The following is a 57,671-nucleotide window of genomic DNA, read 5'->3' as shown; positions in this document are numbered from 1 at the left end:
ACCTCAGCTGCAGCAAACCGCTCATGGATAACGCGAAAAAAAGCCGCAAGCTCGCTGCCCGGCACCCGTTTCATGACGGACGGACCCGTTCTTCCGCCATCCGGCGTTTCCCTCAACACCTTTTATATCCACCTCATCCCGTCCTGGTATTTGATTTGATTCTAACGCATACCCGGCGGTTGAGGCAAAATAATTGGTGGCCTCTCCGCAAAACATGATACAATACTTCCAACCACCCCTTGTGAAAGGATGAATGAATACCGATGGATTTATCGCAGAGATCCCAGGCCAACGTCGAATATATGATCGAAGCCATCAAGAATAAGCTGCGCATGGCAAGCGGCGCAGCTATGCAATCCTCCGCTTTCTCCGTGGAGCAGTATGAAGATCTTCATGACATTTATGAAATGGTGATGAACAAGCCCAATCTCAGTATTTCAGAGGTTGAAGCGGTTGTTTCCGAGCTTGGACGGCTGCGCAGCTCCTAAATCATCACACCTGAAGCAGCTAAAGTAACCGCAGATTATGGGCCCGGGCCCATAATCTGCGGTTTTTTGTGCAGCCCCCTGCGGTACGACGTATGCCCGGCTGCGAATTGCTTTTATCATTCAAGCCAACTCCCGATCCTTGCATAGCTTACTGTGGTTTGCGGTAGCTCTTTGGCTTTTACTATAATAAAAACGTCTATCGACGTATATTCACAGAAGACAAACCACGTTTAGCAGTAGTTTTTCTTGCAATTCCAGGAGGCTTATACCAAGAAGTTTATGCTTTACTGGAATCTTAATAAAGCCTGCCGTATTACAATTCTCTTACCCGGACTGTATAGTCTTTAAACAAAGAATGGCTGACGGCGGGCTTAACGAACGAAAGACAGGAGGCTGCCAGCAAAAAATGAATTTTCAGTGTACCCATTTTTACCGCTATCTTCGCCGCATTGCCCTTGCAGTGCTCATCATACCTTCTCTCCTTTGGATGCTTGTGCTCCTCGCCAGAATGATCGGAACAGAGCCGCTGCTCCGGCTGGATGTATGGCTGCAGTCCTTGATATTTCCCGTCTCCGGTGACGTCCTTCACCACCTTCTCCCGGCAGCCCTTTTTATTACGACGCTCGGTTCCTTCTGGGTTACCCTGCTGGCAGCGCTTACTTCTGCCTTATGGTTCTGGCTCGGAAGAAAACACAATATCACGGCGTTTTCCGTTCTGGTCAGCTTTACAGCCATGTGGTGCCTGAACACCCTGGTCAAGCTAATGCTTCAGCGCGACCGGCCAGGCCTGCAGCATCTGACCGAAGCGGGAGGCTACAGTTTTCCCAGCGGACATGCTATGGTCGCCATGGGCTTTTACGGGACGCTCTTTGCAATTTGGGCCATGCACAGCCGCGATCACGGCCGCTCCATTTCTTTTCCTCTCGTTGCAGGAGCTTTATTGATATTGCTGATCGGCCTGAGCCGTATCTATCTTGGCGTTCATTATCCGAGCGACGTGGCGGGAGGATATATTGCAGGAGCCCTCTGGCTGTGGTTCACAATGCCTCCCCTGTATGCATGGATTCGGGACAGCCGCGCCCCGGGAAAACGGTAGGTTTGGCCGCATCATGCTACCCCGACTCCTGTTTCAGTCAGCAGCACTGAGTTTAATACGAAGGTAAGCGAAGCATAATCATATGAGCTCTCACAAGAAGGGAGGCGTTTACCATTTGGGGCATCATTATCAGTATCGTGATGGCCGTAATTATCGGATGGATCGGCAATGCCGTGGCAGGCAATGAAATGCCGGGCGGATGGATCGGTGCGATGGTCGCGGGGTTCATCGGAGCCTGGTTGGGTACGCTGTTATTCGGTAATTGGGGTCCGGTGATCGGCGGCTTCGCAGTCGTCCCGGCCATTATTGGAACAGCTGTCTTCGTCTTCCTGCTCGGCATGCTGTCCAGATTGCTCAAACGGGCAAGTTAAACGGATATAGGCTGCTGCCTAAGGACAAATCTTGAAGAGGAGTGATTGGGATGAATAAAACGGAAACTCAGTATCCGGGACAAAGCGGTTCAACTTTTGCCAAAGGAATGTTTATTGGCGGTCTTCTGGGAGCGGCTGCTGCGCTGCTGTTCGCACCGAAGCCCGGACGCGAGCTGCGCAGCGATCTGTCCGACAAGGTGACGTCGGTAACAGACAAAACCAAAGACTACGCTGCAGCAGTAGGCGCCAAGACGAAGGACGTCGCTTCCGTGGTGGGCGCCAAGGCAACGGATTTGGCCAAAACCGTAACCGCAAAAACATCCGATGTAGCCAATACCGTCGCCGAGAGCAAAGACAATATAGCAACAGCCGCAAAACAGGCTTCCGAAGAAGTGAGGGAAGAAGCTGCAAAAGCGGATAAAGACATAATGCAAACTGCGCGGGGATAGCATTCATGAGCAAAGTCAGTGGAGAGCGTATGCCGGCCTATGAGGTGGACGAGCACCCCTTTGAACTGCGCCATGAGGTCAAAAAGCTCAACACCCGGCTGGATCAATTGGCAGATGCCCTGGAAAAGTCCCAGTTTCGCGATATCATCGAGAACTACTCCAACCCGAAAAAGCGCATTATCAGCAATTTGACGGCAGGCATCGCGAGAGGACTGGGCTTGTCCCTTGGTACCATTTTGATTATCGCTTTGTTGGGCTGGCTGCTGTCCTTTCTGGTGCAGCTCAATCTTCCCGGCATTGGCAACTTCCTGGCCGAGCTGCTGAAGTATGTGGAAGCAGCCAGACACAGTTAAATGATATACAGGGAGTCCTCATCAACTTCTTTGATGAGGTTCTCCTTTTCTTTTTACCAGCCTTAAAAGGCTGAGCAGGGGAACTTGCTCTACTTCGGCCTTTTGCAAGAGCAAGAACATAAGAAGCCTTTTGCATGACCTAAAAGCGCATCTTTTGTTGGCTTGTGGGTAGGGGTATGCACGCAGCAGCGGAGAGGACGAAGCAATTCCGGAAAAGCGCAGCGTTCGCCTTTGGCCCGAAGGGTCAACAGCGATTGTAGGAATGCTTCGTTCTCGGAGCGTCTCACAACATCAAACAGAGCACCCAGGTTAACACATCTATATGTTCCTCTCTTTTTTGCCTGCCCGCAGCAGGTCCCCTGTGAAGCCTTTCTTCCTCATCCAGATGTACATGCCAACCATGCTGATCAGCGTCGCTATCATCACCACCGTGAAGCCCCAGGGTGTCTTGATCCAGGGCAGATTTTCAAAATTCATGCCCCATATTGCTCCCACCACTGTTGCAGGGGTAAAGACAGCCGTTACAATGGTCAGTGTCTTCGTGATTTCATTGCCCCGGAAGCCCGAGATGGCGTTATCAATAGATATGAGTGTGTCAATCTCCCGCTCATAGTGCTCGAATAAACGCTGCATGCGTTCAACCCGGTAAAGCATCCGCTGAAAGAACGGATTATCGTCCAGAGCATTGAGATACGCTTCACGCGACGCCGAAATCAGCTCCTGAAATGGTACAAACATATTGCTCCAATATAGCAGTTCAAAGCGGGAATCCAGTATTTTGTCCATCAGCGTTCTGGCGTTGTTCTTCTTCATGCTCTCTTCCAGCGGCCGCAGGTTAAGCTCAAAATGATCCATACCATTCTGAAAATAATGCAGCAAAATTCGTACCAGGACAAAAAGTCCGTCCGCCCCGTTCTCGCCCTCGTCCAGCATGCGAAATCTATCCTCCGAGCTCATGAACATTCTGGTCCTCTGATCCAGGTTGAGTGTCACCAGCCGTCTGCCATGGACAAAAAAGTGAAACATTCTGGCATTACGGTTGCTGGTGAGACTTTCTTTCACTGAATAATGCAGCGTTCCAAAGAGCAGCGGGTCACTGCCGTCCAGATAGTGAACAGACAAGTAGTTGGACTCCACTTCTTTAATCACTTTCAGCCATGCCCTCGTCTCGGGCATCTCTTCTTCCAGCTCAGCCAGGATCGGGCTTGACCATCCATCGCTTTCAATGTCCCACCATTCCCATGTTCCTTGATTGAATTTATGTTTATGTTGCTCTAGAACACGCTTGCTCAAAACTTCCACTCCATCCTCTTTAATCATCTTTAAAAAGGACACCCACAATCTGATTACAGAAGAATGGGTGTCCTTTTATGTGAACTTTACAGGGACATTGCAGTAAAAAATGTTCCGTTTCATAAGGATGAATTGGACATAATCTGCTTCAGCTTCTCGGTTGCCCTTTTTTGAATCCGCGAAACGCTCATCTGGGACACACCAAGCTTCTGGGCGATCGCCCGTTGGGATTGTCCATCCTGAAAAGCCAGCAGCAGCACCTGCTGCTCCTGCTCCTTCAGCTGGCTGAGTGCCTGCTGCAGATCCATACGCTTCTCGACCGCATCAAAATCATTCGCATCCGAGCTGATCAATTCGCCGAGCGTTGCGGCACTTTCATCCTGCGACAGCGGAGAATCAAGAGATACATAATGATAGCATTCACGTCCGGCCAGCACCTCAATCGTCTCCTCGACCGAGAGATCCAGATATTCGGCAATCTCCTTGACGTCCGGAGAACGCTCCAGCTTGACGGTCAGTTCGTCTATGGCGTGCTGTACGAGGGCGCCCTTCTCCTTGATCCGGCGCGGAACCTGGATATACCATGATTTATCGCGCAGAAAGTTCTTCATATGCCCGATCATACTCTTCATGGCATAAGGCTCGAATGGAATTCCGAGATTGATATCGTACTGCTGCAGAAGACGCACCAGAGCCATTTGACCGGTCTGATACAGGTCCTCGTACAAGTCCGGCCGGTTCCGGGCAATTTTCCCCGCCGCCATTTTGACCATAGGCTCGTACTTTTTGATCAGCACGGTGGCAATCTCATTGTCCTTGGTTTGTTGGTACTCCCAGATCAAACCAACGGCTTCATCCATGGACTCTGGGGGAGTCACCTTTTCATTCATACTTTCTCCTCACTTTTTGTCATGCGTTTTACAAGGATGACTTCCGTACCCTGCCCTGCCTTGTTAATCACGTTGACGTCATCCATAAGCGCCTGCATAAGATAAAAGCCCAATCCGCCAACCTGGGCGTCATCCAGCTCTTTATCATGAAGCGTTGCCCCGGTACCCGCGCCATTCATCCGCTCAAAGCTCTCCCCTTCATCTTTTACACGGATGCTTAGCTCGGTAACATTAAATTCGAAGGTTACCTCAACAATACCTCCTTCATGGCCATATGCGTACAATACGGAATTATTACAAGCTTCGGATACGGCTACTTTCATATCCTCGATCTCTTCATAGGAGAACCCCATTTTGGAAGCAATTCCATACAGATTCAACCTCACAATATCCACAAAATCAGCGGTCGCCGGCAAATTTAACACTACTTTCTGAACTTCACCATTCATCCTCTTTTCGATCCTTTCCTATTGGGAATTCTCCTGTGGAGCAAAGAACTTGGCGATACCCGTCATATCGAAGAGCTTTTGAATCCGAACCGGTACCTCTTCAACCATGAAGCGTGCTTCCATGCCGTTCCTTGCCTTTAAAATCGACAGCAGAATGCCAATCCCCGTACTGTCAATATACTTCAAATCCTTCATATTAATAATCAGATCCTGCCCGGATTCCCCAACCAGGGGTTCCATGACCAGACGAAAATCGGGTGCTACCGACAAATCCAACTCACCGCTCAAATAAACTGTGCATGCTCCATCACGCAATTCGGTTTTGGCGTTAAACTTATCATTTTTATTTGTATTCATATAGGCCTCTCCCCCGAAAAATGGTTTCTTTATTCATAACCCTTTATGTCAGTTTCTGAAACAAAAACAGCACACTGCCCGGACTCCATTTTCTGTCACTCAGCCTGATCAAGGCGTGATCCGGCCTCCTCCATAAGAAGCTGATCCTTGGCGTGACGCAGCAGCACCTGCTTGATGCTGTTGATTTTGACCGGTTTGCTGATATAATCATTCATCCCCGCTGCAAGGCACCTTGCATGAATTCCATCCATGACATTGGCCGTCATCGCGATGATCGCGGGCTGATCGCTATCCGGCAGGCTGCTGCGGATTATAGCGGTGCATTCAAGTCCGTCCATAACAGGCATCTGCAGATCCATAAAAATGTAATCATAGTGCCGGCCGTCCAGGATTTTATCCAAGGCCTGATTGCCGTCGGAAGCCGTTTCTGCCGCCAGCCCCAGCCGCTCCATCATGTTCACCATCAGCTTTTGATTAATAGGGTGGTCATCTACGATCAATACGTCACTGCGGCGCTGCACCCTCGGCTCCAGGGAAGTCCATTCCTCCTGCTGCTCATCTTCAGGCATCAGTTCCTGAGGAAGACCCATCTGCACGGTAAACAGAAATGTCGCTCCCTGCTTGGCAGACGTATCCAGCCGGATATCGCCACCCATCATCTGAATGAGATTTCTGCAAATCGCCAGCCCTAATCCAGTTCCTCCATATTTGCGCGTCATGGAAGAATCCAGCTGCGAGAAAGGCTGAAACAATTTATCCGCCTTATCCTGCGGTATGCCGATTCCCGTATCCTTTACCGTAAATTCCAGGGTGACTTTGCCCTTGCCCGACTCCCCGGAAGACACAAGCAGCTGAACGCCTCCCTGGTCGGTAAATTTAATAGAGTTGGAGATCAGGTTGATCAGCACCTGGCGCAAACGCGCCATATCGCCAAACACCACATTCGGAATACCGGACTCCACATGGAAGCCCAGCTCCAGATTCTTCTTTCCGGCATCCATGGAGAAGAGACTGAACACTTCCTGAATACAGGAATTAAGCTCAAACGGATGCTCTTCAAGTTCCATTTTGCCGGATTCCAGCTTGGTAAAATCAAGAATATCATTGATGACAGCTACAAGCGCATCTGCGCTGCGGCGTATAATATCACCGTATTCCCGCTGCTCATCCTTCAACTCCGTTTCCATCAGCAGGTCGATCATGCCGATGACTCCATTCATCGGGGTACGGATTTCATGGCTCATCATGGCCAGAAACTCGGTTTTGGCTTTCGCGGCAACCTCCGCCACCTCCTTGGCGGCGATCAGTTCCTGGTTCATCTTTTCCAGCTCCAGCGTCTTTTGCTGCAGCAGCATGGACTGGGTTTTCAATCGTTTGTTGGTCAGGTACATTTGCACAAAACCTTCAATTTTCGACTTCAGAATTTGTGGAATAAAGGGCTTCACCATATAATCGATTCCGCCCGCGGAATATCCCGCAAACAGATGCTCCGCTTCCTTGCTGTTAGCAGAAATGAAGATGATGGGAATGTCCTTCGTCTTCTCTCTGGCTTTGATCAGCTTGGCTGTTTCAATACCGTCCATCCCCGGCATTTGCACGTCGAGCACGATCACGGCAAAATCATCCTTCAGGAGACAGCGCAAGGCTTCTTCGCCGGAAGTTGCCTTGACGAGATTATATTGTTCACTCTCGAGAACCGCTTCCAGTGCAAGCAGGTTCTCCGGCCGGTCATCTACCAGCAAGATATGAATCGGTTCATGCAACCCCATAGGATCCTCCTAAGCATCTCTATTTAATCTTCCGGTAAATTTTCTCGACCCGGTCAAGCGGCTCGTAAAAGTCGCTGTAATCTGTGAAATGGATGGATTCCTTCGCCCCCAGCACGAGCACGCCGAAGCGGCTCAGGCTTTCATGAAACAAACCGTGCACCTGATTCCGCAGCTCATCATTGAAGTAGATCATGACGTTGCGGCAGAAGATGACATTGAATTCATTGAAGGACCGGTCCGTAGCCAGATTATGCTCCGCAAAGATCATATTTTTGCGCAGGAAAGGGTGAAACATGACCGAGTTATATTTGGCTGTGTAATATTCCGAGAAGGACTGTGCTCCGCCAGACGCCAAGTAGTTTTTGGTGTACAGCTTCATTTTATCGATTCCGTAAACCCCTTCCTTGGCCTGCTGCAGCGACCTGGCATTCATATCGGTGGCATAAATGCGCGCCTTGTCATAAAGCCCCTCTTCATGCAGCATAATCGCCATCGAATAAACCTCTTCACCGGTCGAACAGCCCGCATGCCAGATTCTGATATACGGGTAAGTGCGCAAAATCGGAATGATCTTCTGACGGAAGGTGCGGAAGAGCGGCGGGTCTCGGAACATCTCCGTGACCGGAATGGACAAGCTTTGCACCAGCCTGTCAAAGCAGCCGCGGTCGTGCAGTACCTTCTCCTGCAAAGCCGATATGGATTTTACACCTTCCGACTGGGTACAATGATGAATGCGGCGCTTCAGCGACGGAAGGGCATAATTTCTGAAATCATAGCCGTACAAACGGTGTATTCCCTCAATCAGCAGCTCCAGCTCAATCTGCTCCCGCTCATCCGCATTCGGTCTGCATTCTTCTTCAGATTTTCCTTCTGCCAGATCTTTTGCTGTCATAAACTCGCTCCACTTCCTAAAGGTTTTACATGCTGCCGGTTCAATTCCGTCCCGTTTTTATCTATTACCCCGAAAAGCCGGCTACGAATACAGCCACACTCTCATTAATGATAAGAGCTGATCCGTTTGAATCGGTTTTTTGACATAATCCGAGGCCCCTGCCTCGATGCACTTCGCCCGGTCATCCTTCATGGCCTTCGCCGTAAGCGCAATAATAGGCAGCTTCTCGTATTCCGGCATGTTCCGAATATGCCTCATCGTCTCGTAGCCATCCATTTCAGGCATCATCATATCCATGAGAACCAGATCGAACCTCGTATCTCCTTGAAGCAACTCCAGAGCTTCCTTGCCGTTCTCCGCAAAGGTGACATTCATGCGGTAGCCCTCCAGCACACTCGACAAGGCGAATACGTTGCGGATATCATCATCGACAAGCAAAATGTTTTTTCCCTCGAACAATTCTTCTTTGTTGTACAGCTTTTGCAGAATGCGGCGCTTATCCTCCGGCAAATTGGCTTCCACACGATGCAGGAACAGCGTCGTCTCATCCAGCAGCCGTTCCGGAGATTTGACATCTTTGATAATGATGGATTCAGCATATTTGCGCAGACGCATTTCCTCTTTGCTGTCCAGCTCTTTGCCTGTGTAAATAATGATCGGCAGATCGCTCAGGCTCTCATCATCCCGGATACGGTCCAGCAGATCAAAGCCAGTCATGTCCGTCAGCATCAGGTCGAGCACCATGCAGTCATAGTGCTGACTTCGCAGCTCATCCAGGGCTTCCTGGCCGGTAGATACGGCTGTAATAGCGACATCATCATGCCCGATAAGTTCAATGATGGATTGCCGCTGTGTATCATTGTCCTCCACGATCAGCAGCCGTTTCAGCTTGCTGTCCATGTAAGATGAGATTTGGACAAATGCCTTGTCCAGGCTCTCTTTGGTTGAAGGCTTCTTCAGATAAGCAATGGCCCCCATCATCAAGCCCTGCTTGACATCATCAATTACCGAAATGACATGCACCGGGATATGCCTTGTGGCAGAGTTGCTCTTCAACTCGCCCAGAATGGACCAGCCATCCATCACAGGCAGCTGAATATCTAAAATAATGGCGTCAGGAAGGTAGGTTTTTGCCATTTCAAGGCCCTTATCTCCCTGCAGGGCCGACAATGCTTTGTAACCGCGGTTTCTTGCCATCTCAATCAGGATATTCGCAAAATTCACATCATCTTCGATGATCAGCAGCACTTTATCCTTGGGTCCAATCCGCTCCCGGTCATCGTCCAGCTTGGGCGTGTCCGTCACGGGCTGCTTCCTATCAGGCTTTCTGCTCGCTTCTGAAGGGAAGTGCCCCTCCCTGATCCTTTGCATATCAGGGTCAAGCATCGGAGCCGCTTCGCGTCTTGCATACTCGCTTGCCGCAGATCCGCTGCCGGCTTCATCCGGCACCTTCGCTGCAGCCTCCGCAGGCAGGTATAGCGTAAAGCAGCTTCCTTCTCCCTGAACGGACTCAACCTCGATGCCGCCGCCAAGCAGGCGGGACAGCTCACGGCTGATGGACAACCCGAGACCGGTGCCACCGTATTTGCGGCTCGTGGTCCCGTCTACCTGCTGGAATGCCTCGAAGATCAGATCCGTTTTGTCCGGTGCAATGCCGATGCCGGTATCACGAACAGACAATGCCAGATAAGGTTGGTTCTCGTTCAGGTAGGCTGGCAGCTCTTCCTTCTTCGCCTCGGCTATCGTAAATTCCACCGAACCGGACGATGTGAACTTAAAAGCATTGGACAGCAGGTTGCGTATAATTTGTTTCACACGGTACCCATCGCTGATGACGGCTTGCGGAAGCTCTCCTTCTATTTTGCTCACCAGCTTTAGCTCTTTTTTGGCCGCTACAGGCGCAAAATTTTGTTCAACAAACTTCTCAAGCTCCTCCAAGGCGACGGATTCATAATTGATGTCCATCTTTCCGGCGTCTACCTTGGACAGATCCAATATTTCGTCGATCATTTTAAGCAGATCGGCCCCTGACATATAGATGGTCTGGGCGTACTCGACCTGCTTCGGATTCAGATTACCGTCCCTGTTCTCGGACAGCAGCTGGGACAGAATGAGCAAGCTGTTCAGCGGTGTGCGCAGCTCATGCGACATGTTCGCCAGGAACTCCGATTTGTATTTGCTGGTTACGGCAAGCTGCATCGCCTGCTGCTCCAGTTGCGCGCGCGCCTTCTCGATCTCCAGGTTCTTCTCTTCTACTTCCTGAACCTGTTCCTCCAGCGCTCTTGTCTTGGCCATCAGCTCTGTATTGAAATGCTCCAGCTCTTCCTGCTGCCGCTGCAGCAGCTCCTCGGATCTCTTAAGCTCTTCAGTCTGGTTCTCGAGACTTTCGTTGGAACGCTTCAGCTCCTCCTGCTGAGACTGCAGCTCTTCCGACTGGCACTGCAGCTCCTCCGTGAGCGCCTGCGATTCCCGCAGCAGCTGCTCCACGCGCAAACGGCGCTGAACGTTGTTAAGAATAACGCCAAGATTCATTGCCAGCTGCGAGAACAGCCTCTGCTCAAGCTCCCCGAACGGCTTGAATGCTGCCAGCTCGGCTACGCCCAGCAGCTCGTCCTCGAACACGATCGGATAGATCATAATGCTGGCCGGCGGCGCTGCCCCAAGCGAGGAACTGACGGATAAGTATCCTAGCGGCGCCTGATCCAGAATCACCGGTTTCCGGTCCTTGGCGCTCTGGCCAATCAGCCCTTCGCCGAGCCTGAACTCTTCCTTCCTTAACATCGCTTGACCCGCTCCGGCATAGGAGCCGAAAGCAAATAACGTATCACGCTGCTTTTCCTCATCCAGCAAATAAATAGAGCCGTAACTGGCGCCAAGAATGGGCGTGAATTCGCCGATAAACATCTGGGCGATTTGCTCGCGTGAATTCACACCCCGCAGCAGCTCCGTTACGCGCGCCGTATTGTTGCTGAGCCAGGTCTGGTCCTTCTGCGACTGGATGATGGAACGCTCCAGCTGCCGCTTCTCTTCCAGATCCTCGGCCATTTCTTTGAACACCTGCGCGATTTGACCGATTTCGTCTTTGGAGGTTATCCGCAGCCGCCCGATAGCTTTAAATCGTCCTTTACCGAAGCCGTTAATCATCAGTTCCACGGTGTTAAGGCCACGCGTAATGCTCGGAAGCACCCAGAGAATGATCAGCAGGGACAGCAGCAGTCCGGCAGCCATAATGATGGTTGAGGTTTGGACCGCTTCACGGAACACTTCCCTGGAGGCCGCTATCTCGTTATCCACCTCGGTATCCTGATAATTGGAAAGCGTATTGATTCCCTCCACCGCGGCTTCCTGAGCAGCCAGTACTGTACTGTTCCTGTACGCATTGGCTTGATCATACTCACCCTGGCCAAGGAGCTGTATAAGGTGGGCCTCATATTGTTTAAAGCTTTCCCATGAGGTTTCCACACTGTCTATCAGCACCTTTTCAGAAGCGGAGGAGGGGCTCCCTTTAATAGCTTCAAGTATAACATCCCCTGTTGCCATCATCTGATCCAGCTGCTGCTTCCCCTCGGGAACGGAGGCTCCGGGGTTAAGCAGAAGATTAGCCATAACTTTAGACATTTCATTCACTTGACTGCGGATGACAGCTGTCTGGCGGACCTTCAAATAACGGTCTTCATATACTTTATCCAGTTGGCTGTTCATTGTGCCCAAGCGGTCGTAACCGATCAGGGTCAGCATGATCATGATCGCCATCAGCACCCCGAATCCAATGAGCAGCTTATTTCTGATTTTCATGCCGAAGCCTCTCCTTCTTTCAGCGAAATCCACACCAGACATTTATCGTCATCGCGATCCAGTGGCACTTCCACTTCAAAGAAAGCCTTCCGCATGACGTCCTCTTCCCATTCGCGATAATCCCGCAGATGATAAATCAAATATTGCAGCTGCTGTTCATGATCCCCTTCCACCGCTTCGAGCAGCCCGTCCGTATACAGCGCAATCCGCTCGCTTCCTTCGTAGTGGATCGTCTTCGCCTGGACTTCGATCTTGTCGAACAGCCCCACAGGGTGGCAGACGCTGTCCAGCGTGGCGACATGTCCATCCTTCCCGATCATCAGACCCGGGGGATGACCTGCATTGACATAGTCAATTCGCTTCATCCGGGTGTCGATGACCATATAAATGGCAGTAAAATAGTATTGAACAAGCTGCTTGCCCAGATCCAGCTGATTAAAGCGGCGGTTCAGCTCCTGTATCACCTTCTCGGGATCCACGTAAGTGGTGACGGTGTCTTTGAGAACCGAAGCGATGAACATGCAGAACAGGGAGGAGGAAATGCCGTGCCCCATCATATCTAGCAGAATGACGGCATAACGTCCGTCCCCAAGCGGATACCATGAGTATAAATCTCCGGCCAGCTCAAAAGACGGCTGGTACAAAGCGTGAATATGCAAGAGCGGGTCCTCTATGGCTGGACTGAGCACAGCCTGCTGCACCATCGCGGCCAGCTTGAGCTCGTCCTGAATCCGCTGGTCTCTCTCCTTATGCCAGTCCTTCTCCTGCTTTAGACGCAGCGCCAGCCGGATTCTCGCCATCAGCTCCACTTTATTGATTGGCTTGGTTACGTAGTCCATGGCTCCCGCATCCAGCGCCTCGGCCAGCTTTTTGGAATCGCCGACCGCCGTCACCATAATGATCGGGATGTCCTTGAGATGCTCATATTCCTGAACGATACTGCAGGCTTCAATGCCGTCCATTTCGGGCATCATCATATCAAGAAGGATCAAATCAATATCTGAAGGGCGGGGACGGATTTCAACCGAACGGTCCTCCAGGCCCAAATATTTGAACATTTCCGCGGCTGAGGTGGCGGAGACCACATCCCTGTAGTTTTCCTTCTTCAATATCTCCCGGATAATGATCACATTCGTCGGATTGTCGTCTACTATTAAAATTCTCATCTCTCTCTCCCTCTTCATCTGAGAATATCTGCTTCATCAAACAATACGACAGGTGTCTTTTTCAGCCATAGATATTGGCAACCTACGTACTATACTATAACTTCTCTGTCGACAAACTTCTATGTCATGAATTTAGAAATGGATAATATTTACCAATCAATGTAGGTCTTACAAATCTTCATAAACATAGATAAGGAATGGGACGAGCATGCCCCATTCCTTATCTGTGTTTACGGATGATGCCAGGTAATGCTGGCAGAGCAGCGGGATTGAATCAGGATTTTTTGGCAATCACAAGCACCTTGCCCAGATCAAGCTCTTTTTCATAAAATGCCGCTTCGGCTTCGGTAAAGCCCATCGACACGATTTTGGCACGCAGCTCGTCACCGCGTGAGCGGAACAGGTTGGCGAGAGAGTCAAACATGCCTTCTTCCTCTATGCCAATTTCTTTTGCATCCGCTGTCCCGGCGATCCGGTCCGTACGGTCCTGGCTATGCGCCAATACAAACACGTCATCATAACGGTAGCCTGTATTGCGCAGCTCCTTAACCGTTTCAACGGCCTGCACTCCGTTTTCCACCACTTTTGCATAAGCATGCGCATTTGTCGAATTCATCGTTCTCACTCTCCTTAACCATATTCATATTTCACTTTTCGGCGCCGACTCAGGTACGCTGTATCATTAACCTGCTGCGGCGGTTTTGAAACATTTACTGTGAAGTTTCGGAGAAAAGCTCCACGGCCAGCAGCTCACCGCTGACCGGATCGGCATAAACTTTGATGGCTTTGTGCCCCCGGATGTACACATCCCCGTCTTCTGCCGCAAACTGGACGCCCCCCAGCTCCTGGGCAAGCGTGCCCCGGTTCAGCGGCAGCCAGCGGTCATTGAGTTTGACCCGCTTGGCTTCCGGGTCCACGTGCACGTAGTCAACATACCCGTCCCGAATGCCTACCACGGCGTCAGCATAATGGTATTCGGTTGAGCGAAGCAGCCAGTCTTCCGTAACCTTCAGCGGCTTTCCTTTTTTATGAAGGACATCTTCTTCCCGGTCATCAAGCGAGATGCCGTTTAAGGTCATAAATTGGGACATCGGGGATGCATGCCCCGGGAGCCTTGCCACCGCCTGCACTGCATTGTCCACGGGCGGCGGCGAAGCAGCAAGCGGAACCGCATCCGCTCCGGAAAAAGGAGAAAGCAAAGCTGCAAGCATCATCAGTTGGATCATCATCATTCTGCTCACCCTTTCAATGAGTTTCATTGTTTCCGGTAGTGCGGATTCATCGGCGGTTTATCTGCTTCGGATTCTGCTCCATGCCCCGGCCGCGATGTCCACATAAGCCAGCCAGTTTCTCGCTTTGCCGGATTTGCTGTATACCGCATCATAGCTTTGGAACGTGCGGTCAGAGGGCTGGGACGGGCTCGCCGACACCGGTTCCTTCGCTACGGCACGGGCCGTTTTCGCCTTTTGCAGCTTGGACATGAACGTCGTGGACAGCTGCTTGCCCGCTGCCGTGATTTCACTCAGGACATCCCCCAGATTTTTCACCGTGGTCACGACCGGATCAATCTGCTTCATCTTGTTCTCCACGTCTACCGTGATGTCGTTCGCGTGACGCAGCATCTGTTTGACCTCATAGCTTAATTCATTAATCGTTTTTTGCACCTCCTGCAGCGTATCCGTTACCTTCTCCAATGAATCCGAAGCCGATCGAAGAGTCCTGACCAGAAAAAATACAAGCACCGCAAACGCGACCGCGATAATAAAGATACTGATTTGTGTTAGCATAGCCTAACCTCGCTTTCCTGTCGCAGATGTCTTCGTTTCCCTTGTACTGTTTTGTTACCCCTTCCATTTGTACACGAAACAAACGATATGCGAAACGATATGCGGGCTAAAGCCCAGAAGTGCAAGTCCTCCGCATGAAAGATATACCACACAAAAAAGCCCTGACCTCCGGCAGGGATAGGCCCGCCAAAGCCAGAGCTTTGCTGCGATTGTTTATTTTAAAATCCGGTCGGCTACACTGCCCCCAAACAAGAAATGATCCTGCCAGGTTTTGCTGAAATCGGTAACCTTAACACCTCCGGCAGCCGCCGAGAATGTATGCAAAAGCTGGTTGTTCCCCAGGTAAATCGCCACATGCGAAATAGTGGAATTCGGCAAACCGAGCCCTGCTTCGGCTTCCGCCCTTGAGCTTGCATAGTCGAAGAATACCAGGTCCCCGCGCTTCAGAAGGGAAATGTCGTATACAGGCTCGCTGTTCTGCTGAACCCAGCTGCCCTGCTGGCGGGAATCCGTTGGAAGCTGGTAGCCCAGCCCTTCCAGAAATATTTGCCGGATAAAGTCCGAGCAATCAAACGTATCTGTCGTGTTCCGGTCGGAACCGAATTCATACGGTGTGCCCAAATACTTCATCCCGGTAGCGATGACCTCGTCGATTGCCTCGGACACGTCCGTTCCCGTGTAAGCAGGCTCAATCTGCTGCACCGGCGGAGCAGAAAGAACAGGCTCACTCCAGGTGGAAGCAGCAGACGGAGATGATGCAGGAGATGTAGAAACCGGAGAGGACCCAAGGATGCCTCCCTTCTTCAGAAACTTTTCCGAAGAGCTGACATAACCGCTCAGGCCGCCGACGGTTTGCACCTTATACCAATAAGGATCGCTTGTATCGAGAATGGAGACCACCTCACCCGCTCCAAGCACGCCCCGGACAGCAGACTGCGTGGACGGCTGTTCGCGCAGATTGACGGCGGTCTGAATCGTTCCCGTTTGGCCAGCTTGTCCGGTTGAAGCGATGGCTATTGAATCCGTTGTCGTTTTGATGGAAGCGGACGAACCGGCAGGCTTCTGCGGGGCGGCGGCTGTGGCAGGAGCGCTTTGAGCTGATGAAGACGGGCTCCCGCCGATCTTTATGTATTGAGAGGAACTGCTTGTGTACCCCGTTAAACCGGCGGCTGTCTTTACTTTGTACCAATAATTGTCCGCTTGTCCAAGGATGGTGACCGTATCCCCCTGCTTTAGAAAAGCAGCGGTTTCGCTGTCCGTCGACGGTGCCGTTCGCAAACGGACGGCGGTTTGAATCACGGCATTCTGCCCGGGAGAAACAGCAGCCGGCGCAGCCGAGGCAGAGCCAGAGAACGCTGCATCTGTTAAAATGCCTAATACCGAAGAAGCGAGCAACAGGGTTAAAGCGCTTTTTTTCATGCGTGACCTCCATGCTTTCTGCAGCATTATTTGCTAAATTCCAACATGATTTCTCTCAATTATAATAAAAACATTTATCGATGTACATTCATAGAAGACAGACCGCGTTTAGCGGAAGTTTTTCTTGCGGTTATAGAATTGTACAACTCCGCTGAAAACTTATAACTCTACTTTTGCAGCTTGAAATCGGCAACAAACCTTGATGTAACTGGGCAAAACGGGGATCCATTTCTGGAGTTGAGGCTGAATCAAAGCAGACAGCTTTTTTCTAGCTTTCTTGGAAGAGGGGATTCGCCCCGCTCAGAGTCTAGTATCCAGAGTGAGACGGGTGTCTATAGGGTATGGGGTATGGGGTTTGGGGTCCGTTACCTGATGCCTGTTGCCTCTTCATACAACTTTGCATGATTATCCCTTTTGCTCAGACTCACGGTCAGTTTCACATCACCTAAACGCTCTGCTTTCTCCTAATATCGCCTCATCATCTCGAACCGATCTGCTTCCCCATAAGGCACAATCAAAAAATATATACCCATTCGATGGTCCTGAATAGCGTAACAACAGGCATTTTCGTGCCCACTTGATCCGTTGTTTTCTTTAACGTACCTAAAGTATATTTTCGGATCCCGGTTTTCTGTTTTTCTTTACCTGATCCAATGGGATAATGGTGCAAAGCTTCCAGGCAGCGAGTTCACATGCCTTGCCACGGTCGACGGGCGGCTTGACTGTCAAGCCTTAACTTTCGCAGCATGAAATCGGCAAACTTGCAAGGAGGGGATTCGAACTCCTCAGAACCCCACAGCTACAAAGGTTTAATTGGATTTGTGCTCTGAGAAAGTAGAGTTATAAATTCTATGACCATCATAAAGAATGGAGAAGTTCGACAGAGTATATATGTCCTATTAACGTATGCTGTTTTATACGGCACAAATGCCTTTTCAAGCAGCCTGTTTCTCCCTCACGCTCAGCATAACCCCGGCAATGATCAATATGCCGCCGATCCAATCGTAAATATGCATGACCTCCCCGAGGAACACCGCCGAAAAGAACACACCAAATAGAGGAACCAGATTCATCAGTGTCATAGCGGTGCCGGAGCTTAGTCCGCGCAGCCCGTAATTATAGAGCATAAATGCTGCCACCGAGCAGAAGATTCCCAGATAAAGGAGCATCCAGAGTGACTCCACGGTTGGCGCCTGCCATCTGGACCTTTCAAGCAGGGCAAGCGGGATAAAGGCAATCGTCCCGGCGATGGTCTGGTAAAACGAAACCGTTACCATCGAATAACTGCTGACCACTTTGCGTGTTGTAAAGTTGTAGGCTGCAAATACAATGCCTGCGGCAATCAAAATCAGGTTGCCTGTCAGCTGCCCCGAGCCTCCCCCAGGGCTACCGCCTGAAATCTGGTACACCCCCGCTATAGCCAATACAATCCCCAGCCCCTTCAGCCAGGAAATTTTCACACGGTAAAATATAAATTCAAGCAGTGCGGTAATAGCCGGATAAGAGGCGACGATCAGGGCGGCGCTTGAAGCCGTTGTCAGTTCAAGTCCGATATTTTCCAGCGCGAAATAGAGCGTTGTTCCCAAAATTCCGCTCAATGCCATCCACCCCAGGTCCTTCGGTGCGGGTAAGGCAAATTCTTTTCTGACCAGCATCACCGCTCCCAAGATGACCGAAGCAATGAGAAAACGGGCCGCCCCCAGTGTAAGGGGAGGAAAGGAATGATAAGCGATCTTGGTCCCCACAAAAGAGGTGCTCCAAATCAATATGGCAGCAACGGCGGCGGTCAAGTAAAGGCTTCTGCTGCTTTGTGCTTGTTCCATACCCGGCTTTCGGACATCGGTTGAAGTATCCATACTCTACCTCCTGGCTATTATGACTATAATTATTAGTCGCTACTTATGTAGTCACTACATAAAAGGTATAGCATTGGCATGTTAGGGTGTCAAGTGCAATAATGGAGTATAATCGGATAAACGAACGAAAACGGGCTTTTGAGCGAAGCGAGGATCAGGAGGTTCAAGGATGAAATCAGAAATTATCAAAATGCTGCAGGATTTGAATTTTACCGAATACGAAGCCAAAGCGTATTTGGCGCTGCTTGATAAATCGCCTTTATCGGGGTATGCGATTTCTTTGAATTCGGGGGTGCCCCGCTCCAAAATTTATGAAGTGCTGAGCGGACTGGTGGAACGCGGTGAGGTGATGGTCAGCCACGAAGATCCGTCATTGTATACCCCGCTGCCGCCGCAAGAGCTGATCCGGTTGAAAAAAAGCAAAATCGAATCCTCTTTCGAGGCTGCTGAAGCAGCGCTCTCTCATTACTCCTATGTCTCCCTGAACCGGGAAAATATTTGGAATATCACCGGATTTGAGGCCATCCTGAGCCGCACGAAGGAAGCGATCCATCGGGCGTCAGGGCGTATTTTGCTGGAGATCTGGACGGAGGAAGCACAGCTGCTGGAACCGGAACTGCGGGAGGCGGCAGAGCGGGGTGTCGAAATTCTGATTGTCGTGTACGGAAAACTGGAATTCGATTTTGCGCAGGTGTACCCCCATGATTCGAGTGAGGAGATTACGGAGGAATACGGCGGCCGCTGGATTGTGGCAAGCACGGACGACCGCGAAGTGGTAGCAGGCATCGTGTCCCTCGGCACCGACAGCCGCGCCGCCTGGACGATGCACCCCGGTCTCGTCATGCCGATCACCGAGGTCATTATCCACGATCTGTACATCTATGAAATGCTGCAGGCGCACCGTGAAACGCTGGAGCACACCTTCGGCCCCAATCTGATCGAACTGCGAAAAAAATATAATTTCGGGCCGTCGGGTTACAGCATGGCGGTAAGGCTGGGACTGGAAAACTAACATTATTCACTCATCCGCTGCAAAACGTATCCCTGCATCCTGCCGGGCCCGGCAGGCTATGTCAATCACCGATACCGAATGGCGGAGATTCTTATAGCACTCATCATACTTACCGGAACGGAACATTTCTGCAAAGACCACAAACTCGTTGATCATATGATTTTGTGCTTTATTAAAATTATAGGCCCTCTTGTCCTGCCCGATACTCACAATAACCGAGTCAGCCAGATTAGGCGGACTGTCCAGCCGGATAAAGCCCTTTTCGCCCTGGATCGTAATAAAGCTGTCGCTATCGGAATCCTTGGAACCGCAGCATACAGCGAGACATTGGTCATAGCGGAGAGTAACAATGCCAGAGGTATCTATTCCGTTATGCCCGATATTTGCAAGATAACGCACCTCCTGCGGCATTCCCAATAACCCGGCAACAAAATGGAGGTTGTAAATATTAATATCATACAGCGCTCCGCCCGAGTAATAAGGATCGAACGCCGGAAGAACCATTCCGGCCGCATAATCGGAGTATCTACTGGACACCTTGGAGAAGTTGCATTGAATAAGTTTAATATCACCAATCAGATGCAGCTGCTCCTTGATAAATTGATAATTAGGGGAATAGAGCAGTGTTATAGCCTCGAAGAGAAACAAGTTTTTTTCCCGCGCAAGCTTCTCCAGCGCTACTGCCTCTTGGTGTGTGGAAGTAAAAGGCTTTTCCACGATTACATGCTTGCCCGCCTCCAAAGCTTTTTTGGCATATTCATAGTGAAGACTGTTAACGATACCGATATAAATAAAATCAATTTCGGCATCCTGAAGCATGGCTCCGTAATCAGTGTATATTTTTCCTATGCCGTAGGTTTTGGCGAGTTCTTCGCCTTTTTCCATCCCCTGCTTACGAACGCAAATAGCTGTGCATTCTATGGCTTCAATTTCCTGTATCGCATCCAGGCAGAATCTTACGATCATTCCGTTCCCTGCAATTCCTATTTTCATACTTTCAGCTCCTCAGCCAATACAATTGTACGATGTCGAGCTTTATTATAGTTCGCCACATTCAATTGTGAATGCATCTGGCCAAGATTATAATTAAAGTACGGTCATTCTATTTATATGCCGTTACAACAGCGTACCTTAGGTAACGAAAAGTCAGTCCTGAAGTAAGGTTTGGCTTTGTCAGGAGGATTCACACATGCTCCAAAAACTAATCAAAATGGATAATATGTCCGTTTCCGAACGGGCCATTGCACAATACATTATCGACAATAAAGAAAAGGTTCTGCACATGACCATCCATCAGCTTGCCAGGGAGACTTATTCCTCCAACCCGACGATCATCCGTTTTTGCAGAAAGCTGGGAATGGACGGATTTCGGCAGTTCAAAATCGTACTCGCCTCCGAGTTGGAACGGCATTACGACGAACTATACCCCGTAGACGTAAACATGCCTTTTCGAGAAAAAGAAAGCTCCATGGACATTGCCAGGAGGATCAGTGAGCTCAGTCAGCAGACACTGCTGGATTCCAGCTCCATGCTTACAGAAAAAAGCCTGAATGAGGCGGCATCCATCCTTGAAACATCCCGTATGACTTATCTCTTTGCCGTTGGCGATTCCATGATTCGCGCGGCAAGCTTTCAAAATAAAATGTTAAAAATCAACCGCCCGGTGCAGTTGAGCAATTTCCTTAATGAACAGGGTTATCATGCCTTCAATGCCGGCAAGGAAGACTGCGCTATCTTTATCACTTATCAAGGAGGCCATGCTGACTTTATAGAGTATGCTTCCATGATGAGGGACAAAGGGGTGAAGCAAATCGCCATTACCTCAGAGGCTGAAGGGATGCTGGCGAAATTATGTGATGTTGTGCTGCCGCTGCCTGTGAGTGAGACGGGTGCCTCCAAGATTGCAACGTTCTCCTCCCAGGTTGCGATTGATTATGTACTGAACGTTTTATATTCTTGTGTCTTCGAAAGACAATATGACAAAAATCTGAAATTCAAAAATCATAGCGATCAATATGTCAAAAGGATTTCCTCATCCCGTTCCTGAGGAAATCCTTTGCTGTTTACTTCACGCCGCCCGGCTCTACGTGGACGTGCACATGCATAATGTTGTGCGCCTTTTTCATCCGCTCTTCGATCTTGTCGCTGATTTGATGGCCTTCAATAATCGACAGATCCGGTTTCACTTCAATTACGACATCCACCAGCACGTGATTGCCGTGAACACGCGCCTTTACATCCCGGATCGCTTCCACTCCCGGTGTTCTGGCAATGGTGCTGCGCAGGTCGTAGAGCTGGTTTTCATCAAAGCCGTCCGTCAGCGTGTGCGTGGAATCCCGGAAAATTTCCCAGGCGGTCCGGCAGATCAGCAAACCTACAAGAATGGCGGCTACCGTGTCCAGCCACGGCAGGCCGAACTGCGCACCGATAATCCCGACCGCCGCCCCGATACTTACCATGGCGTCGGACAGGTTGTCCTTCGCCGCGGCCATCAAGGCCTGGTTATTGATCGCGCGGGCAAGCCTACGGTTGTACAGGTACACGCCCATCATGACGACGGCACTAATCACCGCAACTCCCGCCCCGAGGATATTAGGCTCCTGCTTGCCGCCTTCGAAGATAGACCGGACTGCCTCCACCAGCACTTGCAGTCCCACCGCAGCCATAATGAAGGACGCAATCAAGGCGGCTACCGTTTCTGCACGAAAATGCCCGTAAGCATGATCGGAGTCCGGCGGCTTTTGGGAAATGCGCAGGCCGATCAGCACGGCGACGGAAGCCACAATATCCGTCACATTGTTAAATCCGTCCGCAAGCAGGGCGCTTGAGAACAGCAGATATCCGCATATAATTTTAAAGGCCGAGAGAATGAGGTAAGCCGCTATGCTGACCCAGGCTCCTTTTTCACCCCTGCGAATTTCCTCGTACACATCCGGCAATGTAGACACTCCTTACCCAAAATATAATGGCCAAACCAATTTCCTTATGGTAACAGACAATGTTCCAGTGGGTCTAGAGAAACAGTGTTTCTTGTCTGCATGCCTGTAGTGACAGCGAAAAAGTATTGCTTATGCTCACTCGTGTAGTATACGAGAAATCATTTTTCTCTAGGGCAAAATATCTGATCTCACCCTGCTTGCCTTTATTCATATTGCCCTTGTCCGGCCCGTTAAAAACATATAAAATGGGTTCAGTGTGTCCCGCATGCAGTTCCATTTCAGGCCCCAACCTGGCGGCATCAGGAGGAATTTATGATGAATGATAATCAAGATAAAGAAAATCGTCAGGAGCCCCGCAAAATTGACTTGGCGGAAGCGGTCCGGCAGAAGCTTGCCCAGAAGAAGCAGCAGGCCGGCAGCCAGCAGAACGGCGGATATCATGGTGGACAAACCAAGGCTCTGAAAAGCCAAAATACGAAAAAACCGAATAACCAGCGTCGCCGTACTGGAGGCTCCTAAGCTGGTGCCCGGATTGGAGCGTGCCCGGATTGTTCTTCCGATCGCTGTTGTCCCCGGATTTCCTGATTGAATGATGCAGCGGAAGAAATCCGGGGACAAAGGCGAGTGCTTCGCTTCTCCAGAACAATTCCGGGCACTTGGGCAGAGAAGTTTGCTTGAACGCTTCGCCTGTTCAAGGAATTTTTTTGGAAAGTTTACTCGAAGAAGTGAAAACGCAGTATCTCAGAGCATGAAAAAGTGGAGTCCCGGGTCAACAGACCTCGGGACTCCACTTTTTTGTTCATTATGAAGGCTCTGTGGAAAGTGATTAGGAGATTTCCACAGGGTACATGCGCTCGCGAAGCTGTTTGATTTCCTCGCTCTCCAGATACTCGTCATAGGTCATCACGCGGTCGATGACACCGTTTGGTGTAATTTCCACGATGCGGTTCGCTATGGTTTGAATAAACTGATGGTCATGAGAGGTAAACAGAATGGTGCCGTCAAAATCAATCAGGCCGTTATTGAGCGCCGTAATGGATTCGAGGTCCAAATGGTTCGTCGGCTCATCCAGCAGCAGCACATTGGCGCCGTTCAGCATCATTTTCGCCAGCATGCAGCGGACCTTCTCGCCCCCGGACAGTACGCTGGCCTTCTTCAAGGCTTCTTCACCGGAGAACAGCATGCGTCCCAGGAAGCCGCGCAGGAAGGTCTCATCCTGATCCTTGGAATATTGGCGCAGCCATTCGACCAGATTCAGCTCAACCCCGTCGAAGTATTTGGAGTTGTCTTTCGGGAAATACGCCTGGCTTGTTGTAACTCCCCACGTGAATTCCCCGGCATCCGCCTCTCTCTCATTCATCAGAAGTTCGAACAAAGTGGACTTGGGCAGCCCGTTCGGGCCGACAAATGCGATCTTGTCGCCTTTGTTGACCACGATGCTGAATTCGTCCAATACCTTTTCCCCTTCCAACGTCGTGCTCAGGCGGTCCACCGTCAGCAGTTGCTTCCCGGCTTCGCGTTCAGGCTTAAAGTTGATGAAAGGATATTTCCGGTTGGAAGGCCTGATGTCCTCCAGCGTAATTTTCTCCAGCTGCTTTTTACGGGAGGTCGCCTGCTTGGATTTAGAGGCATTGGCCGAGAAGCGCTGGATAAACGCCTGCAGTTCTTTAATTTTCTCTTCTTTCTTCTTGTTCGCATCGCGTGTCAGCTGCAGCGCAAGCTGGCTGGACTCGTACCAGAAGTCGTAGTTGCCGACGTACATCTGGATTTTGCCGAAATCGATATCCGCGATATGCGTGCAGACCTTGTTCAGGAAGTGCCGGTCATGGGATACGACAATGACAGTGCCCTCGTAGTCCATGAGGAAGTTTTCCAGCCACTGGATCGATTCCAGGTCCAAATGGTTCGTAGGCTCGTCAAGCAGCAGATTGTTGGGACGCCCGAACAATGCCTGTGCAAGCAGCACTCGCACCTTCTCATTGCCGCTCAGCTCAGCCATCTTCTTGTCATGAAGCTCGCGTGCAATGCCAAGACCAATCAGGAGCGCCGCTGCGTCGGGCTCCGCGTCCCAACCGTTCAACTCCGCAAATTCCCCTTCAAGCTCGCCGGCGCGCAGTCCGTCTTCCTCGGAGAAATCGGCCTTTGCATACAGCGCGTCCTTCTCCTTCATAATTTCATACAGCCGGGTATGGCCCATAATTACGGTCTCCAGCACCGGATATTCATCGTATTCATAATGGTTCTGCTTCAGTACGGCCATGCGTTCGCCCGGTGTCATATGGACCTCGCCGCTGTTAGGCTCGATTTCCCCGGACAATATTTTCAGAAACGTTGATTTACCGGCTCCGTTTGCACCGATCAGGCCGTAACAGTTACCTGGTGTAAATTTGATATTTACATCTTCAAAAAGTGGGCGCTTGCCATAGCGTAGCGTTACGCCGCTTGTACTGATCATATTTGCATTACCGTCCTTTATTCATTTTGGCATAAATCCGTGTCCTAGCTTCGTATTATAACACAGAACAAGGGCGGATTTGAACCTTCCGCCCTTGTTCTGTCTGGTTTTCTATTTTCAAATTAAAGAACCCGTTTTGATCTTCAGGTTTTCAATCCGCAGCATTTCCCCATGTCCCAGCACACGGATGCGTTCCTTGGCGATGCCCAGACGCTTTCGCTCCGCCTCCAGTCTGTCCAGCGCTTCCTTCGGTGTATCGTCTGCCAGCTTGAACGTCCCGTAATGCATGGGCACCATCAGCTCGGACCCGGTATCCAGGAACCCCTGCAGCGCTTCTTCCGGCGTGACATGCTGTGAGGTCATGAACCATTCCGGCTCATAAGCACCGATCGGCATCAGCGTTACGTCAATATCAAACCGTTCCCCGATATCCTTAAAGCCGCGGAAATATCCGGTGTCTCCCACAAAATACAGCGTAGGCGGCACAGGCTCCTCAGTCCCGCTGCCTTGATCATTTTGGGGAATTCCTCCATGGCCGGGCAGATGCTTCTCGGATTCCAGAACATACCCGCCCCAATGCGAGGTGTTGGTATCCGTGAGCGTCCGGCGAGTCCAATGCTGTGCTGGCACAAAGCTGATCCGAACCCCGCCGACCGTGATATGCTCCCACCAATTCAACTCCACACAGTTATGGAAGCCTTTCCTGATCATTTTCGATTTCAATCCGGACGGCACGATCAACTGAGTCTTCGCACTGTACAATTTGCGCAGGGAGTTGATATGCATATGATCATAGTGAGAGTGGGACAAAAGAATAACGTCGAGCGGCGGGACATCCTGAATGGGGATTCCCGGCCGTGCAAGGCGGCGGTTCAAGGCCATGCGTTCGGCCCACACCGGGTCGGTAACGATATTTAGCCCAAGGTACTGGATCAGAAAGGTGGAATGTCCGATCCACGTCACTGTGGTCTCTTCCCTGTTGCCATGCAGAAACTCCACGTCCGCCGTATGAAACGGGACCGCAAAGGAATAATCTTTTATTTTGCGGCGACGCTCTTCACGCCATTGCCGGAATTGCTTGAGCGTTTTATCCGTACTTACATTATCGATGTTGTTGAAGCGGTATTTGGGCATTCCCCAATGGCCTCCTCTCCTTGATGGCGTCCGTCCGAGTGACAGTATATTTTATCGGCGGATGCATCCGGTTCATTCTTATAATGTTTAGTATAAATCAAACAAATTCAAAAAGAAAAAAAGCTTTAACAGGCCATTCCCGTCAGGAACAGCCTGCCTCCCGTAAATCGTTCCTTTAATCCTTGGGATTCTTGTAGCGGGCCGCATACACAAACAGAAACAACACGGCCGCCCCGACGATTAGCGGTGATTCAATCATGATCGTAAAATACTCAAATGCTGCCATAACCTCACCCTTTTCTGCCCGCATGGCCGCGCACGTATTTGGCATCGAACAAGAATAGCCTCAGCAATAGCACAAGCGACGGAACCAGCACGAGCAGCCCCGCCAGAAACGCGCTGATTAAAGCGATGCCCATCGCATCATTGGTGAAACTGCTCTCAATGTTAATATACGGATACAGAATGTAAGGAAGGTGGGATCTGCCGTACCCGTACCAGGCAAAAGCAAATTGCAGAATGACCAGAACAAAGCAGGTGCCGATCCTCCGTCTCTGCCATACCAGATACACCGCCCCTGCAAAGCAGAGGAAGGAAGCCGTGAACATCCAGGCATAATGCAGCATGTTCGCAAAGTGCACCGGATTCTGTTTGTTAATCTGAAAAAAAGCAAGCACACTGGCAGCGATGGTGGGAAAGCTCCAGAACAGCGCGTATTTGCGGACCACTTCAAAAGCGATCTCATCCCCCGCCCTGTGTGAATAATAGGAGAGGAACATGGCCGAGATGTACAGCACACTCACCAGTGCCAGCAAAATAACAGCCCAGGTGTATGGGTTCCCCACAAACGCTGCCCAATCCAGCTCCACCCGCCCGCTGCTCTCTACGATAACCCCACCCTCGGATATCGCCAGAATGGTGGACAAGGCCGCGGGAATCAGCAATCCGGTTGCCCCATAAAGCGCCATATACACCAGATTGTTTTTCCCCTCCAAACCATACGTATTATATGCATAATACACCCCTCTGATTGCAAGCAGCACGAGCGCTATGCTGCCGGGCAGGAGCAGCCCCGTCCCGTAATAATACGCAGAATCCGGAAAGAAGCCGACCAGACCGACCACGAAAAAAATAAGAAACACATTCGTCACCTCCCACACGGGGGACAAATAGCGCTGAATCATATTGTGGATCTTGTTGCGGTGGCCTGTCAGCACGCTGTAGAAGCTGAAAAAACCCGCTCCGAAATCGATGGAAGCCACCAGCAGGTAGCCAAACAGAAATGTCCACAGCACCGTAATGCCAATCAGTTCATAGCTCATTTTGTTCCGGCCCCTTCCATACCCAGCTGCCTCATTTCCTCTATCGCATCCTTGTTGCGGAACAGCTTGCTGAGCACCTTGACCGCCGAAAAGCAGAGCACAAGGTATAAGATCACAAACAGCACAAGCATCGCTCCGACATTCTGCGACGTGGTAGCCGCTTCGGACACCTTCATATAGCCGCGCAGGATCCATGGTTGTCTGCCAACTTCCGCGAACATCCAGCCCAGTTCGATCGCTACCATGGCCATAGGGCCGACCAGCATCATCAACAACAGCAGCCATTTCGGATATGGGATGTGTCCTGGCAGTTTTTTACGAAACAGAAAAAGCAGCGGAATGAGCAGGATCATCACGCCGGTCGTGATTTTGAGATCAAACAAATAATGAATGACCAGCGGCGGACGCTGATCCTCCGGGTAATCGTTCAGCCCTTTGACTACAGTGCTGGGGAGATTGCCGGCCAGAATGCTGAGCGCATATGGAATTTCTATGGCGTATTTAATTTGGCCGTTATGATCCATAAGACCTCCATAGACGAATGGAGCCCCGCTCCTCGTTTCAAAATGCCATTCTGCGGCCGCCAGCTTCTCAGGCTGGTATTTGGCGAGAAATTTACCGGACGCGTCCCCAATCAGCACCGTACTGAGCGCAAATACAAAGGTGCTGACTGCCGTCAGCTTCAGCGCCTTTTTGAAGTAGTCATGATTGCGGCCGCGCAGCAGGCTGAAGGCCGCTATTCCCGCAAGCGTCCCCGCGCTAAGCGTATAGGAAGAGGCCACCACATGCGATACCTTGGTCGGAGTCGCAGGATTGAACATCGCTTCAAGCGGTCGGATATCGGTCATAATGCCGTTCACCAGCGCAAAGCCCTGGGGCTGGTTCATAAACGCGTTCACAGTTGTAATAAACACAGCCGAGGCGGAAGAAGCAATGGCGACCGGGATCAGCAGCAGCAAATGCGTATATTTTCGCTTGAACCGTTCCCAGGTATACAGGTAGATGCCAAGGAAAATGGCTTCCACGAAAAAGGCGAACGTCTCCATAAATAACGGCAGGGCTATAGCCTGTCCGGCCACCTGCATAAAGGTCGGCCACAGCAGGCTGAGCTGCAGGCCGATGGCCGTGCCTGTAACGACGCCGACAGCGACTGAGATCACGTAACCCCGCGCCCAGCGCCGGGCCAGCAGCGTATAGTGAGCGTCACCGGTGCGGACTCCCCTCCACTCGGCCAGTGCAATCAACAGCGGGATACCGACTCCGATGGATGCAAACACAATATGTACAAACAGCGTAATCCCTGTAAGCGTACGGCTGAGAAAAACGGGATCCATTACAGGCAAGATAAACACACTCCTCTTTGAAATATTGGCGTCTCTTACCCGGCGGTTGTATAACCTGCTGCTGAGAGAGACCAGACAATTAATGCATGAAGCGAATCATACCTTTGATCAGGGAATACAGCATGATGATGGCTATGGCAAAGCAGACGATAACCAGTCTGATTTCCTGATTCCGAAACATGGAAATACCTCCTTTTTCCGGTTGGCATATATATACATTTTGTATCGTCAAAGCAGCTTTTATCCGAACTCTCCGTATACTTCAAAAATCCGTCATACTTTTGAAGCACCGGACAAATGATGTACAATAGATTACAAGAAATTTTAAATTATTTTGCTGTAAGGAGGCTCGCTGGAATCCATGAAAATTACTTCGATCGAACCGACTCCAAGTCCAAACACAATGATGCTTCACCTGGACGAATCGCTGGAGCCGGGAATTCGCAAAACATATACACTGGAAACAGAACGTTCTGCACCTCCTTTCATCCGCCGTATGCTGCGGATCGATGGAGTGAAGAGCGTATTTCACACCGCTGATTTTGTCGCCCTGGACCGCAAGGGCAATGCCGACTGGGCAGCCATTCTTGGAGAGGTGCGCGAGCAGTTCGGCGCGGACGCGGCGGACACGAACTGGGATATCCCCGGGGAAGGCGACGTCGAAGCCTTCGGGGAAGCACACGTATTCGTGCAGTTCTTCCGCGGCGTTCCGATGCAGATTCGCGTCAAAGCAGGCGGACAGGAAGAGCGCATCTCCCTTTCCGACCGCTTTGTCAACGCGGTCACCGAGGTGGCCAGCGCTACCCTGATCAAGGAGCGGAAGCTTGTCGATTACGGCATCCGCTATGGCGAGCTGGCAGACATCGCGCGCGAGGTGGAGCAGGAGCTCGAAGCCGCATTTCCGCCGGAACGCCTGTCCAAAGTGGTGGAGCAGGCCATTGCCCACGGCAAGAACAGCGACGAATTCATCGAGCAGCGGCGTGAATACACGGACGCGGAGATTGAGGAAGCGCTGGGCAGCGAGGATTGGCGCGTACGGTACGCGGCCATTGATGCCATGGAGCCGACCCCCGAGCGCCTGCCGCTGATCACCCGGGCGCTGCGTGACGAGAAGATGCAGGTTCGGCGCCTGGGCGTAGTCTACCTTGGCGATGTCCGCACTCCCGAAGCCATGGGGCTGCTGTATGAGGCGCTGCGCGATTCTTCCGCGTCCGTACGGCGGACGGCAGGCGACACCCTGTCCGACATCGGCGATCCTGCCGCTACCGCTCCGATGATTGCGGCACTGAAGGATAAGAGCAAACTCGTGCGCTGGCGGGCAGCGCGCTTCCTCTACGAAGTCGGAACCGAGGAAGCCCGCGATGCGCTGGAGCAAGCGATGGAGGATCCCGAGTTCGAAGTCAGCCTGCAGGCCAGAATGGCCCTGGAGCGTATTGAGTCCGGAGAGCAGGCCGCAGGTACGGTATGGCAGCAGATGGCGAAGCGGAATTCCTGAAGGTAAATTTATCTTCATTAAATATTCATTGATTCATAAGGGATAAGAGGATATACTGATTTTTGTTCGAAAAAAATAACATATGCATGTCACAAACCTCATCAACCAAACCATGATGAGGTAGAGGTCGCGGATGTGATCAGTAAGCCGGAGGAGACGACAGGAGCCGTCCATGATTCCGGCCGAAAGGCCCATCCGCCGAAGTGTCCGGGAATCGACTCCTTGCAAGTGTCCCGGCCGCTGGGGCTGCGCACCGAAAGGCGCAGAACTGTCACAGCCGCCCGTATATTGGGAGCTGTGTTGAGCTATCTTGAATCTTGGAAGGTAATGATGCGGAGTATCATAGATAAAGACCGCAGGCTGTTCCCTGCGGTCTTTTTGTGTTTTAACGCCCTATCCCCTTCCTGCTCTGGCCTGACATGACATGTTGCCATTTTTGTGAAGGAGTGTCATTCCATGCAGTACAACGAAACATCCCCGGCTTCCTTGAAGAAGGGGCTTAAAGCCAGACATATGACCATGATCGCCCTCGGCGGCTCCATCGGGACAGGTTTGTTCCTGGCGAGCGGGGGAGCCGTTGCGCAGGCCGGACCAGGCGGTGCCTTGCTCGCATATACCGCAGTCGGCATTATGGTCTACTTTCTGATGACAAGCCTGGGTGAAATGGCGACGTATATGCCTGAATCCGGCTCCTTCAACACGTATGCCAGCCGCTTTATCGACCCGGCCTTCGGCTTCGCCATGGGCTGGAATTTCTGGTTCAACTGGGCGGTGACGATCGCCGCCGAGCTGTCTGCGGCAACCGTGCTCATCAAGTACTGGTTCCCTGACAGCCATTCCGGCTGGTGGAGCCTGCTGTTCCTGGCCCTGATTTTCGCGTTGAACGCCCTTTCCGTTAAAGGCTACGGCGAATCGGAATACTGGTTTGCCATGATTAAAATCGTGACCGTTATCGTGTTCCTCATCGTCGGCGTGCTGATGATCTTCGGCATTCTTGGCGGGGAAGCCACAGGCTTTGGCAACTTTACTGCCGGAGACGCACCGTTCCCGGGCGGATTCTTTGCGATCCTCGGCGTCTTTATGGCCGCCGGCTTCTCTTTCCAGGGAACAGAGCTGATCGGTGTGGCTGCCGGCGAAAGCGAGAATCCGCGCCAAAATGTTCCCCGCGCCGTGCGGCAAATTTTCTGGCGGATTCTGTTCTTCTATATTTTGGCCATCATTGTCATTGGTGCCCTGATTCCATATACCAATCCGGATCTGCTGCGGAGTGGCATTAAGGATATCAATGTCAGCCCGTTTACGCTGGTGTTCGAAAAAGCGGGGCTTGCCGTAGCCGCCTCTGTCATGAATGCGGTTATCCTGACCTCCGTGCTGTCTGCCGGCAATTCGGGCACGTATGCGGCGACACGTGTATTGTTCGTGCTTGCCCAGGAGGGGAAAGCCCCCCGCTTCCTGGGCAAGCTGAACCGCCGCGGCATTCCGATGAACGCGCTGCTCATCACGGCCTCCGTCGGCTTGCTGGCCTTTCTCGGTTCTTTGTTCGGCGACGGCGTCGTTTACACCTGGCTGCTCAATGCCTCTGGCATGTGCGGCTTCATCACCTGGGTCGGGATCGCCGTCAGCCATTACCGGTTCCGCAGAGCTTTTATGGCACAAGGACGAAGCCTGAACGAGTTGCCCTTCAGAGCGCGCTGGTTCCCGTTCGGTCCCTTGTTTGCCTTTGTTCTCTGCATCATCGTAATCATCGGACAGGGCTCGGGCGCCTTCACCGGCGGGCAGATCGACTGGGCCGGACTGACTGCCGTCTATTTGGGGGTTCCCCTTTTCCTGCTTTTATGGCTTGGCTATAAACTCATTCGCCGTACACACGTCATCCCTCTGCACGAGGTCGATTTGGATACGGGAACAAAAACAGAGCATTGACAAAAAGACCGTCCCGGCAGCTTTTCAGCTCCGGGGCGGTCTCTTTCAATCCATTAGTCCATTTCCATGATGTCTTTTGTTCTCTCAGACGCAGCAGCTATCAATAGATATACAATCACGATTCCGCACGAGATGGGTCCCAGCATACTAACACTCTCTCCTTTTTTTAACTAGCATATGCAGAGTTAAGAGGACGAATGCTATTTATATTTTCCCCAGAATCTTGCGGGATAAACTAAAGAGGGGTATAGCATAATTATTTTCTTTAAATTATTGTGTGTTATTTTAATTCCCTAACCAACCGTAGCTGCCAATGAGAAGTATGGCTACTATGGAGGGCTGCTACGAAAAGCAAAAAAGGCTCCCTACGACATAGCAACATCGTAAAAAGCCGATCTCATCCTGTATTTCCTCATGATTATTGCACTAATTTCCTTATGGTCTCTTCCGGCAAACCCGATGCCTCGGCAATTACTTTAATGTCAATCCCTTTGGAAAGAAGATTTTTAGCCATTTCCAATTTCGCTTTCGTCTCTCCTACTGTTACACCTTCCGCTCGTGCTCCTTCAATCATGGAAGCTTCATCGTGAAGATACTTTTGCCGTGCTTCATACAATCTGCGAGCCTCTTCATCCTGACTAAGAAACTCTAATGTCGTCATGGCTTTTTTCAGAGTCGGTCTTGCATCGTCAACGCCTCCCATTTGGATTTATCAAAGCCCTTCAAAAACAATAGCCAATTCACCAAACCGCCATCAATGGGGATGGCCTGTTCGTCCAACTCCTTGAAATTGATCACAGGGCGTTGTCCTTTTTTGTTATTTTAGGTGAGGATATGCACGAAGCAGCGGAGAGGACGAAGCAATTCCGGAAAAGCGGCAGCGTTCGCCTTTGGCCCGAAGGGTCAACAGCGATTGTAGGAATGCTTCGTTCTCGGAGCGCCTCACAAACAGACAAAAGGATCTCCCAGGAATATGATTAGTCCAAAAAGCCAACCGGCCCAGAGTTGTTGATTGCATCCGTCTTGCCGGCGTTGCCAGGCATTAACCCCAACCGGTTATGTACCTGTTGATTAATTTCATTCAGACGCTTGGTATGCTCGGTAGCCGATTGAATGATGATCCGGTTCGATTGCTCATATTGGTCCATGGCGCTGAACAGGTCGCTCATGGCCCGGTCAATGGATTCAAGTTGAATTCCCGGCCTTCCCAGCAAATCCGTCGTTTTTTGCGTCGTTTCCTTCAACAAACGTGCGTTATCCTCAAACATATTTTGCAGCGTATTGTTCGCTGCATTCACGGCATTGATCGTCTCAACTTGATCCTGAAGTGCAAGTGCAATCATTGCGGATACCGTAATCAGATGCTGCGTTTTATCAATGGTCGCATCCACCGAGTCAATGAGTTTGTCATTATTATCATTAATAATTTCCGCACCAGCAATCGCTTGCTGATACAACATCACCATTTCCTCAAACGACTGAATGCGGGTTACAACCTTGCGCAGCCCTTTCTCCAGCTGTGTTTTGCGAAGCTCATTTGCCGGCTTGGCAATCTCGGCTTCAAACATTTCTTTCAATTTATGTCCCATTGCAATGCGAACCTGCAAATTATAAACTGATTCGATGGAGGATCTTTTCAGATTCTTCATAAAAGCAACGTTTTCTTCCAGCGTCTCTTTGCCATTTCGCAGCGAGGAGACAATGGCATCGACATTGGTTTTCACCGATTGATATTTATAAATATAATTTTTGAGCGGGCTTTTTCTCAGAAGCCTATCAAAAAATCCGATTTGCTTGCTCTTGCTTAATGAATCAATCTCGCTTCTCAGCTTCAGTATGCTATTGGGAACCTCGGACCGGTTCCCGGACATTAAATCATTTACAGGACGCTGCAGCATGGCCAAGGATTGACCGGCCTGCTCCATCGTTTTTTGCCCCATTCTGCCGATGGAATCCATCAGAGTCTCAAGTTCAAGGTTGTCGGAGGTTGAGATTTTGGAAATGAGCTGCTGTGCTTCGGTTTCAACCTTGGTTAAATCTACCGGTTTGATCTGAACAAGAGTTGTTGACATGCTGTTCCTCCTTAATTGGACGTACTGTATCTTTGCTGAATTAAATCCATGCGTGTTTTTAATTCAATTAAATCTTTTTGTTCGATGCTTTCGACATATTGCGAGAGCTTCGAATTAATTTCCTTCATTCCGTTCAGCAGCAGGCGCCGGTTCTGACGTTTGGCCTCAGGCCCCAAATTAAGAAACGGATTGATGGCTCCGTTAATATCTTTAAAGACCAAACGCTGAATGTTGTGATTAATGTTGGGATCATTCATCTTTTTTAACTGAGGAATCAGCCGCAGCACACGGGTCAGCACTTTCAGTGTCTTCTCTACAATCTCATCATCAAGGGTATTTTTCTGTCCTTCGGATATGATCATTTCTTCTAATACATGGATGTATTGAATAACAGGCCCCCACAACGGATCATTCTCTTCTTGTGCACCCTCGTTCTGGTCTTGCACCTGATTTTGATTGTGCACCTGATTCTGGTTGTGCATCTGGTTGTGAACCTGGTTTCCGTCAGGTGAATCCTTTATTTCCCTCCGCTCATTTACAGGCAGGTAAGGCTCATACTTGATTCCCTTTTGCGAGCGGTGCAAGTAGCCAATACTCAATAGTGCAAAAATTGTCGGTATACATAGGTTCAGGAAATCGGGAAGTATGCGGGATGTTATAAACTGTGAAATTAAAAATCCGACAATGGTTATCCCTGCTGCTACACCATATCGCATAACTGTTCTCACCTCTTACTGATTGCTGCTGGACATGCATCGCCCTGCCATTACTTGGTATTCCATAACCTTCATGATACAGGCGCCCTATTATACTGTCAATTTTTGAATATGCCCATAGAACTAAAAATAACAGATTCATAGACTCTGCTTTATCGGAAGACCCGCTTCATGATCATCTCTTTTTCGACATGGGTTGCCATAATTCCAAATTCAGGATCAGGTACTGCTACCTCTTCACCCAGGAGTAGCTTAATAGCAAGATAAGGAAAATTAATCCCTGTCAAACAAGAGGTATAAAGCCCTCCTGATGTTCTCGGGTTAATCTCGAGCAGCTTGGGTTTGTCCTCCTGATAGATCACCTGAATATTGAAATTATACTGGAGCGGTATCACCTGATGAATGTGATGGGCCCAATCTATTAACAGCTCATTTTTCTCCAACAGACGCACCCGACCTTCCGCCTTTTTACGCGGCACCGCGGCCAGCAAAGAGGATGAGGACGCAAGGCAATCAATGCTGTATTCATGGCCCTTCATGAACTCCATCACCATCAAGGGCGGAAATTCGGGAACGCTTGAGAGCAAACGAATCGCTTCATCAAAGTGGATATAGGGGCCGCTGGTTTCGTAAAGACTCATAAGCGAAGGCTGTGCTTCCTGGATCATCCGAAATCCTGCGCCACCTTCTCCGCTTGCCGGTTTAAAGCACACCTTATGCCCCTTTTCTTTCAAACGGTGGTAGGCTTCCTTAAATTCGCTCACATTGGACACGACCTCGTAATCCGGCAAAGTGATCCCCTTCAGAGTGGAGAGCGCTGAAAATAATTTACCTTTATCAGATACCAGCCCGATCAGCTCCGCGTCACCGGCGGCTAACAGTTTTGTCCCGATGCTGGAGAATTCGGCGCGATGCTTTACGATTTCAGACATTCCGAAATGAGGGATGAAAATATCAATGCGATGTTTTTTACAAAAATCGAGGCAATACCCTGGATACTCGTGAACAGGCAGGCTGGGCTCAAGCTCGGCATAATCTGCAATCTGTAACATCAGAGAGTGTTTTTTGGGATGTGTCGCATAAATCTCAAACTTTCTTTGATCCTCGTTATGACGTATCATTTCAGCATAGTGACTTGCGGTTGAAAAAGTCCGATTATACCAAATACGTAAGCCCATAAGGACATTCTCTCCTTCATTATGAAATGCCGGAAATCTGCTGCTGTATATTCAGAAAATAAGCTGTAATTTCCTCAATCATTTCTTCCGCGGCCCTGATTCCCGAAAGCCGGGTATAACGTACCCCCTCATTCTCCGGCTTGTGGGCATACAGCTCGCCATGCCTTGGTGACAAAGCAAAATCGGATATATTCAACAGACTTTCATCCAGCAGGGAATCTCCTGCCGAAGCAATATACCTAGCTCCAACAAGATCACGAATATACAGAACAGCATCCCCTTTATTGACACCCGCAGGCACTAAATACAGCTTTCTTCCCTGAAGTGACACATGCCAGCCCATGCCCTGCATACGGTGTCTGAACTCTTCAATGACAGGGAGCGGTACGCGCTCGGGATCCAGGATAACGGTAAAGAACAGCTCATCCGAAAAGTTCATTTTCTTGACCCACTCCGGCGAGCTAATCTGTTCAAAAGCTCTCCTTGCTTCCCCGGAAGAGGCGCTCTCCTTCAAAGCCCTTTGAATATGAGCCGACCATTCCTGATCCGGGACCCCGTTAACCAAAATCTTCCCGCCGTTGCTGGTCACCGCATAACTGGGCTGGAAATATTGTTGAATATAGAAAATCCGCTTATACTGCTCCTCTGTTCTGGTCGTAACGGGAATGAACAGCGCATGAGCAGCAAGCTTTTGCAGCAGTTCAATCGAGGTTTGGGTCATATACGAAATATAGTCCCCTTGATAAAGCTCAACCGGAACGAGCTCGTGCTCCGGAACCGCCCCCATTGATTTTCTGGAATAAATCAGAGTCCTGTCCAGATCGCTAGAAAAGATCATGCTTTCTCTCCTTTTGCCGGCCGAATGATTCCACAGCAGGAGTATGTTAAACCAGGGTAAACCTCAACAGGAACATTTCTGTCCTGTGCCAGCAAGCGAATATGCTCCAGATTCGGATTATCTTCCCGGTCAACGAGTATTTTCCAGGGCACTCTTCTCAGCAGCACCCGAGTTGTTTCACCAACGCCCGGCTTGACCAGATTAACATCGCTGATGCCAAAGTCATGTTGAATGCGCGTTATATCCTGCATGCCCTTCCATGACTCCTCTGCCGGATACCGGTACAGCTGCTGCGCTTGCTCCTGCGCCTGCAGAGCAACCTCAGGGAAGTATGCGGATACCTGGTCGATAAACAAATTTGACACATCTTCAGCCAGCCATTCACGGTAAAATTTCGCTCCATGAAAGTCATACGGGCCAATAAGGTCCGGGCGTAAAACGGTCCGGCTCACCAATCCGGAGACAGTAGAATTTAATGCGGCGCTCGGGATCAGGAAATCCTCACGGGTCCCGAAGGTCCGGGAGCAGTATCCGGGGTCTGCAAGGACAGCCAGGTCATCGCTTAAGCGGATATGATATTTCTCGTAAAATGTTTTACAAGCTTCAATAAGGACTTTGCGGATCGCTCCCTTGCCTGTCCAGCCGTCCACAAATTGAATCTCGCTGGACGGATGATTCTGCAGCATATAAAGAACCGCATTTTCATCTATCCCTCTGCCCCTGATAATCGAAATGCTATAGTGTGGCAGGTCTCTATCATATGTTTGTTCAATATATCGTTTAATCAGTATTCCAATGGGCGTTCCGGCACGGGCCAGTGATGCCAGCACCAGGTTAAATCCTCTTTTTTGCAGAATAAGCTCAGCAGCCACCGCCGCAGCCAAAGCCACCTTTTTGGCGGTACTTTGCAACGTTTTGTGAAATAAATCAAGGTATTCCTTTGTCGGCTGGTATTCTACGGGGAGCATTTCAGAGTAGTGCCTTCCCGCCTGAATCGCTTCTTCACGGTCTTCCGTAGGGACTTCCAGCTTCGCATCGCTTATATCCTTTAGCAGAAAAACAACATCCTCCGCTTTATAGCTGCCCATTAACGGCGGTGGCATCAGTCTGGTCTCTGGTATCATTGCTTACACTCCTTATCGCTAAAACAAGACAATATTGATTTGGGGGATGCCCGTAGACAGGAGGGCCTTTTCATAGGATTTAAGAGCCTCGAGGCCGCTTGGCCGTTCTATAAAAACAAAGAGTTCTTCGTACACTCCCTTGGGAACGTTATAAAAATAGTAAGGAACCGCCGGATCATCCGGAGAATGAAAGACAAATTTATTCTTAACGGCATATTCCTTTTGCTCAAACGGATGAATGGGGCTTCTTGTGCTTGACTGATAGAAAATGCCCTCCCCCATTTCCGCTGCAATTCTCATGGGAATATACATGAACTCGCCCGTTCCCAGGCAAAGAGTGCTTTTTCCCGTTCGATACTGCTTTAAACACGCTGCTGCATTCGAGATAGAGTCATCCAATGCATAGCTTTCCTGAGCGCTCATTCCAAACCGCCCCGTCAATTTCAGATAAGGCTTTTTATTTACAGCACCAAGGGAATTGACGGAAGAATAACCGAGATGGTCGAAATATTCAGACAACGAGATCACGCGGATAATCTGTTCTCCAGCCTCATCCGTCGGCAGATGCGAGAGGTTTGCCTCAACCTCCGGCGTTCCACTCACGCTGATCTTCCCTTGGATCAGGGAAATGCAATCTATCGTAATACCCAGGCTCTGCTCAACCAGTCTGAATTGCTCCTTTTGCTCATCAGACCGCCAATCCAGAAGACTTGCCAGTACATAGTGTTTTCTGGGATGCTTTTGCTGTATATCCCGAATAATATTCAGGGCCGTTTTTCCCGTTGTTATTTCATCATCGACCAAAACGATCGTATCCTCACCATTGAAAAAATCAGCATCAGCTGCATAACAACGTTGGGCTGTGGCATGAGAATGCTCCTCCTCAAAGCTCAATCGGGGGCTCATCTCATGGATACTCTCTCTCGTCGTATGAATAAATCTGGCTGGACCTGTAAACAGATCAAACATCCCATGCCCCAATGCAGTCGCTGTTTCCGCAAATCCGATAAATAATGTAGGCTTCGGAACAAGAAGACGATTCTGCTTCAGTTTTTCATACAGCTTGATGGCTGCTGACGGATCGCTGAACCCCCGTACGATCTGGTCCATTTTGACCGGAAGCTCCTCCCCGTTTTGAGCCTGGAGCAGCAGCCCCAAGCTTAATGCGCCCAGCAAACCCGTATGAGGCTTAACAGGGATATGCTTGCCGAGAATTTTGCTGACAAATAAAAAGCTTCTCTTCTTATTGATCCGCGCTGCCAGTGCAAAAAGATCATCCAATGGAATCTGAAACGGATTGTCCGTAATTTGAATATCCAGGTTTAATTGATCCAGCACACTAAATGAGTATTTGTTCATGTTCTTTCTCTCCAAGGAGTAGTGTTGTAAAATTAACGTTTTCTTGAAGCACGCCATACACCCTTGCCCGTGCCAGCATTCGCTGAGCCCAGTTGAGATGAGGTTTGATTTCATTCATTTTATTGGAATATTTGCTTTTGAATACGCCCAGCATGCCGGTGTTATTGTCGATAATAGACAACGCGTCCATATATTCCTCATGCGTCACAACATACATTGATTGAACCGGCAGAATGTGGGTTGGATGGATGATCGTTTTTCCGATAATTCCATTTTCCTTGTCCATGGCTATTTCACGGATCAACCCGTCCACGTATCTATTCAAAATTTCCATTCTGCGCTTTCTGCCTACCCTGCCTGCAGTTTCTTCAAACAAGGTCTGTCTCAGCTGCGGCTTAAGCACCCGATCCGACTTGAAATACTCCCATACAGGCCCGGAAATGACATATCCGTCTTCCGCACGTCCAAAGAAATTTATGATATCAGTAATACAATCTCTGATTACGGAGATATCATAAATCGTCATGTCAGGGCTTCTGCGCAAGCCGAACAGGCTGGAAAAATCAGTAGCTCCAATCCGGATGTTCAATATGTAGTCTCTGTACTGTGCGATGAGTTGTCTGAGCGCCGATAAGGTCTGGTATCTTTCTTCTTTATAGATGACATCCGATGATTCAAGAATGGGCAGTCCATATAATGTTGGAGAAGAGAGCAACTTGGTATGATTATAGCTTTGAATGATTTCAAGATATTGCTGCCCGTTGGATAGCGAAAATTTCGGCAGCATAAATCCCGTAATCAATTCCGTCGTTTCCTCAAAGATCGTAATAATGCGTTTAAGCTGCTGTGGCGACCGTACCCGGATAAAAATCAAAGGGATGCTTTCTTCATTGATTGCTCCCAGCTTGATCATAGAGGAGAGGCGGTAGATTTGATCCAGCATGGAGGCTTCCGCCTGCTCAACTTGATGGTCCCCCACCGCGTCCTCCAGGTCTATGACCATGGAGGTTAGGCCTTTAATTTTACTGTCTATGATGTCCTCCACAATCGCCGCCCTTGTAGCCGGCATATACAAGGCCGCGCCCACTGCATAAGCCAAGGTCTCTTTTGGGGTCCGGTTTGTAAAATGAGACGGAGCTACATGAAATATTCCGGCTTCTTGCTCCGGCTGCAAATAGTTAAAATAGCGCACATTTCTTCCTCCTTGACATGCAGCGAAATTCCAGGTTGCGGCACCTGCCAACAAAAAAACGTGAGTATACTCTGAAATCTAAAAAGATCCCTCCCAGTGAAAGGAGGGACCCGAAGTTAAGGCTATGCGGATTTTACAGAGCTGGATTTTTTGCGGATGGAGCTGAAAATAATGGTCCCGACAAATACAGCGATCAGGATGCCAAAGAAGAGATAATGTGACATCTCAAATCCTGCTACAGCTGCAAGCATTTTAGCACCGATAATAATGATGAGAATAAACGCCGCTTGCTCAAGCTCCGGATACTTGTCGATCAGCTTCAGAAATAGCTGGGCGACCCCCCTCATCATCAGCACGCCCAAAATGCCGCCAAGGAACAGTACCCAAACTTCATTGCTTACCCCAAAGGCTGCAATGACACTGTCAATACTAAAGGCAATATCCATCGCTTCTACGGCAAGCACGGTTTGCCAAAAGCCTTTACCTTTATTTTGGACCTCTTCTCCTTCCTCTTCCTCACTGGCAGGCTGACGGCGAATATAGGGAAGAATTCCATAAAACTTGATTTCAAGCTTGAACAGGTGGCTGAACGCAATCCACAAGAGATAAAGACCCCCGACAATCTTGACCCAAGTGATTTTAACAAGGAAGGTGCCAATGCCGATGGCGATAAACCTGAAGACGTAGGCTCCCAATAGACCATAGAACAATGCTTTCTTCTGCTGCTCTTTAGGCAAATGTTTAACAAGCACAGCCAGCACCAGGGCATTATCCGCCGAGAGCAGCCCTTCTATGATGATCAGAGAGAATATAATTCCCCAGCTTGACGGCTCGCTTAAAACTTGCCCCATATGCTCCCAGTTAAAAAATGAAGAAAAATTATCTATTAAACTCTGGAAAAAACCGCTCACTTACTTTCCTCCTTTAAAATATCGGACCTACTTCCATCCGGTTGTCCACCGCATATTCCAGCCGTAAGCTCGATCGAGCTCCTTATGACCCGAGGTATAATGGACCAGCTTTTCCACACTAAAGGTCTGGTTATTGACGTTGGTAATTAATGCAATCCCGCACATGCCCTTTCTGTTATTATGCTCGTCCATGCGAACCTCGATATCGGGACCTCCGATCTGCTTGATGGTGACGATACCATCGGCTTCCGCCCAATTCGCAATGCCTTCATAGATATAAGCGAAGACCAGTATGCGTTTGATTTCCGAAAGATAATTGCCGTTGATGCGAAGGTTTTCTCCAGTCTTCACCATCCCGGTCCGGTCATCTCCGTCCAGCGCAATATAAGGCTCGTCATCCAAAGAACCAAATTGCCTTCCCAGAGCTTGAACGACGCCCTTATAGCCATCATTTAATTCAAAGAGACATCCGAGATCCAGATCAATCTTTCTTGCAGAACCGAAGACAGACTTTTTACCTAGCGTCCAATTCAGATTGATCATTATCTCGCCCAGCGGGCCCGTACCCTTTTGAAGATTGATTTTGTCTCCGCGTTTCTTGAGCTCAATCTTCGACAGGTTGACAGGCTTAGGGGCCGGTGGTGGCGTGTGCTTTTGCTCATTCACAAGCGCCGAAGCAGGAGCGCTCTTGGGTGGCTGCGAAGCCGGCGAAGATGCGGAGGACTCTTCCTTGACTTCAATTCCATAGCTTTGACAAAGAGCTTCAAGCCCGCCGGAGTAGCCCGCAGCGATGGAATTGAACTTCCATTGCCCCTGGTGCCGATAGAGCTCCCCTACAACAATGGCCGTTTCCACGCTGAAAGGGATGTCTATATTAAATCGGATAACCTCCTGACCGTTCACCGGATCAATGATTCGAATATATGTATTTCGAACCCTTGCAAAGCTTTGTGAACGTTTCTCTCCATCATAAATCGTGAGAGAGAACGAAATTCTTTCGTACTGGTTGGGGATGCTGTTAAAATTGACCTCCAGCTGCGCTTTATCCACTGCCCCGGCCAGATTTGCAGCCTGTGTCCGTACAGTTACACACTGGTTGGGACCGGCAGGGTTGCCGTAAAAGATCAGATCGGAATCCTGCGTGACCTTGCTGTTTCCAGTCAGCAGAAAGGAGGAGAAATCGATATCCACATCAGAAGCAGCTTCCCAGCCCATGCCAATAACAACACTTTTCAAGTGAGGGTTTGTTTTCGTAAGATCCGCTTTTTGGCCTTTAACCAATGCAATCTCCATCTATACCAGCCTTTCGCTTAAAACTTGACCCATATGCCCCCAATATCGGAACTATTTCCATCCGGTTGTCCACTGCATGTTCCAACCGTAAGCTCGATCGAGCTCCTTATGACCCGAGGTATAATGGACCAGCTTTTCCACACTAAAGGTCTGGTTATTGACGTTGGTAATTAATGCAATCCCGCACATGCCCTTTCTGTTATTATGCTCGTCCATGCGAACCTCGATATCGGGACCTCCGATCTGCTTGATGGTGACGATACCATCGGCTTCCGCCCAATTCGCAATGCCTTCATAGATATAAGCGAAGACCAGTATGCGTTTGATTTCCGAAAGATAATTGCCGTTGATGCGAAGGTTTTCTCCAGTCTTCACCATCCCGGTCCGGTCATCTCCGTCCAGCGCAATATAAGGCTCGTCATCCAAAGAACCAAATTGCCTTCCCAGAGCTTGAACGACGCCCTTATAGCCATCATTTAATTCAAAGAGACATCCGAGATCCAGATCAATCTTTCTTGCAGAACCGAAGACAGACTTTTTACCTAGCGTCCAATTCAGATTGATCATTATCTCGCCCAGCGGGCCCGTACCCTTTTGAAGATTGATTTTGTCTCCGCGTTTCTTGAGCTCAATCTTCGACAGGTTGACAGGCTTAGGGGCCGGTGGTGGCGTGTGCTTTTGCTCATTCACAAGCGCCGAAGCAGGAGCGCTCTTGGGTGGCTGCGAAGCCGGCGAAGATGCGGAGGACTCTTCCTTGACTTCAATTCCATAGCTTTGACAAAGGGCTTCAAGCCCGCCGGAATAGCCCGCAGCGATGGAATTGAACTTCCATTGCCCCTGGTGTCGGTAGAGTTCCCCTACGACAATGGCCGTTTCCACGCTGAAAGGGGTGTCTATATTAAATCGGATAACCTCCTGACCGTTCACCGGATCAATGATTCGAATATATGTATTGCGAACCCTTGCAAAGCTATGTGAACGTTTCTCACCATCATAAATGGTGAGAGAGAAGGAAATTCTTTCATACTGGTTGGGTATGCTGTTAAAATTGACCTCCAGCTGCGCTTTATCCGCTACCCCGGCCAAGTTTGCAGCCTGCGTCCGGACGGTTACACATTGGTTGGGGCCGGCAGGATTGCCGTAAAAAATCAGATCGGAATCCTGGGTGACCTTACTGTTTCCAGCCAGCAGAAAGGATGAGAAATCGATATCCACGTCAGAAGCAACTTCCCAGCCCATGCCAACAACTACACTTTTCAAGTGAGGATTTGTTTTCGTAAGATCTGCTTTTTGGCCTTTGATCAATGAAATCGTCATCTATACCAACCTTTCAAAAAACTCATTACCGGGTGTGATGATCCTACACCCGGCCTTGATATTACTGGGCGTCCAAGCCGTAATTTTTGCAAATGGCAGACAAACCGCCCTGGAAGCCTGAACCGATAGCCTGGAATTTCCATTCACCGTTATGCCGATACAGCTCGCAGACCACCACTGCTGTTTCCAGCGAGAAATCCTCTCCCAGGTCGTAACGAAGAATCTCCTCGTTCGTATGTTCATTCACCAGGCGGACGAATGCATTCGAGATATGGCCAAAGTTTTGCCTTCTTGACTCAGCATCATGAATTGTGACCGTAATCCCGATCCGCTGGACATTGGGCGGCAGCAGCGGGAAATCAATGATGATTTGCTCGTCGTCCCCGTCTCCTTGCCCTGTACGGTTATCACCTGTGTGATAAACCGACCCGTTGGGCGTTTTCGGATTATTATAGAAGACAAAATCCTCAATGCCCTTTGCCTTGCCATCCTCATAAAGAAGAAATGCTGATACATCAAGGTCATAATCATCACCAGTACTATACTTGTTGACATCCCAGCCCAAGCCAACGATGGCTTTCGTCAATAAAGGGTTCGTTTTGGTAAGGTCAATTCGTTGACCCTTTGACAGACTGATGCTCATAGCCATCCTCCTATTAAACGGTTACTCCGTAATCCCGGCACAATCCGGCGAGCCCATCCTGGAATCCGCTGCCAACCGCACTGAACTTCCATTCGCCATTATGCCGATACAACTCTCCCACAGTGATAGCCGTTTCAATGGAAAAATCTTCACCAAGATCATAACGGATCAATTCTTCGTTGTTTGCTTCATTCACAACACGGACATATGAATTGGCCACCTGTCCGAAATTTTGATTTCTCTCTCTTGCTTCATGGATCGTAATGCAGAAAGCGATTTTATGAACCTCTGCCGGCACATTGGCCAACTCTATCATGACCGACTCATCGTCCCCCGCACCTTCGCCGGTGCGGTTATCACCAGAAATTGCTATAGAATGATTGCTATTAGACGGATTATTATAGAAGATGAAATCCTGGTCGGAACTCACTTTGCCTGCTGCATTCAGCAGAAAGGCTGAGGCATCAAGGTCAAAATCGCTGCCGCCGTCATATTTGTTCAGATCCCAGCCCAGGCCTACTTTGATTTTGGTCAGTCCCGGATTTGATTTTGTTAAATCTACCTTTTGTCCTTTAGAAAGATTCACAGCCATTTGAAGGTCTCCTCTTTACTTAAATATGCATCTCTGCCCGGTTAGACCTAAAGACCAAAATCACGGATCAACCCGGCCAGACCGTCTTTATACCCGCTGCCGACAGCGCTGAATTTCCATTCACCGCTATTACGGTACAATTCGCCAACAACGATCGCCGTTTCCACGGAAAAATCTTCACCAAGATCGTAACGGATCAGCTCTTCGCCGGTTTCTTCATTAACAATTCGCGCAAAAGCGTTCGAGACTTGTCCAAAGTTCTGGTTGCGCTCCGCGCCTTCATGGATCGTGATGCAGAATGAAATTTTGTCAATATCTGCAGGAACAGCGCTCAGATCTACCTTGAGTTGCTCGTCGTCCCCTTCGCCTTCACCCGTACGGTTATCGCCCGTATGTACTACAGAGCCGTTTTCGTTTTTAGGGTTATTGTAGAAGATAAAATCCGTTTCTTTCTGCGCTTTTCCTGCTCCATTCAAGCAAAAAGCGGATGCATCCAGGTCAAAATCGGCGCCGCCGTCATATTTGTTGGTGTCCCAGCCCAAGCCTACAATCACTTTCGTAAGACCCGGATTTGTTTTCGTCAAGTCGATTTTTTGTCCTTTGGATAAGCTGATTGCCATAATTAAATTTCCCCCTTAGTAAATTATAATCAGAGTCCGAAGTCTCCTGGCGCCACACCGAGCACCTCACAAATCTCTCTAACCGCTTTCTTTTCCAACTCGTCGAAATCACCGTCAGCCGCCCCAACTGCACAGCATACCCCCACAATGATTCTTCCAACTTCAGGTTTGGATTTGAATTTAGCGATTACTCTCAGTGCTTCCTGTTTGCCGACCATAACATCAAAATCCATATTGCCGGCATAATGATTGAAGCGTTCGATCACTTCGCTCATGTTAAATACCTTCAGTTCCTCGCTGCGTCCCAAATATCCGGCCATCTTTTGTTTTTCCGAAGCATCAACCGTACCATCGGCAACGGATACAACGGCACATCCTGCAACGATTGCTTCAAGCAAATCCTTGTTTTTAAACTTCTTCACATTATCCGAAAGGGTTCCTTTTGTGCGAGACAGCCACCCTTGAAAAGCATTCAAAGCCCCTGACATTTGGGTTAACCTCCAATTGTTTAAATCACTAATAAATGATCATATAGTCGTTTCAGCTCGTTGTTTGTTCTATTACTAACTAGTAAATGAACCGCAGCCAAAATTCTAATTCTCTCTTGTTTGGAACACTGCCAGGTTAAGCAGAAAGACCAAAGTCACGGATCAACCCAGCCAGGCCGTCTTTATATCCGCTGCCGACAGCGCTGAATTTCCATTCGCCATTATTACGGTACAATTCGCCAACAACGATCGCCGTTTCCACGGAGAAATCTTCGCCAAGATCGTAACGGATCAGCTCTTCTCCTGTTTCTTCATTGATAATCCGCGCAAAAGCGTTCGATACTTGTCCGAAGTTCTGATTGCGTTCCGCACCTTCATGGATTGTGATGCAGAATGAAATTTTGTCAATGTCTGCAGGAACGGCGTTTAGATCCACCTTGAGCTGCTCATCGTCCCCTTCGCCTTCACCCGTACGGTTATCGCCTGTATGTACTACAGAGCCGTTTTCGTTTTTAGGATTATTGTAGAAAATAAAATCTGTTTCTTTCTGTGCTTTTCCTGCTCCGTTCAAGCAAAAAGCGGATGCATCCAGGTCAAAGTCGGCGCCGCCGTCATATTTGTTGGTGTCCCAGCCCAAGCCTACAATCACTTTCGTAAGACCCGGGTTCGTTTTCGTCAAATCAATTTTTTGTCCTTTGGATAAGCTGATTGCCATGATTAAATTTCCCCTTTATATTCAAAATCTGCGGTTAAATGAACTATTGGAACCGTCTCGCCAAAATATCGATATGAGCAGCGTGAGCACCTTCGCCTATCGCGTTAAACTTCCATTCCCCGCTATGCCGATAGATTTCTCCGGCCAGCAGAGCTGTATAACCGCCGTAGTTATCCGTCAGGTTAAAGCGGACAAGCTCCTCGTTATTCTGTGAGTTCACAACCCGAATATAAGCGGACTGAATCATTCCAAAATCCTGGCCGCGTTCTTCGCATTGATAGATGTTAACGACCATCAAAATCTTCTCGACATCAGCGGGAACCTTCTTCAAATCGATCATAATTTGTTCGTCATCCCCGTCGCCTTCACCCGTTATGTTATCGCCGGAGTGTTTCACAGAGCCGCATCCACTGACCCGATTATAGAAGCAAACCAGGTTGGAATTCTCCACAAGTTTGCCTTGTCCATTCAGCAGGATCGCCGAGGCGTCACAATCGATATTCGCACCTCTTTTTCTTCCGAAAAAACCTTTTGACTGAACCGGGTCCCATCCCAAACCTACCGTTAGAAACGAGAGGCCTGAACTCCCCTTTGTCAGGTCAATTTTCTGACCTTTAACCAATGAAATTCCCAAACTCGATACCCTCCCCGGGAGTTTTCTCCCAAACTTAAATATAGTACTGACAACCCAAGAAAACTAGACGCATGCATCTTACTCTTCTACTACGCATAGGGGAAATATATGGTTTCATTTGCATAATAATTTTGCGTCTATTGGGTCGTTATCTCAATTATACCTTATAATTCTTCGCAATGTCCGATTTTTCACCAAAAAAATGCAAATTTCTCCTGCTCAAAAAGGAAATTATCCCAGATCAAAATAACATTTAGGAAAAAAACTTATATCTTTGGAACTACTAGAAAAAGATGTGTACTGGTGCTGCAGTCTTGATAATAATGAACAAAAAACAGCCCGTTCCCGTGGAAACGGACTGACTCTAATTTTCAAATCTCTTCTATCAATTAATGCATTCCGGAAACGGCGTGATCCCGAAAAAATCTTCTGCACAACAAACCGATCAAGGCCGCAAGACCTGTCAATCCGGCAGCAAACAGATACAAATTCACGATCCCGAACCTTTCAGCGATCCAACCCATCAGCAGCAGGGAGACACAGAACATCAGATTCATGAGCACCGCCTGGGCTGACAGCACTTTCGGCAAATCCGCATCACCCACACTTTTTTGAATTAAAGTTCTTCTGCTGACAATCGAAAGCTCCGCGGGCGGTCCCATCAGCAACACGATGAGCAGTGTCAGGGCAGCCGATTCGTTCAGGGCATAGAACGCTGTCAATATACCATAGCCGAACATGCCTGCCACCATCGATACGAACAGCCGTTTCTCCAGCAGGCGGGTGCACGCCAGCACCAGCAGTCCCCCTCCAATGGCTCCCGCAAAATAAGCTGCATTAATGTATCCCCACCAGGCCTCGCCTTTCAGCAGCACTTCCTGAGCAAATGCTAGAGTGAACGCCCCTACCCATACCGAACCGCCAAGCATATCCACCATATCGATAAACATAAGCAGCTTCAACCTGCCGCTGGCGGCGATCAGCCTCCAGCCTTCCTGCATCGTCTTCCATCGCCCCGTCTTTCCGGGACTGTCGGAATCGTTCTGTGGAGAATCGGCCATTTCATCCTCTTCCTCCTGACGTACACGGGTAAGAGGATGAAGCCAGTATCTGCCGTCCGTTTCCAGCGGATCACGAATCAATGCCGTAAACACAAGCGCCACAGCGTAAAGTGCCCCCGCAAGCAGCAGCGTTTTCTCCGCCCCCAATACGGCCACCAGCACACCGCTCAAGCCCCAGCCTGCAAGCTGAACGGTTTGGTCGCTGACAGAGATGAGACTATTCGCCTTCATTAAGGCAGCGCCGGGAGCCAGCCGCGGCACGAGCGAGTTGCGTGCAGGCGTTGTCCAGCCGTCAAGGAAGGATAAGGCCATAACCAATATGAATACGATCGTCCAGCTCCCGGTTGTCCCTGTTACCCACAGATGTAATATAAGAATGGCAAACAGCAGCAGCTGTCCCAATTGGGAGACGAGCAAAATGAGCGGAAGCTGAAATCTGGCAAGCAGCAGCGGGGCGAAGAAACCGCTGATCATCTGTGTCCCCATGCGCAGCAGCGGAATCAGAATGGCGGTAATAATCGAGTCAGTCCCATGAAAAATCAGGGAGATCAACGCCATAATGTACAATACATCCGCCGCGTTCGACATCGACTGCGTACCTATCAAGTAAGTAAATAACCGTTTATACATATGTACTCCTTACTCTGCAATTTTCGACACACTTTCCATAGGGCAGCAAAAAAGCCGCAGTTCTACTGCGGCCTCATTTTAATCTATATTATCAATTATGTCCACGAAAGCTCTACCCTGAGCCCGCCCGCTCCCTTTAAATCACTCACTTTATAGGAAACGGACTTTACTCCCAGCTTGTACAGCACCTGCAGATCCTGCTTTAGCTTGCTCTCGTTCCCCTTGTAGACAAACAACAGAGAACTCGAACCACTCTTCATCGCTTTGCTGGCCAAAGTCTTAATGTCATTGGCCGTGCTGAGCGTATTTCCATTCTGAGTCAAATCGTATTCGAGAGCTTGATACAGCTGCTTGTATGCCTTGGAGGCTGCGCCGCCCTGCGCGATCAAGCTGTTCAGTATGTCACGGTAGGATGTGCTCGCTGCCGGATACTGCTTGGTCCAGGTGTGATCCTGCCGCATCTCCGCATCTGTCAGCATATAATATGCGGTACTCACTTCATTCGGGCGGTCCGGCGTCGGGTCATCCCATGTGGTATCCATATGATACCATTTGCCGTCCAACTGCACAAGATTCCAGGCATGAAGCTGCCCGCCTGCTCTTCCTTCTATAATCTGGTTGGCGATGCCGACTTGATTAAGCATTTTATACGCCAGCAGAGCGTAGCCTTGGCAGACCGTGCTGCCTGTGCTCAGCCCGTCATAGGCCGTGTATTTCTGCAGTGTCTCATCATACTTGAGACGTTTTACAATCCAGTCATGTATAACCTTGGCCTTTTCATGATCGGTCATGCTCGGAGTTATGATTTGAGCGAGTGCCGTCTTAACCGTATTGTCTACGTAAGCGGTTTGTTCCTTGGTTTCCCGATAGCTCAGTTCTACAGTTACATCAGCTGAAGTGGCAGTCCCCTTGTAGCTGAATTCATAGCTCTTGATCGTATAGTTTATGTAAGGGTCAATCTTCATGGCTTGATCAATTGCGGTCTGCAGCTTGCTTTTGAGCTCCTGTACATTGCCTTTGTACGTGAAAGATAACGTTTCACTGCGGGTCTGCATCGCATCGGCCAGCTTTTGCTGCAGCTGATCCGCTGAAATGGTGGCTGTTGCATTGACTGCTCCTGCCGCATAAGCATAGTCCCAGTTCATAACCGGCGGAACCATAACGCTCAAGAGCGAACCTGCTACCAGCAGCTTGGTCATTTTGGAGCCGATGGTTTTCTTCATAAGGAGCTCCTTCCTTTCTCAGTAAATTAGTAGCAAAGAATAGCACTTCCCAAAAAACCATCCTGCGTTAGTCCTATAATAAGTCTGATCATTCCAGGAAATTATAACTATTCTACCATAAAACAAATGCAGAAAGCACAAAAATATCATATACTTTTGCGAATTTCGCCGTTTTTTCGGTTGCGGTCATCTGGAAAATCAGTTTTTCTAAGGAGAGAGCACTTAGGGGGCCTCGTTATAAAATAAGAAAAATGTCTATCGACGTACATTCACAGAAGACAGACCGCGTTTAGCAGTAGTTTTTCTTGCGATTTCAGGAGGCATATTCCAAGAAGTTTATTCTTTCTAAAATCTAAAAAAAAGAGTGTCCCAAAGGTCCATGGACCTTTGGGACACTCTCATGGTTTGTTGTTCTGCGCCAAACTTATCTGAACTCGGACAATTGGTTATTTAGACCACGTGTTGCGCCATATACCTCGCGGTATAGATCGAACAGCCTCTCATACTGCTGTACAGCCTCTTCATTCGGAGTATAACGCTTGGCCGGCCGGATAAACGCCCGGGCACAAGCCTGAAGAGAATCAAACCATCCGCAGCCGTACGCCGCCAGCATCGCGGCCCCCAGCGCAGGACCTTGCTCGCTTTCCAGCTTGATGACGGTGGCATTAAACACATCCGCCTGCATCTGCAGCCACAACTCGCTGCGGGCGCCGCCGCCGATGGAGATCACCTCGTTTACCACCTTGCCAGTGCTCCGCAAAATATCAATGGATTCTTTCAGCGAAAAGGTAATGCCCTCCAGGACAGCACGGGTAAAGTGAGGCAGCTTGTGGCTTGCATCCATGCCGATAAAGCTGCCGCGGATTTGCGAATCCGGATGAGGTGTGCGTTCACCGACGATATACGGTGTAAAGAGTAAACCTCCACTGCCGAGCTTAATGCCTTCCGCCTGCTGCAGCAGCTCCTCGAAAGGCTGATCAGGGGCAAAGGTCTCCTTAAACCAGGTCAGGCTGTAGCCTGCCGCCAGCGTTACCCCCATAATGTAATAGGCGTCTTTCTCGCCATGATTGAAAAAATGAGCTCTGCCTTCGATATCCAGGTCCTTGCGCTCTTCATATGAAAGGACAACCCCCGAAGTTCCGATGCTGCACATCGTCTGGCCTTCGCTCAGAATGCCGGAGCCGATCGCTCCGCATGCGTTATCCGCTCCGCCGGCATATATAGGCGTCCCTGCGGCAAGTCCCGTTTGTGAAGCGATTTCCGGCAGGAGGCCACCCGTCTGATCAAAGGACTCCACCAGCGGAGGGCACAGCGACAGAGACAGGTCGAACGCGGCCGCGATTTCTTCGCTCCAGCGCTTGCCCGCCACATCCAGCAGCAGTGTTCCCGCTGCGTCAGAATACTCCGATGCCAGCTCGCCCGTCAGTCTATAGCGCACGTAATCCTTTGGCAGCATAAAGTATGCTGCACGTGCCAGCAACTCGGGTTCATGCTCCTGTACCCAAAGAAGCTTGGGCAGCGTGAAGCCTTCCAGCGCCCGGTTGCGCGCGATGCCCAAAAGCTTGGGTCCCAGGACGCTTTCAATCCGCCGGCACTGCTCAGTCGTGCGGGTATCGTTCCACAGAATGGCCCTGCGCAGCACCTGCCCCTTTTCATCCATCAGCACAAGCCCATGCATCTGGCCTGAAAAACTGATGCCATCCACGCTATCGGCCTGAATGCCGGCTTGCTCGACCAGCTTGCGCAGCGAGGCCACAGTTCCTTCTACCCAATCCTCCGGGTCCTGCTCGCTGTATCCCGGCTTGGGCTGATGCAGCGGATAAGCCTCAGATGCTTCGAAAGCCACCTTTCCTTCACGGGTAACCAGCACCGTCTTTACTGCACTGGTCCCCAAATCCACGCCGATCACATAACGCTCCATATTCACATCCCCCTACCGGTTACTCGTATGAGACACAGCTACCGCTGACTTCCGCCAGCGGTAACTTTTTTCAAATCAAACGAACTATTATTCAGCCAAAATGTATTGGTTAAGTGTTGCCTTCAGCCATTCCTGGCGTCCGGATTCGTTTTTGCGCGGTTTATCATTGTTCAGCGCATGCTCCGCAAGGGAAGCAAGGGTGGCTTTTCCGGAAACGATATCCTGTCCGATACCTTCCTTGAAGCTGCTGTACCGCTTCTCGATGAAATCCTCAAATACGCGGTCTTCGATCAGCTTCGCCGCTACCTTCAGCCCTTTGGCATAAGTGTCCATACCGGCAACGTGCGCCAGGAACAGATCCTCCGGCTCAAAGGATGCTCGTCTGACCTTCGCGTCGAAGTTCACGCCGCCTTTGCCAAGGCCGCCATTTTGCAGCACTTCATACATCGTAAGGGTTGCATCGTAAATATCCACCGGAAACTCGTCGGTATCCCAACCGATCAGCATATCTCCCTGGTTCGCATCCAGCGATCCGAGCATGTCGTTCAGGCGGGCTACACGCAACTCATGATTGAACGTATGCCCTGCAAGCGTCGCATGATTTGCTTCAAGGTTCAGCTTGAAGTGCTTATCCAGTCCGTACTTTTGCAGGAAAGCGATCGTAGTGGCCGCGTCGAAATCATACTGGTGCTTCGTTGGCTCTTTTGGCTTCGGTTCGATCAGGAACTGAGCCTCAAAGCCGATTTCACGGGCATAGTCAATGGCCATTTGGAACATGCGCGCCATGTTGTCCTGCTCCAGCTGCATATCCGTATTGAGCAGCGTTTCGTAGCCTTCGCGGCCTCCCCAGAACACATAGTTTTCACCGCCGAGCCGTTTGCCAATCTCCAGCCCTTTTTTGATCTGGGCTGCGGCGTGTGCGTATACGTCGGCATTGCAGGTCGTAGCCGCACCGTGCATATAGCGGGGGTTTGTAAACATATTGGCCGTATTCCACAGCAGCTTCTTGCCCGTTGCTTTCATCTGTGCTTCAATCAGGTCCACAATTGTATCCAGGTTGGCATAGAACTCCTTCAGACTGGAGCCTTCCGGAGCAATGTCCACATCATGGAAAGCGAAATATTCAAGATTCAGCTTATCCATCAGTTCAAAAGCAGCTTCAACCCGCGCTTTCGCAAGGTCCAGTCCTTTAAGATGATCCCATGAACGGACAGCCGTTTCCACACCGAACGGGTCGGAGCCGCCTGCCGTCAATGTATGCCAGTAAGCCATGCTGAATTTAAAATGCTCTGCCATCGTTTTTCCAGCGACGACTTCGTCCGGGTTGTACCATTTGAACGCGTACGGATTCGTGGAGTTTTTGCCTTCATAACTAATTTTTGAAACGTTTTCAAAGTAAGCCATTTGATTACGCCTCCCAGTCTCATATTAGGTTCTTGCCGATTTTATTTACCTCTCGAAATCGTTTACACCGCTATACTAACACAGCTCGCCGAACTTTGTCTATTGCTTAAACTAAGTATTTTTTTTAAACTATAAGTGCGTGTTCAAAAAGTCAGGTTTTCAGCACCGAAGCGTATGCTTCCGAAGTGCGTTTTTTCAAAACGCTTGAGTTGAATGAAGCTAGGGACTGAGGAGCGGAGCGTACTTGGGGTACGTGAGCACCTGAAATGTTTCCGCAGGAAACATGCTTCGGAAGCATCCCCTTAGTCCCGGCTGAATACAAGATTCGATGTCGAGTCCGCTTCCTGATTGACTTCGTGATCAAAAGATGACTTTTTGAACAACCTCTATAAATCATATATGGAGAAGAGCTCCAACAATAATCGTCTGAGAACAGGAAGTGGATCCATGAACGTCACGGGTGATCAGGCACTCGTTAAAAAGCTAAACAGATCGATTGTGCTCGATACCATCCGGCTCCATGCGCCCTTGTCCCGCGCACAGGTCTCGGTACGTACCGGACTGAACAAAGCCACGGTTTCCAATCTGGTCTCCGAATTAATGACAGACCAGTTGGTGCGCGAAACAGGTCCCGGAGAATCCAGCGGGGGAAGAAAGCCGCTGATGCTGCTGTTTAACCGCAGCGCCGGTTATGCCATAGGACTGGAGTTAAGCGTAAGTTATGTAAAAGGGGTTTTAACCGATCTGGATGGCCAGATCGTGGAGGAACGGAATGCTGCGCTTGAGGCTACTGATGTCACTTCCGTGCTTGATACGATGCGCGGTATGATCCATCAGCTTATCCAGGCTGCCCCCTCCTCCCCTCACGGTATCGTCGGCATCGGCATTGGTGTGCCGGGGATGGTGGATGCAAAGGGCACCGTTCTGTTCGCCCCCAATCTTGGCTGGGACAACACCGAGCTGCGCCAGCCGCTTGAACGGGAGTTCAGCCTCCCTGTTACGGTGGACAATGAAGCGAATGCCGGAGCACTGGGCGAGCTACATTACGGTATGGGTGCCGATGACCGGCAGCAGCCGCGGCATCTCGTCTACATCAGCGTAGGTTCAGGGATCGGCTCCGGCATCATCATGGATGGCAAACCATACAAAGGCGCATGGGGGTATGCAGGCGAGACCGGGCATATGTCCATCGCCTGGGACGGCCTTCAATGCTCCTGCGGCAGCCGGGGTTGCTGGGAGCTCTACGCTTCAGAAAGAGCCTATGACCACACGGCTTACAACCTGCCGTCCAGCAGCACGGCGCAATTGCTTGAGCTTGCCGGCCAAGGAAACGAGGCAGCCCGGCGCTTGTATGAAGAAATCGGTATGTATCTCGGGATCGGCATAACCAATATCGTGAACAGCTTTAACCCGGAGCTCATTATTATCGGCGGCCATCTCTCCGAAGCCCGCCAATGGCTTGAGCCTTCACTGCAAAGCAAGGTTGCGGAGCGCACGCTGCCCTACCACAGGAGGGAGCTGAATATCCGTTTCTCACAGCTCGGCAGCCGCTCCACCGTGCTGGGCTCATCCTATTCCGCGATCTCCGCTTATCTGGGCCATGTCCGTGTGTCTGTGTAGAAGTGCTCAAAAGCATAGGCAAACAGCCCCAAGCTCTTCCGAGCGGGGCTGTTACCACAGGCTGGACATAACTCCGCCTCCCTGTTCCCTGTTATCTCTTTTTAAGATATCAGAAAGTATAAACTCCCTGGAATAATCCTCCTGATATCGCAAGAAAAACTACTGTTAAACGCGGTCCGTCTTCTGTGAATGTACGTCGATAGACGTTTTTCTTATATCAGCCCCACACCATGGCCCCAATATCCTACTCCTTCAGCCATCGAGGCACTAGCCTTGAACACCTGGACCGACAGCACGATGACTGTTCTCCTGAGCTTCATTGCTTTCCACCTTTCCGCAAATATAGGCATACAGATACTGCAGCCGAACCGTAGCATAATTGCGGTATTGTTCAAATAAAGTCATGCATTTGATGATATGATCCTGCTGGTTGATTTGAACTGAAAGATGGAAGCTGTCCAGAATGTTTTGCAGTCCTTCCTCAAACCGTTCTTTTCTGAAGTGGTATACAGCAAGATGCCGATAATACGAAGCAAGACGGACAAAATTAAACTCCTCTTTGTACCAGTTCTCCCAGTGACTCGGATCCGTGACACTGTAATAATTCAGATGGTCGGCGAACAACTCCAGCTGCTCATCGATATCATAACCGTACTTGTTTGCGGATTCCAGAAGCGTAATCACGCCCTCAAGAATCTCTTCCGGCTGCTCCAGCAGCAGCTGCACATAAGGAGCAACCGCACTTTTCTTGCCCATCTTGACGTCTACACACATCGTGTTGGCCTTGGCGAACATCCGGAACAGCTCAACATAACGCCGCCCCGACTCATCCAGATCACCGAACCAGCCCAACTCCGCATACTCAGCAATAAATTGCTTGGATTCCTTATACCTTCCAGAATATTCATAAGCGCTGGCCTTAAGGAGGCGGCTCTTGCCGTAATAAAATACCAGCGGACGCCGGAGCTCATACCGTTCAGCATCCCATTCACGTCTGCTTGTCCGGCATAATCCCTCGGTCAGTTCACGCAGCTCATCCGAGTAAAATATAACTTTATCCCACTGCTGTTTGACCGTAAAAAATTCAGCCAGCATATGCAATCCGTCAAGCGCAAGAGCCTCGGGAAGCCGCCAGCGGTAGGAATGAAAACGCAGAGCTGACTCCAGATTGCTGCGCTCATCCTTCTCGTGAATTTGAAAAAGGCGGAGATGGCTGACTGCGAGCCGTTCGGAATGACTGTACTTTTCGCTTTCAATGACACGCTCGTAGAGAAGCAGCGCCGCCGCATGCCAGCTCTTCTCATACATCATCTCGGCGGTATCGAAAATGTCAGGGATATGCGATAAATTATCCGCCAGACAGTCCAGCACCTTGTTGATGCAGTTTAGCTTCTTTAATTGCGCACTGCGAAGCAGAAACGGACGCAGACGCCTCCAGTGGGCAGCTGTCTCGCGGAAACACTCATCCGCGTACATTTCATACAGAGCTCCCTCGGGCAGCCCCATGCCTGCCGTGATCAGGTCAAGCTGACCGGGCGAAATTTGCCTGGGAGGATTCCCGTTAATGATGCCGCTGAGCGTTCCCCTGTTAACGCCGGATGCATCCGCGAAGCTCTGAAGCGTCTGTCTCTCACGTCTGATATGCTCTTCCAGTTGTGAACGAATCGTGGTGTTAGGATCCAAGTTAACACCCCCCTGTAGACTGGATAATTCCTTTCCTTAAAACACAAATAAATTGCAAGCCATAATTGAATATACCAAGAGTATATGTCTAATTTTTACAGCAGTCAATCAATTTGCATCAAATTAAACAAAAGAAGCCGCTACCTTATTTAAGGCATCGGCTTCTATAATATTTAGGATGAAGTTCGTTGATACAGGAACTTATTTGTTCAGAACTTTGGCAAATTGGGTTTTATTCATACCCGAAATACGTGCATCGCCAATCAGCGTCAGAGGCACGGCACGAACGCCCATGTCCCATACTTCCTGCGCATAGGCTTCATTCGTTTCGATGTTGCGCTCCTCGAATTCAATCCCCTGCTCCGTCAGATAGCTCTTCACCTG

At 49.8% G+C, this 57,671-nt stretch carries 54 protein-coding genes, 1 pseudogene and 1 riboswitch (2 of these 56 only partly in view); of the genes and pseudogenes, 11 read left to right on the top strand and 44 right to left on the bottom strand.

Going from position 1 to position 57,671, the window contains the following annotated elements; genetic code table 11:
- A protein-coding gene (yyaC, locus tag ACI1P2_RS20475) for a spore protease YyaC (RefSeq protein WP_355322142.1) crosses the window boundary here: on the bottom strand, positions 1-74 show its beginning. The gene continues 463 nt to the left of window position 1, outside the view; the window shows 74 of its 537 coding nt (coding positions 1-74); the start codon lies at positions 72-74; its stop codon lies beyond the left edge, outside the window.
- Positions 75-263: 189 nt separating this feature from the next.
- Between yyaC and ACI1P2_RS20470 the strand changes: the two genes are divergently transcribed.
- The 5 genes from ACI1P2_RS20470 to ACI1P2_RS20450 all read left to right on the top strand — a co-directional run bounded on the left by ACI1P2_RS20470 (position 264) and on the right by ACI1P2_RS20450 (position 2,757).
- Positions 264-488, top strand: a complete 225-nt coding sequence (locus tag ACI1P2_RS20470) for a DUF1128 domain-containing protein (protein WP_355322092.1) — start codon at positions 264-266, stop codon at positions 486-488.
- 406 nt (positions 489-894) lie between these two features.
- Entirely contained in the window at positions 895-1,584 is a 690-nt protein-coding gene (locus tag ACI1P2_RS20465; RefSeq protein ID WP_355322090.1) for a phosphatase PAP2 family protein, read from the top strand.
- A 113-nt stretch (positions 1,585-1,697) separates the two neighbouring features.
- A complete protein-coding gene (locus ACI1P2_RS20460; protein WP_355322140.1) occupies positions 1,698-1,955 on the top strand; it encodes a GlsB/YeaQ/YmgE family stress response membrane protein in 258 nt (85 codons plus the stop codon).
- 50 nt (positions 1,956-2,005) lie between these two features.
- Positions 2,006-2,404 carry a YtxH domain-containing protein gene (locus tag ACI1P2_RS20455; RefSeq protein ID WP_355322088.1) on the top strand — a complete coding sequence of 133 codons (399 nt, stop codon included), beginning with the start codon at positions 2,006-2,008 and terminating at the stop codon, positions 2,402-2,404.
- 5 nt (positions 2,405-2,409) lie between these two features.
- A complete protein-coding gene (locus tag ACI1P2_RS20450; protein ID WP_355322086.1) occupies positions 2,410-2,757 on the top strand; it encodes a DUF5665 domain-containing protein in 348 nt (115 codons plus the stop codon).
- A 318-nt stretch (positions 2,758-3,075) separates the two neighbouring features.
- Here the strand turns inward: ACI1P2_RS20450 and ACI1P2_RS20445 are convergent, their stop codons facing one another.
- From ACI1P2_RS20445 to ACI1P2_RS20385, 13 genes are all read right to left on the bottom strand, one after another.
- Entirely contained in the window at positions 3,076-4,050 is a 975-nt protein-coding gene (locus tag ACI1P2_RS20445; protein ID WP_408976287.1) for a magnesium transporter CorA family protein, read from the bottom strand.
- A gap of 119 nt (positions 4,051-4,169) precedes the next feature.
- Positions 4,170-4,940: a sigma-70 family RNA polymerase sigma factor gene (locus ACI1P2_RS20440; RefSeq protein WP_355322082.1), complete on the bottom strand. Its 771-nt coding sequence runs from the start codon at positions 4,938-4,940 to the stop codon at positions 4,170-4,172.
- The gene (gene rsbW / locus ACI1P2_RS20435; protein ID WP_355322080.1) at positions 4,937-5,389 is read right to left on the bottom strand and encodes an anti-sigma B factor RsbW; all 453 of its coding nucleotides are present in this window, start codon (positions 5,387-5,389) and stop codon (positions 4,937-4,939) included. The genes ACI1P2_RS20440 and rsbW overlap by 4 nt, the downstream gene beginning before the upstream one ends.
- Positions 5,390-5,407: 18 nt before the next feature.
- The gene (locus ACI1P2_RS20430) at positions 5,408-5,746 is read right to left on the bottom strand and encodes an STAS domain-containing protein (RefSeq protein WP_355322078.1); all 339 of its coding nucleotides are present in this window, start codon (positions 5,744-5,746) and stop codon (positions 5,408-5,410) included.
- Between the two features lie 95 nt (positions 5,747-5,841).
- The gene (locus ACI1P2_RS20425; protein ID WP_355322076.1) at positions 5,842-7,515 is read right to left on the bottom strand and encodes a response regulator; all 1,674 of its coding nucleotides are present in this window, start codon (positions 7,513-7,515) and stop codon (positions 5,842-5,844) included.
- A gap of 19 nt (positions 7,516-7,534) precedes the next feature.
- Positions 7,535-8,407 carry a CheR family methyltransferase gene (locus tag ACI1P2_RS20420; RefSeq protein WP_355322074.1) on the bottom strand — a complete coding sequence of 291 codons (873 nt, stop codon included), beginning with the start codon at positions 8,405-8,407 and terminating at the stop codon, positions 7,535-7,537.
- Between the two features lie 81 nt (positions 8,408-8,488).
- Positions 8,489-12,202, bottom strand: coding sequence for a response regulator (locus ACI1P2_RS20415; RefSeq protein WP_355322072.1), 3,714 nt, complete (start codon positions 12,200-12,202; stop codon positions 8,489-8,491).
- Positions 12,199-13,368 carry a PP2C family protein-serine/threonine phosphatase gene (locus tag ACI1P2_RS20410; protein ID WP_355322070.1) on the bottom strand — a complete coding sequence of 390 codons (1,170 nt, stop codon included), beginning with the start codon at positions 13,366-13,368 and terminating at the stop codon, positions 12,199-12,201. The genes ACI1P2_RS20415 and ACI1P2_RS20410 overlap by 4 nt, the downstream gene beginning before the upstream one ends.
- Before the next feature lie 274 nt (positions 13,369-13,642).
- On the bottom strand, positions 13,643-13,984 hold the full coding sequence (locus tag ACI1P2_RS20405; RefSeq protein ID WP_355322068.1) for a general stress protein: 342 nt from the start codon (positions 13,982-13,984) through the stop codon (positions 13,643-13,645).
- Between the two features lie 94 nt (positions 13,985-14,078).
- Positions 14,079-14,627, bottom strand: coding sequence for a hypothetical protein (locus ACI1P2_RS20400; RefSeq protein WP_408976286.1), 549 nt, complete (start codon positions 14,625-14,627; stop codon positions 14,079-14,081).
- A 30-nt stretch (positions 14,628-14,657) separates the two neighbouring features.
- The gene (locus ACI1P2_RS20395; protein ID WP_355322064.1) at positions 14,658-15,155 is read right to left on the bottom strand and encodes a DUF948 domain-containing protein; all 498 of its coding nucleotides are present in this window, start codon (positions 15,153-15,155) and stop codon (positions 14,658-14,660) included.
- Between the two features lie 213 nt (positions 15,156-15,368).
- On the bottom strand, positions 15,369-16,574 hold the full coding sequence (locus ACI1P2_RS20390) for a C40 family peptidase (RefSeq protein ID WP_355322062.1): 1,206 nt from the start codon (positions 16,572-16,574) through the stop codon (positions 15,369-15,371).
- A 935-nt stretch (positions 16,575-17,509) separates the two neighbouring features.
- A complete protein-coding gene (locus ACI1P2_RS20385) occupies positions 17,510-18,430 on the bottom strand; it encodes a DMT family transporter (RefSeq protein WP_355322060.1) in 921 nt (306 codons plus the stop codon).
- A 169-nt stretch (positions 18,431-18,599) separates the two neighbouring features.
- Here ACI1P2_RS20385 and ACI1P2_RS20380 point away from each other — a divergent pair, with 169 nt between their 5' ends.
- Entirely contained in the window at positions 18,600-19,442 is an 843-nt protein-coding gene (locus tag ACI1P2_RS20380) for a TrmB family transcriptional regulator (RefSeq protein WP_355322058.1), read from the top strand.
- A 6-nt stretch (positions 19,443-19,448) separates the two neighbouring features.
- On the opposite strand, the gene ACI1P2_RS20375 is transcribed toward ACI1P2_RS20380, so the two are convergent.
- Positions 19,449-20,435: a Gfo/Idh/MocA family protein gene (locus tag ACI1P2_RS20375; RefSeq protein WP_355322056.1), complete on the bottom strand. Its 987-nt coding sequence runs from the start codon at positions 20,433-20,435 to the stop codon at positions 19,449-19,451.
- A 196-nt stretch (positions 20,436-20,631) separates the two neighbouring features.
- Here ACI1P2_RS20375 and ACI1P2_RS20370 point away from each other — a divergent pair, with 196 nt between their 5' ends.
- Positions 20,632-21,489 (top strand): MurR/RpiR family transcriptional regulator, encoded by an 858-nt coding sequence (locus ACI1P2_RS20370; protein ID WP_355322054.1) that lies wholly within the window; start codon positions 20,632-20,634, stop codon positions 21,487-21,489.
- 16 nt (positions 21,490-21,505) lie between these two features.
- Here the strand turns inward: ACI1P2_RS20370 and ACI1P2_RS20365 are convergent, their stop codons facing one another.
- Positions 21,506-22,381 carry a cation diffusion facilitator family transporter gene (locus tag ACI1P2_RS20365; RefSeq protein ID WP_355322052.1) on the bottom strand — a complete coding sequence of 292 codons (876 nt, stop codon included), beginning with the start codon at positions 22,379-22,381 and terminating at the stop codon, positions 21,506-21,508.
- A 315-nt stretch (positions 22,382-22,696) separates the two neighbouring features.
- Between ACI1P2_RS20365 and ACI1P2_RS20360 the strand changes: the two genes are divergently transcribed.
- Positions 22,697-22,900, top strand: coding sequence for a hypothetical protein (locus tag ACI1P2_RS20360; RefSeq protein WP_355322050.1), 204 nt, complete (start codon positions 22,697-22,699; stop codon positions 22,898-22,900).
- 307 nt (positions 22,901-23,207) lie between these two features.
- Here ACI1P2_RS20360 and ACI1P2_RS20355 read toward each other — a convergent pair whose 3' ends face one another.
- The 5 genes from ACI1P2_RS20355 to ACI1P2_RS20335 all read right to left on the bottom strand — a co-directional run bounded on the left by ACI1P2_RS20355 (position 23,208) and on the right by ACI1P2_RS20335 (position 28,635).
- Complete coding sequence (locus ACI1P2_RS20355) at positions 23,208-24,836, bottom strand: ABC-F family ATP-binding cassette domain-containing protein (RefSeq protein ID WP_355322048.1); 1,629 nt, start codon at positions 24,834-24,836, stop codon at positions 23,208-23,210.
- A 117-nt stretch (positions 24,837-24,953) separates the two neighbouring features.
- Positions 24,954-25,970 carry an MBL fold metallo-hydrolase gene (locus ACI1P2_RS20350; protein WP_355322046.1) on the bottom strand — a complete coding sequence of 339 codons (1,017 nt, stop codon included), beginning with the start codon at positions 25,968-25,970 and terminating at the stop codon, positions 24,954-24,956.
- Positions 25,971-26,145: 175 nt separating this feature from the next.
- Positions 26,146-26,256 carry a cytochrome bd oxidase small subunit CydS gene (cydS, locus tag ACI1P2_RS20345; RefSeq protein WP_408976285.1) on the bottom strand — a complete coding sequence of 37 codons (111 nt, stop codon included), beginning with the start codon at positions 26,254-26,256 and terminating at the stop codon, positions 26,146-26,148.
- Between the two features lie 4 nt (positions 26,257-26,260).
- The gene (locus ACI1P2_RS20340) at positions 26,261-27,292 is read right to left on the bottom strand and encodes a cytochrome d ubiquinol oxidase subunit II (protein WP_355322044.1); all 1,032 of its coding nucleotides are present in this window, start codon (positions 27,290-27,292) and stop codon (positions 26,261-26,263) included.
- Positions 27,289-28,635: a cytochrome ubiquinol oxidase subunit I gene (locus ACI1P2_RS20335; protein WP_355322042.1), complete on the bottom strand. Its 1,347-nt coding sequence runs from the start codon at positions 28,633-28,635 to the stop codon at positions 27,289-27,291. The genes ACI1P2_RS20340 and ACI1P2_RS20335 overlap by 4 nt, the downstream gene beginning before the upstream one ends.
- A 361-nt stretch (positions 28,636-28,996) precedes the next feature.
- Between ACI1P2_RS20335 and ACI1P2_RS20330 the strand changes: the two genes are divergently transcribed.
- Positions 28,997-30,130 (top strand): virulence factor, encoded by a 1,134-nt coding sequence (locus ACI1P2_RS20330; protein WP_355322040.1) that lies wholly within the window; start codon positions 28,997-28,999, stop codon positions 30,128-30,130.
- Between the two features lie 113 nt (positions 30,131-30,243).
- Positions 30,244-30,446, top strand: a riboswitch (Lysine riboswitch).
- A gap of 140 nt (positions 30,447-30,586) precedes the next feature.
- Positions 30,587-32,053, top strand: a complete 1,467-nt coding sequence (locus tag ACI1P2_RS20325) for an amino acid permease (protein ID WP_355322038.1) — start codon at positions 30,587-30,589, stop codon at positions 32,051-32,053.
- 418 nt (positions 32,054-32,471) lie between these two features.
- On the opposite strand, the pseudogene ACI1P2_RS31490 reads toward ACI1P2_RS20325, so the two are convergent.
- The 21 genes and pseudogenes from ACI1P2_RS31490 to xylA form a co-directional block, all read right to left on the bottom strand.
- A pseudogene (locus tag ACI1P2_RS31490) lies at positions 32,472-32,848 on the bottom strand (Rpn family recombination-promoting nuclease/putative transposase); the annotation flags it as partial.
- Between the two features lie 182 nt (positions 32,849-33,030).
- The gene (locus ACI1P2_RS20315) at positions 33,031-34,125 is read right to left on the bottom strand and encodes a toxic anion resistance protein (protein WP_355322033.1); all 1,095 of its coding nucleotides are present in this window, start codon (positions 34,123-34,125) and stop codon (positions 33,031-33,033) included.
- A gap of 11 nt (positions 34,126-34,136) precedes the next feature.
- Positions 34,137-34,853, bottom strand: coding sequence for a hypothetical protein (locus ACI1P2_RS20310; RefSeq protein ID WP_408976283.1), 717 nt, complete (start codon positions 34,851-34,853; stop codon positions 34,137-34,139).
- 140 nt (positions 34,854-34,993) lie between these two features.
- The gene (locus ACI1P2_RS20305) at positions 34,994-36,019 is read right to left on the bottom strand and encodes an ATP-grasp domain-containing protein (protein ID WP_355322029.1); all 1,026 of its coding nucleotides are present in this window, start codon (positions 36,017-36,019) and stop codon (positions 34,994-34,996) included.
- A gap of 19 nt (positions 36,020-36,038) precedes the next feature.
- On the bottom strand, positions 36,039-36,857 hold the full coding sequence (locus tag ACI1P2_RS20300; RefSeq protein WP_355322027.1) for an HAD family hydrolase: 819 nt from the start codon (positions 36,855-36,857) through the stop codon (positions 36,039-36,041).
- Positions 36,854-37,981 carry a cysteine protease StiP family protein gene (locus tag ACI1P2_RS20295; protein ID WP_355322025.1) on the bottom strand — a complete coding sequence of 376 codons (1,128 nt, stop codon included), beginning with the start codon at positions 37,979-37,981 and terminating at the stop codon, positions 36,854-36,856. Before ACI1P2_RS20295 ends, ACI1P2_RS20300 begins: the two co-directional genes overlap by 4 nt.
- 18 nt (positions 37,982-37,999) lie before the next feature.
- Entirely contained in the window at positions 38,000-39,340 is a 1,341-nt protein-coding gene (locus ACI1P2_RS20290) for a phosphoribosyltransferase family protein (RefSeq protein WP_355322023.1), read from the bottom strand.
- Positions 39,321-40,532 (bottom strand): HpcH/HpaI aldolase/citrate lyase family protein, encoded by a 1,212-nt coding sequence (locus ACI1P2_RS20285; protein WP_355322021.1) that lies wholly within the window; start codon positions 40,530-40,532, stop codon positions 39,321-39,323. The genes ACI1P2_RS20290 and ACI1P2_RS20285 overlap by 20 nt, the downstream gene beginning before the upstream one ends.
- A gap of 122 nt (positions 40,533-40,654) precedes the next feature.
- On the bottom strand, positions 40,655-41,383 hold the full coding sequence (locus ACI1P2_RS20280) for a TerC family protein (RefSeq protein WP_355322138.1): 729 nt from the start codon (positions 41,381-41,383) through the stop codon (positions 40,655-40,657).
- 87 nt (positions 41,384-41,470) lie between these two features.
- Positions 41,471-42,736, bottom strand: coding sequence for a TerD family protein (locus ACI1P2_RS20275; protein ID WP_355322019.1), 1,266 nt, complete (start codon positions 42,734-42,736; stop codon positions 41,471-41,473).
- A gap of 51 nt (positions 42,737-42,787) precedes the next feature.
- The gene (locus ACI1P2_RS20270) at positions 42,788-44,053 is read right to left on the bottom strand and encodes a TerD family protein (RefSeq protein ID WP_355322017.1); all 1,266 of its coding nucleotides are present in this window, start codon (positions 44,051-44,053) and stop codon (positions 42,788-42,790) included.
- Positions 44,054-44,114: 61 nt separating this feature from the next.
- Entirely contained in the window at positions 44,115-44,696 is a 582-nt protein-coding gene (locus ACI1P2_RS20265; RefSeq protein WP_355322015.1) for a TerD family protein, read from the bottom strand.
- A gap of 13 nt (positions 44,697-44,709) precedes the next feature.
- Positions 44,710-45,288, bottom strand: coding sequence for a TerD family protein (locus tag ACI1P2_RS20260; protein WP_355322013.1), 579 nt, complete (start codon positions 45,286-45,288; stop codon positions 44,710-44,712).
- A 47-nt stretch (positions 45,289-45,335) separates the two neighbouring features.
- Positions 45,336-45,908 (bottom strand): TerD family protein, encoded by a 573-nt coding sequence (locus ACI1P2_RS20255; protein ID WP_355322011.1) that lies wholly within the window; start codon positions 45,906-45,908, stop codon positions 45,336-45,338.
- Between the two features lie 29 nt (positions 45,909-45,937).
- Complete coding sequence (locus ACI1P2_RS20250; RefSeq protein WP_355322136.1) at positions 45,938-46,384, bottom strand: tellurite resistance TerB family protein; 447 nt, start codon at positions 46,382-46,384, stop codon at positions 45,938-45,940.
- A gap of 148 nt (positions 46,385-46,532) precedes the next feature.
- Complete coding sequence (locus ACI1P2_RS20245; protein ID WP_355322009.1) at positions 46,533-47,111, bottom strand: TerD family protein; 579 nt, start codon at positions 47,109-47,111, stop codon at positions 46,533-46,535.
- Between the two features lie 43 nt (positions 47,112-47,154).
- Positions 47,155-47,745, bottom strand: coding sequence for a TerD family protein (locus ACI1P2_RS20240; RefSeq protein ID WP_355322007.1), 591 nt, complete (start codon positions 47,743-47,745; stop codon positions 47,155-47,157).
- 389 nt (positions 47,746-48,134) lie between these two features.
- Positions 48,135-49,436 carry an MFS transporter gene (locus tag ACI1P2_RS20235; protein ID WP_355322005.1) on the bottom strand — a complete coding sequence of 434 codons (1,302 nt, stop codon included), beginning with the start codon at positions 49,434-49,436 and terminating at the stop codon, positions 48,135-48,137.
- A gap of 95 nt (positions 49,437-49,531) precedes the next feature.
- Positions 49,532-50,659 carry a transglutaminase domain-containing protein gene (locus ACI1P2_RS20230; RefSeq protein WP_355322003.1) on the bottom strand — a complete coding sequence of 376 codons (1,128 nt, stop codon included), beginning with the start codon at positions 50,657-50,659 and terminating at the stop codon, positions 49,532-49,534.
- A 424-nt stretch (positions 50,660-51,083) separates the two neighbouring features.
- Positions 51,084-52,580, bottom strand: a complete 1,497-nt coding sequence (xylB, locus tag ACI1P2_RS20225; protein ID WP_355322001.1) for a xylulokinase — start codon at positions 52,578-52,580, stop codon at positions 51,084-51,086.
- 87 nt (positions 52,581-52,667) lie between these two features.
- Entirely contained in the window at positions 52,668-53,984 is a 1,317-nt protein-coding gene (gene xylA, locus ACI1P2_RS20220; protein WP_355321999.1) for a xylose isomerase, read from the bottom strand.
- Positions 53,985-54,431: 447 nt separating this feature from the next.
- Here xylA and ACI1P2_RS20215 point away from each other — a divergent pair, with 447 nt between their 5' ends.
- Complete coding sequence (locus ACI1P2_RS20215) at positions 54,432-55,604, top strand: ROK family transcriptional regulator (RefSeq protein WP_355321997.1); 1,173 nt, start codon at positions 54,432-54,434, stop codon at positions 55,602-55,604.
- A 267-nt stretch (positions 55,605-55,871) separates the two neighbouring features.
- Here ACI1P2_RS20215 and ACI1P2_RS20210 read toward each other — a convergent pair whose 3' ends face one another.
- Together ACI1P2_RS20210 and ACI1P2_RS20205 are read right to left on the bottom strand one after the other, a co-directional pair.
- Positions 55,872-57,287, bottom strand: a complete 1,416-nt coding sequence (locus ACI1P2_RS20210; protein WP_355321995.1) for a DNA-binding protein — start codon at positions 57,285-57,287, stop codon at positions 55,872-55,874.
- 201 nt (positions 57,288-57,488) lie between these two features.
- A protein-coding gene (locus ACI1P2_RS20205) for a glutaredoxin family protein (RefSeq protein WP_355321993.1) crosses the window boundary here: on the bottom strand, positions 57,489-57,671 show its 3' portion. 48 nt of this gene lie beyond the right edge of the window; 183 of the gene's 231 nt are visible here — the last part of the coding sequence; the start codon falls outside the window, past its right edge; its stop codon occupies positions 57,489-57,491.

This window comes from Paenibacillus jiangxiensis, from assembly GCF_046098255.1.
In the GTDB taxonomy this organism is placed as follows: Bacteria; Bacillota; Bacilli; order Paenibacillales; family Paenibacillaceae; genus Paenibacillus; species Paenibacillus jiagnxiensis.
Note: the sequence above shows the minus strand (reverse complement) of the source record. Positions and strands in the feature narration are given on the sequence as shown.

Coding starts and splice junctions, on each gene's coding strand:
- ACI1P2_RS20455 (WP_355322088.1), top strand. CDS start 2,006: ATGAATAAAACGGAAACTCAGTATCCGGGACAAAGCGGTTCAACTTTT.
- ACI1P2_RS20425 (WP_355322076.1), bottom strand. CDS start 7,515: ATGGGGTTGCATGAACCGATTCATATCTTGCTGGTAGATGACCGGCCG.
- ACI1P2_RS20260 (WP_355322013.1), bottom strand. CDS start 45,288: ATGGCTGTGAATCTTTCTAAAGGACAAAAGGTAGATTTAACAAAATCA.
- ACI1P2_RS20340 (WP_355322044.1), bottom strand. CDS start 27,292: ATGAGCTATGAACTGATTGGCATTACGGTGCTGTGGACATTTCTGTTT.
- ACI1P2_RS20430 (WP_355322078.1), bottom strand. CDS start 5,746: ATGAATACAAATAAAAATGATAAGTTTAACGCCAAAACCGAATTGCGT.
- ACI1P2_RS20465 (WP_355322090.1), top strand. CDS start 895: ATGAATTTTCAGTGTACCCATTTTTACCGCTATCTTCGCCGCATTGCC.
- ACI1P2_RS20390 (WP_355322062.1), bottom strand. CDS start 16,574: ATGAAAAAAAGCGCTTTAACCCTGTTGCTCGCTTCTTCGGTATTAGGC.
- ACI1P2_RS20370 (WP_355322054.1), top strand. CDS start 20,632: ATGCTCCAAAAACTAATCAAAATGGATAATATGTCCGTTTCCGAACGG.
- ACI1P2_RS20275 (WP_355322019.1), bottom strand. CDS start 42,736: ATGGAGATTGCATTGGTTAAAGGCCAAAAAGCGGATCTTACGAAAACA.
- ACI1P2_RS20360 (WP_355322050.1), top strand. CDS start 22,697: ATGAATGATAATCAAGATAAAGAAAATCGTCAGGAGCCCCGCAAAATT.
- ACI1P2_RS20450 (WP_355322086.1), top strand. CDS start 2,410: ATGAGCAAAGTCAGTGGAGAGCGTATGCCGGCCTATGAGGTGGACGAG.
- ACI1P2_RS20270 (WP_355322017.1), bottom strand. CDS start 44,053: ATGACGATTTCATTGATCAAAGGCCAAAAAGCAGATCTTACGAAAACA.
- ACI1P2_RS20215 (WP_355321997.1), top strand. CDS start 54,432: ATGAACGTCACGGGTGATCAGGCACTCGTTAAAAAGCTAAACAGATCG.
- ACI1P2_RS20300 (WP_355322027.1), bottom strand. CDS start 36,857: ATGATCTTTTCTAGCGATCTGGACAGGACTCTGATTTATTCCAGAAAA.
- ACI1P2_RS20375 (WP_355322056.1), bottom strand. CDS start 20,435: ATGAAAATAGGAATTGCAGGGAACGGAATGATCGTAAGATTCTGCCTG.
- ACI1P2_RS20290 (WP_355322023.1), bottom strand. CDS start 39,340: ATGAACAAATACTCATTTAGTGTGCTGGATCAATTAAACCTGGATATT.
- ACI1P2_RS20415 (WP_355322072.1), bottom strand. CDS start 12,202: ATGAAAATCAGAAATAAGCTGCTCATTGGATTCGGGGTGCTGATGGCG.
- ACI1P2_RS20420 (WP_355322074.1), bottom strand. CDS start 8,407: ATGACAGCAAAAGATCTGGCAGAAGGAAAATCTGAAGAAGAATGCAGA.
- ACI1P2_RS20280 (WP_355322138.1), bottom strand. CDS start 41,383: ATGGGGCAAGTTTTAAGCGAGCCGTCAAGCTGGGGAATTATATTCTCT.
- ACI1P2_RS20395 (WP_355322064.1), bottom strand. CDS start 15,155: ATGCTAACACAAATCAGTATCTTTATTATCGCGGTCGCGTTTGCGGTG.
- ACI1P2_RS20355 (WP_355322048.1), bottom strand. CDS start 24,836: ATGATCAGTACAAGCGGCGTAACGCTACGCTATGGCAAGCGCCCACTT.
- ACI1P2_RS20330 (WP_355322040.1), top strand. CDS start 28,997: ATGAAAATTACTTCGATCGAACCGACTCCAAGTCCAAACACAATGATG.
- ACI1P2_RS20350 (WP_355322046.1), bottom strand. CDS start 25,970: ATGCCCAAATACCGCTTCAACAACATCGATAATGTAAGTACGGATAAA.
- ACI1P2_RS20385 (WP_355322060.1), bottom strand. CDS start 18,430: ATGGATACTTCAACCGATGTCCGAAAGCCGGGTATGGAACAAGCACAA.
- ACI1P2_RS20400 (WP_408976286.1), bottom strand. CDS start 14,627: ATGAAACTCATTGAAAGGGTGAGCAGAATGATGATGATCCAACTGATG.
- ACI1P2_RS20410 (WP_355322070.1), bottom strand. CDS start 13,368: ATGAGAATTTTAATAGTAGACGACAATCCGACGAATGTGATCATTATC.
- ACI1P2_RS20440 (WP_355322082.1), bottom strand. CDS start 4,940: ATGAATGAAAAGGTGACTCCCCCAGAGTCCATGGATGAAGCCGTTGGT.
- ACI1P2_RS20470 (WP_355322092.1), top strand. CDS start 264: ATGGATTTATCGCAGAGATCCCAGGCCAACGTCGAATATATGATCGAA.
- ACI1P2_RS20235 (WP_355322005.1), bottom strand. CDS start 49,436: ATGTATAAACGGTTATTTACTTACTTGATAGGTACGCAGTCGATGTCG.
- ACI1P2_RS20315 (WP_355322033.1), bottom strand. CDS start 34,125: ATGTCAACAACTCTTGTTCAGATCAAACCGGTAGATTTAACCAAGGTT.
- ACI1P2_RS20295 (WP_355322025.1), bottom strand. CDS start 37,981: ATGATACCAGAGACCAGACTGATGCCACCGCCGTTAATGGGCAGCTAT.
- xylB (WP_355322001.1), bottom strand. CDS start 52,580: ATGGAGCGTTATGTGATCGGCGTGGATTTGGGGACCAGTGCAGTAAAG.
- ACI1P2_RS20380 (WP_355322058.1), top strand. CDS start 18,600: ATGAAATCAGAAATTATCAAAATGCTGCAGGATTTGAATTTTACCGAA.
- ACI1P2_RS20230 (WP_355322003.1), bottom strand. CDS start 50,659: ATGAAGAAAACCATCGGCTCCAAAATGACCAAGCTGCTGGTAGCAGGT.
- cydS (WP_408976285.1), bottom strand. CDS start 26,256: ATGGCAGCATTTGAGTATTTTACGATCATGATTGAATCACCGCTAATC.
- ACI1P2_RS20265 (WP_355322015.1), bottom strand. CDS start 44,696: ATGAGCATCAGTCTGTCAAAGGGTCAACGAATTGACCTTACCAAAACG.
- xylA (WP_355321999.1), bottom strand. CDS start 53,984: ATGGCTTACTTTGAAAACGTTTCAAAAATTAGTTATGAAGGCAAAAAC.
- ACI1P2_RS20255 (WP_355322011.1), bottom strand. CDS start 45,908: ATGGCAATCAGCTTATCCAAAGGACAAAAAATCGACTTGACGAAAACA.
- ACI1P2_RS20245 (WP_355322009.1), bottom strand. CDS start 47,111: ATGGCAATCAGCTTATCCAAAGGACAAAAAATTGATTTGACGAAAACG.
- rsbW (WP_355322080.1), bottom strand. CDS start 5,389: ATGAATGGTGAAGTTCAGAAAGTAGTGTTAAATTTGCCGGCGACCGCT.
- ACI1P2_RS20305 (WP_355322029.1), bottom strand. CDS start 36,019: ATGGGCTTACGTATTTGGTATAATCGGACTTTTTCAACCGCAAGTCAC.
- ACI1P2_RS20325 (WP_355322038.1), top strand. CDS start 30,587: ATGCAGTACAACGAAACATCCCCGGCTTCCTTGAAGAAGGGGCTTAAA.
- ACI1P2_RS20405 (WP_355322068.1), bottom strand. CDS start 13,984: ATGAATTCGACAAATGCGCATGCTTATGCAAAAGTGGTGGAAAACGGA.